The following is a 57671-nucleotide window of genomic DNA, read 5'->3' on the forward strand; positions in this document are numbered from 1 at the left end:
GTTAACTCTACGCTCTTCACTGAATCGGCTACCGCTGCCACTTGGACAGAGCCTACCCATTGGGTGTGAGTGCCAACCTGTGGCGTCCAGTTGATCGCCCCAGTACCTAGAGTTGAACCTGTTGGTGTCGTCACTTCTTTATCGAATGTAGCTGTCACTGTGACGGTCTTACCTGCCGCAGCGTACTGCGGTGAAATAGTCGTTTGGCTATCATCAACCGTTGGTTTGGTTTGCGTCAGAGTGAACGCTGTAGACACCTCTTTCGCCACAGCTTTCAAATCGTTCGTGCCATTAACAGTCACGGTAATGGTGCCGTCTTTTAGACTTGTGACATCCAAGGACGTATTCCATTGACCTAGAGCATTCGCAGTAGTGGTTTTCGTGACTTCTTTACCGTTCGTATCAACCGCTTTGATGGTTAATGTGTCGGTAGTTACGAAGCGCGTGCTACCGCCACTGACTGCTACTGTCGCAGCGTCAGTTGAATTGACATCACGGATATTCTCAACTGTTAAAGTTGGCGTTATTGGCAATGCGTTTGAGGCATTGTTTTCGCCCACATTACCCACTAAGTCTTTATATTGACTGACAACAAGACCAACGCTAGCTTCCGGTACATTCGGAACCTCAACTGTGCCTGTCCACACCTTCTTATTTGCGGTCACCGCTAGTGATGTAACGTTATTACTTCCTAGTGATGCAGTCGCTTCTTGCAACTCTTTGTCGAACTCAAGCTGGATGTTGACAGATTTGCCAATTTCCTGATGTATCGGGTCAAACGTCACCTTAGTCAGTGTTGGCAACACACCTTCAACCCCTAGAAGCAAACTATCCCCAATTCCGGGGATAGTATTGACGCTCTCATAGCTACCATCATCGACCCGTATGGTTATATCTTTATCCGCCCTTTCTGGAGTTAAGTAGTTGACAGTCCATGTTTTGTCATCAGTTTTGTTCCAAGATAGAAGCTTCAGCTCTCCAACATCACTTCCATCACTTGCTTCGAGTTTTACATCAGAGAACTCAAAGTTTTTGACGTCTTCCGTAAACTTAAACGTAAGCTGAACTTCAACACCACCAGCTAATGGAGCACTCCCAGAGCTCGATATTGTGAGTTCAGGGACACTTGCAGCTTCCACTGTCGGCGTTATCGTTTCTTCAGCCTTATGGTTGACGAGGTCCGACGCCACTACTTTTATCGTGTAGTCTCCTTTTGATAATAGGTAGTGCATTACATACGGGTCGCTATCGTTGGCAGGCTGTGTGATTGATTGTGGACCAACAATTACCCCTGCCCCATTATCAGCCGTTGATGTGACTGAACTTAAGTTTTTATCTGAAACATAAGCGGTTACATCCAAATTGTATTTATCACCTGTCGGAGTCATAGAAACTTGATCAGCGCGAACACCCGTGATAACTGGTATCTCATGGTCAACAACAGAGTCGAGACCTTTGGCATCATAAGATTTATCGAAAAGCTCAAAGTCTGTAATCGAACGTCCTATGGAATCTATGACAGTGACTTTGTACGTGTACTCAGCCTGGTCATCGGCATCAAACACCATAGTGCCTGACGCCGTTGATGACGTTATATTTCCCTTGAAATTAAGCGTATCCCCAACCTTCGGAATCATATCTACAGAGTAGCTAGAAGCCTTGACGTGCTCACTATCTTTAGAGGTAATCGTAAATGATTGATTCTCATCTACAAACGCTAGCTTGTTTCCTTGCAAGCCAGCAATGCCATCAAAAGCAAGTGTTACTGTTGGCGCTTTTAAATAAACAGTTTTTGTTGCGGACTCAAAGTTTTCGACAGCATCAGTCGCGATAACCTCAACTCTGATTTCATCACGACCTGCGATCTGATCTTTAGGCAACTCGAAATAGGTCACATTCTCCGTTTTTTCTTCTTCAAAGTTGAGCACACGCACTGTGTATTTAACCGTAGCGAGTCCACTGACTTCATCTCTCATCTCATCAAAAGTGAACCTAACCTTATCGTTTGGTTGCTCTGAAACCGTGACCACATCCCCAATAATTGGGGCAGTATTATCGAATCGAATGTCTTTAACTGCTGCACTTCCACGGTTATCCCAAACATCTGTGGCAGTCACATTTACAGTCAGTGCTTTGTTTTCTAGAGAGCTTTCTAATTGGTCACTATGGAAAATAGAACAACGATATTCTCCATCAACACCACAAGGCTTGAACTTTTCAAAGTTATCATCCGTTTTGAGATTATAGGACTCATCACCGAAGGTCACTTCTACGTTTTCTAGTTCTGAATTTTTACTCAGTTTCACTCTAAACTCTACATCAAGAGTTTTACCATTTAGAACGTTGCCTTCACTTGGGCTGATAATTTCAACGATTGGATCTTCAGTCGGTAACAAAAATTCAAACTCATGATCTAAGGCTAAATTACCTGCATTGTCTTTAATGTTTGTTACTTTGTAATCATGTGTAACTGCGGTCTTTTGGATAATGTCGGAGTACTTTTCCTTGTAGCGACACACAACCTGACCATCCGCATTTAATACACAACTTTCTGCGCTAAAAGGAATCGCTCCCGCTTTCCGAATTATTTTAGGGTAGTTGTCTTCATTGGTGATGTTCACTCCTGATAATTCATCTTTAAACATAAGCTCGAACGCTAGAAACTTCGTGTCATCACCAGGGTTGTGGGTTACTTCACCACCAGAGAATTGATAAGTATCAGTAGCTGGTTGAGTGACTACTGGGGAATCTGAGTCCATCATTTTAAAGTCAAATTTCTGAACCGCTACCGCGCCATTCGTCCCCTTAGTTTGAACAATCAATATTGCCGGTGACAATGAGGTACTTTCAGAGTCAACGGTACAACTAGGTTCTTGTCCTGGAGATATATTCTTCTTGCCAGAAGTTGGCTTTTCGTTCTCATCAGGGGCTTCATTACCATCGTACTCTTGACGAACCCAGCACTGAATTTGCTGCGCTTTAACTTCACTTAGCGTTGTGAATGTGACATCCAGCACACCATTAGAGACATAGTTTTGAAAGTCTTGAGTTGGTTTTAATACATCAAGAGCAACACCATTACGCTGAACACTAAGCGTGTGGTTTATCTTGCTGACTAATGGATTATCGTCGCTGTTATGCTGGACATTGTTGTAAACACTAATACTGAGTTCATAGTTACCATCAGCTTTTAACTCAGACTCTTTCAAGGTAGCAGTCCACGTACCCTCTTCACCCACAACTTCATCGAACTGAAAGTCCGTAGCTTTGCTCTCACCGGAGTATTTATAAGTAGAAACAATGTTCTTTACACCACTCACATCCGTTACTTTTAACGTCAGCTTGATGTCACCTTCGTCATATACGACGCGATCTATTGTTTCACCGTTCGCAACGTTAGTGATTTTTAAATCCAGTTGAGGAACCTTGTTACTTACATTAAACCGGAAATCTTTTTGGGAAGAGTTACCACGAACATCAAGACCTTTGATCCTAATAGTATGCTCACCATCACTCAAACCACCTAAAGGAACCTTTAGAGTTTCGGCATTAACTATGTCCGTACCTTGCGTACCAAAAGGCGGCTCTGCATCCTCAAATATCCAGAACTCTAGATTTTCTCTATCAACACCTTCAACAGAAACATTGCCGCTTGCGCCCAAGTCAACGGCTCTCAGCTCAAACACATAATCGTTGACGTAATAGCTACTTTCATCGTGACCAACCAAGTTAAAATCTGGACCTTGATTGTCAAAAATGACGCTATTTGTGTTGGATTGACTCTCAAAGCCATGAATATCTTTCGCTTTAACGTAAAGGCTGACACTGTTCCCTTCACCCGGCATATCAATTTTGTCAGTATCACTCTCGACAAGTGGCATAGGAAACTTTTGGCTTGGTTCTGCGGGTTTGAATGTTTTCAGCGCATCTGCTTGTCCAACTTGGAATAACGAGACCTCCGTGATTTTCGAATCATCTGTCACTCCATCAAAAAGCACGTTGAAATTACGACCAACGACTGCATTTTCCTTTGTTAAAGCGTCTTCAACCCAAGGGGTAGAAAGTAAAATAGTCGGCCCTTCGTTATCAACTTTGAAGGTAAACGTACCTTTTCTACTTTCGTTTTTCGGATACGCTGTATCTGTCGCCGTCACGTAGAATTCATTGGTAGCATCATAACTAAAGGCATTTGCAACCAACTGAACTTTAATATCTGGCTGCTCGCCAATAAGGTACGGTTCATCACAACTACTTGCTACAGGGTCACACGCCTCTAATGTCTGGGTCTGACCCGAACCTTTGCTCAACTCAATCTTTACGTTACTTCCCTGACTGAGTTCGCCCCAATCAATGATCGGTGTCCAAACACTGTTGCCACCCAATCGTTCAGCAATATTCGCATCATTAACAACTGGAGCTTCAGAATCGATGTAGATGCGGAACCTTGGCGCACCGCTATCAGCATCAGATACGGCATTGCCCAAATTATCTTCTGCGCTAGCGACTGCGAACCAGTTACCATCCCCTGGGTTGATGGTGACTCCTTGACCCGAACAGTCTTTCTGGCTGCATAGTCGTACTACAAATCGTTTTGTTTCATTCTTATAAAACTGCTCATACGAAACTGGATATTTTTCGCCTGAACTTTTGTAAAGTAGAAGACTACGCTTATCGAGCTTATCACCAACGACATCATCTAAGATAAAAGTCAGATCGTGAATGTTATTCTTAACGCTTAGGTAAACACCATCTTTGATTTCTTCATCATTGATGTCTTTGGGAGGCTCATAACTCGCCTTCGGATAATCGTTATCTACATAAAGGCGTTCTACATGTGGGTTGGACTCAGAATAACCATTGCCTTTGGTATCAAACGCACTTATCTCCAGTGCAAATTCAATAATATCCTTTAAGTCTGATGACTCTGAGTTAAGCGTAAAGAAGTACTCTTTTTTGAACTTCCCACTCTCGCCTGACTCTTCTATGTTTAGATCCAGTGGAATAGCCGTATTTGGATTGCTTCCCGCATACCACATACTTTTGAATTTAGGTGCATTATCGCCCTTTTCGACAATACCTGATGGGTCTTCCAAAACGACTTGGGAAACCACTTCCCCCGCGACATAACGTTTATTACCAACCATCGTTTGGCGACCAGTTACTATCTTCAACGTTTTCTCCGGTGGATATACATCAATACTTCCACCTTCACTATCAAAAATACTGTCACTGCCAAGTTTTGGGTTTGCCTGTGAAATATCATCAGCATATAGCTGAGCAATATTATCAGGAATCTGATACTTACCCGTCATGATGTTGTAATACGACTGAGCAAGGTCTTTCCTGTAAGTGTCAGAACTGAACTCATAATCATCTAGTTTGATTTTGTTACCACCAGCTCCAAGACCATTTGCTTTACCATCGTAGCTAAGATCATCATAGATAGCAGAGGCAAAATCAGAAGAGTTGTTTCTCGGCAGGTTTTGCGCCAAACCATCGATGGCCTCAACAAGGAATCGATGTAAGTAGTCATTGGTCAAAACATTAGGTATTGGTTTCTCTAATATCTCGTTCGTGGCATAAGCCGTCACGGTCGGGTCAAAGCCAAAGAATGAGCTGTTGTTACTGTTGGTACCCGACAAAGCGTATTTCACATCAGTAAGAATTTGCGATGCACGTTCTGACGTTTTATCTCCTGCTTCTACTTGGTTCCAACGATAATCAAACAAACCCGTTTGGTAGGTTGCAAGCTCAGTGATGTAATAAGTGTTTGAGCCATCAAGCTCAAAATATGCGCCTATATTGGCGTTATTTAAGTTTACACTTGCCTTTTTACCCTCATCATCTTTCCATTGGTAGTAATGAGGATCCATCCCTTCTACACCGATTAAACGTACGCGCATGAATTCGTAATTCACCACATCAGTTGTGGTTTCACACACCGCTACGTCAAGCGCGGTTGTCTGATCACTTTCAGGTTGCTGGATGGTGGTACAACTAGCTAAAGATGTGAATTCGCCATTGGGGTTCAACCCTTCTAATTGCACTCGCGCACCAATAAAAGGCGTCACGACAGTCATTGTCGGCAAGTCAAAACTGCTTCTGAAGTAAACGACTTGCGCAGCACTCACGTTTTCAGATTCATCGATGGTTTGGATTTCCAGCTTTTGGCTCGCATTTTCAGAAACGTTCTTAAAGCCTTCACCAAGGATTTCTCTTACGAAAGGAACATAATAGATAACTTCGCTGACTCGACCGTTGCTGTCCATGATCGTTTCGTGAGGAATATTTGCGGTAACGTCTTCTGTTGAGGCTACTGTTTGTGTTCTCTCTTGGAAGGCATATTGACCATCATTGTTTGGGCTTACATAGTACTTGACCACTAGCTTCAGTTTGTCAGCACTCGTTCCCAAGACAGTGTCTGAACTCACATCGGAAACTCGAACCTTTACATAAGGAATTTTCTTTTCTTTTAATAAGTTAACGTTAAAGTTTGCGAAGTCGACACCATCAAGAGATTTCAAACCTGAGCTTGCGTAGACGTAGTCGATCTTCAAGTAGTCACGACTCGACTGCACGTTATCGGAAGTATAAGTATCTTGTGTGTAAACCCCCTCGTATGTCGATCGCTCCCCATCAAGGTTTACATTGACGTAGTTCATCGACGCCCCTTCAGGGTAAGCAACGATCTGAGCTGGAGCTTGGTCATCGCGACTGACGGTAAATGTTAGCTTACCGACATTATCTTTAGTGTCCTTCGCCGTAATATCAAACGTGGTCGTAGATAAGAATTCTTCTGTCGAATATGGTTTACTTGTGAATTCACAAGCACTGCCTGACTCAGTGATAACCGGAGTACAACTGAGCTCTTCTGGTAAACCGTTTTTGAAGGAGACGTTAACCGATTTAATGTCTTGAGATGCCTCTTTAACAGTCCCTTTTAACACATATTCGGGAAGCTGCTTGTTGATCGCGCTCGCTGAACTCACCGTAATAACAGGCGCGTCATTATCCCAATAAAAATTAACGTAGTGACCTTTGTTACTGCCAGGAACAAGTTCATTACCTAAAACGTCTGCAGTGTAAAAGACCAAACGAGCATCCGATACATTAGAAAGACCAGTATCCGAATCACGCTCTACAGCATCAATCGCATTGGTATCAATGCTTACTTTGATGTTTGTTTCACGAACACCAACTTCAAAGCCGCTAGCATCTACCGAACAGAACTCACTACCGGAAGTTTGCTGGTCACTACATTTAAATTCTCCTGACCAAATGCCGTTTAGCTTGTATTCAACATAAGCAGAAATAGATTGAACGCCAATATCGTCGTTGATTCTGAGATCGACGTTATCTGTGCCAGCTAAAACGTCACTATCTGTGCGAGTAACAGTTGGCGGAATTGTGTCAATTTCCGTCTCGTCGCGAGGCGGAATAACGCCATCAGCCTGACCATGAGTCCCCAAATCATTGACTTGTTGGCTAAACGCCACGTAATCATCAGCATCGGTTCCAGAAACATTGAGCTTGGGATCGTTCACCACAATTAAAATTTGCTGCGAAAGATCTTGCGTATAAACGTCACTGGTGACTTTCTGCTGACCGAACGTAAGTGGAGTAACAGCACCTGTAGACTCACTAATTTCTAAGCCATCTAAAAGACCGTCTGCAATAACATCGCGGAATTGAATGTCTGCAAGATGCATTGAGGTATATATATTGTCTTTAGACTGACCGTATTTCTCTATCAAATCATAAGAGTAAGAAGAATAAGCCGTTAGCAACGCACCGTACTGATGTCCGGGTGTAGCAAAGCTACTCTGACCGCCTTTAGTTATGTCAATCGGTGTGGTTTCATTGACATTGAACCCATACATACCATTGATACTACTCAATGCTTTAGAAATAGCATCCGCCCCAGATGCCCCTTCTGCAATTTTGTACTTTGCCAAACCAGAAACAATATTAGTTAAAGGCGTCAGCATTAATGTCTGGTTGCTGCCTTCACTAAAGTTGACGACACCTTCTAGGCGCAAAGTCTTACCTGCACTTGACGACACGATCTCTTTCGTAAGCGGATCGGTATAGCTTCCTTGTTGCGCAACTACATACAAAGGCATCGATGAAGATTCGAATTCAAGCTTGTAATCACCGAAGGCGTTAGAAGTCGTGTTGGCAAGCAACCTGCCAACTTTTCCGTTCTTGTATTCAAACACCTCGATCTTCGCACCATTGACGGGAGCGTCAAAAACGTTTCCTGAGATACTTCCTGTCTTCCTAGCTGGCGGCGTGCTGTCACCCCCACCCCCACCGCCACATGCACTCAATAATAGTGAAGCAGCCATGAGACCTAACGTTGGTTTTAGCGTATTTTTAGTGATCATAGTAATTTGGCAGAGTATATTTTGCCGCGATTATATTATTGTCCAGAATTTTCTCAACGTGACAAAATAACCATAAAATCAAACATAAACGCTAAGAAAATAGGCAGTTTTCAATCTCTTTAGCAGCGCCACTTCACATCTATCGTTATTTAATTAGTAAAAACACAGGAATTGCCTTTAACGGCGTGTAAGATTTTATTTTAAATATTATACTCCCCTCAATTTTTCGCCTATAAGCATAATTTCGATTTAATGACAAGTTTAATATTAAGACAGCAGACTCAGCACATTGCTTTACCCCTTGTTCTTATTGCATTCGTTATCATTGCTGGCGTATCTTTGACTCATTACTTTCTCACCCCAGAACTTCAGACCACTCCCACAAAATCAACAGCAAAAACAGAAAGTTACAATAAGATAAATAGTAATAGTATCGAGCAGACTTATGAAGCACACTTTCAACGCACCAAGATCACCACAGGCATTATTGATTACTCCTTTGTTGCCTCTTTAATTAATTCCGGATTATCCCCGCATGAGATCAAATCTTTGTTCAGGTTAATCGAAGATGAGTTCAACATTATTGGTTCAGCACAGAAAGGCGACCGATTTTCAGTAAAAATCAAAACCAATAGTTATAATGAAAGATACATTAGTTCTTTTTACTACTCAGGTAGTAAAAGAGACTTTTTCATTATTAATGATGGTAAAGACAATGCTTACGATGAATATGGAAATAAGCTAATTCAAAAGCCTTATTATTCATTTCCACTCGCGAAAGCTTACAAAATTAGCTCCGGCTTTAATTTAAAGAGAAGACATCCAGTAACCGGTTTGATTGTTCCTCATTTAGGGACAGATTATGCAGTCCCAATTGGAACGCCGATAAAAAGTATTGCAGACGGTGTCGTCATCAAATCACGCTACAATCGTTTTGCAGGCAACTATATAAACATCCGTCACACAAATGGCTCTATATCCCGCTACTTGCACTTATCACGCAGCAACGTTCGCGTAGGTGACCACGTAACGAAAGGACAAGCTATTGGTCGCTCAGGTAACACAGGCAGAACAACCGGACCTCACCTGCACATAGAGTTGATCGTTGATGGCGTTCCTGTTGATTACGCACAATACATCAGAAAAGCGCGCCCTCCTCTGGTGAACATGCAAATGATGTTAGCAGCAAGGACTGAACGCGCAGAGCTGATCAGAGAATTAAACAAACATGCCTCATAACTCACCTTGTTGGTCTGACGCTCGAATCACTCAGATGTCATTTTCTTTATCGTGATAAGGCACATCATTACCGAGGCATTGATATTCGATTCGAAACTAACCAAAGCCAAAGCAACGCTCAAGCCCTTAAATATCGCGATGTCAGCTTGCTCTAACATTTCCGCCCATCCAATAAAGTGTTAAGATCCTCACATGACTCGCTGTAGTGGTATTGAGTGGGGAAACATACCCCGCTCCCCTTAACATCCTCGTTAGTGATGTAGGTAAATTGATTAACCCACCAGCATAACCATGAAACAATAAGGCGATTTTTCAGATGGTTAACAACTCTATCCAGTGGTTTCCTGGCCACATGCACAAAGCGCGTAAAGAAATCGAAGAAGCAATCCCGCAAGTGGATGTGATCATCGAAGTACTGGATGCTCGTATTCCTTTCAGTAGTGAAAACCCGATGATCTCCCAAATTCGCGGTGATAAACCGGTAGTAAAGGTACTGAATAAACGTGACCTTGCCGATCCGGAGTTAACTCAAGTGTGGATTGATCACCTTGAGAAAGAGCAAAACGTAAAAGCAATGGCAATCACTACGTCAGAGACGAGTGAAGTACATAAGATTATGGAGCTTTGCCGCAAGCTAGCGCCTCACCGTGAAGAAATTGGTAAGAACATTCGTACCATGATCATGGGTATTCCAAACGTTGGTAAATCGACCATTATCAATACTCTTGCCGGTCGCACGATTGCCGTAACAGGCAACCAACCAGCGGTCACTCGTCGTCAACAGCGTATTAACCTACAAAATGGCATCGTACTTTCAGATACCCCAGGAATTTTGTGGCCAAAAGTTGAAAACCCGCACAGTGGTTTCCGACTCGCAGCAACAGGTGCGGTGAAAGATACCGCAATGGAATACGATGAAGTGGCATTTTACACGGTCGAATACCTAGCTGCTCATTACCCAGAGAAGCTTAAAGAGCGTTATCAAATCGAAGAGCTTCCAGAGTCTGATATCGAAATCATGGAAGAAATTGGTCGTCGTCGTGGAGCACTTCGTGCGGGTGGTCGTGTTGACCTACACAAGGTATCTGAAATCCTTCTACACGAACTTCGTCAGGGCACCTTAGGGCAAATCACCCTTGAGTTGCCAGAGATGATTACTCAAGAGCTGATCGAAGTAGAAATCGAAACCGCTCGTAAAGAAGAAGAGAAAGCAAAACGCAAAGAAGAACGTCGTAAGCGTTACCTACGAAACAAACGATAGTTCCTATTCAATCACTGTTTTAAAGCGCGTTTTATACGCGCTTTTTTTCGCCTATTTTCCAGGTTTATAACAATCTGAAAAAAGCTTGATACTCCACTTAGTTGTTGTACTTGCTCTCGAATCCATGACAACACTCTGAAATCCTCATCTTGAAGACATCATCGCGAAGTCACGTGGGTATATCTTTTTTATCAGCTTGAAAATCCACAGACTCGTTAACCACATTAAATGGAACGAACCACTCTAAAACGCCACAAAATGGCGTTGTGATTTGACATCTATTCGTTAATTTTTGTAGAAAAAACCAAACAAATTCATAGTGATTTACTATGTATTTTAACGGTTATTTTCTAAGCTCCATCATAGTTAGACTCCCGAAAGGTAAGGAATTCCAAACCGCACCCAACCCTTAAATACCGAGTTTGCAAGCGTACGCAAACTTATGCAACATTGGCAATGACACATCTCTCATATCAGTTAAAACTATATAACTGTCAGCGCTGGCGTTTTTCGTATTACTAAGAGAAATTATTATGAGTGATAAACTGAAAACGAAACCTCTTCCTTCTTTTGTTGAGGAACGCCTAGACTTTTATATTCAAGACTTGATCGAACAAAACGAGAACCAGAAACACTTGGTTTTGGGTAAGCGACCACAATCCGGAGCGGTGGTCATGCAAAGCAACGACTACTTATCGTTATCCCACAACCAACTGATTCAAAAGGCACATCGTGATGCAATTACCGAGCATGACGACAACGTAGTAATGTCTGCAATCTTCCTGCAAGATGATACTTCCAAGCCTGCATTTGAAACCCAACTCGCCGATTACGTGGGAATGGGAAGCTGCTTGCTCTCACAATCAGGATGGGCGGCAAACATCGGGTTGTTGCAAACGATTTGCCCACCAAATACGCCCGTCTATATCGACTTTTTTGCGCATATGTCGTTATGGGAAGGCATTCGAGCAGCGGGAGCACACGCGCATGCATTTATGCACAACAATATGAACCACTTGCGTAAACAGATCCAACGTCATGGCTCCGGTGTGATTGTTGTCGATTCAGTTTATAGCACGATTGGTACCATCGCCCCACTTCACGACATCTACGAAATGGCACGTGAATTTGATTGTGCATTGGTCGTCGATGAATCCCACTCACTTGGAACTCACGGTCCAAATGGCGCGGGTCTTGTAAAAGCGTTGGGGTTAACCGATCAAGTTGATTTCATTACGGTAAGTTTGGCTAAGACATTCGCATACCGTGCGGGGGCGATTCTTGGTCCTGAGAAGCTGGCTAAGACACTCCCATTTGTCGCGTATCCAGCGATTTTTAGTTCGACGGTGTTGCCACAAGAAGTGATTCGCTTAGAAAAAACGCTTGAGGTGATTAAGGGGGCTGACGATAAACGAACCTTACTGTTCAACCGAGCTAAAGAGCTAAGAACAGGATTAAAACAAATTGGCTTTAATATCCGTAGTGAATCTCAAATTGTCGCTTTGGAGTGCGGTAGCGAGAGAAATACGGAACGTGTACGTGACTTTCTTGAAGAACGTAATGTGTTTGGTGCAGTATTCTGTCGCCCAGCAACAGGTAAGAACAAAAACATCATCCGATTTTCAATCAATGCAGATATGACTTCTCGCGATGTGGACCACGTACTTACCGCTTGTCAGGAAGCATTTAACCATCCAGAACTAGAATTCGCATAACGAATCGATAACGGCACAATTGAATGGAAGCTTGTCGCTGCCGAAAAACAAAGAGCTCAGCACAATGCTGAGCTCTATCGTCATTCCGTTCTTCAATAATGATGCTAGGCAATGAGTACGTTAGGCGATGGAATTAAATCCAGTTCGCTATCTTATCGAACAGTCTGTTTTTATCTGCCGGTTTGACAATAAAATCTGACATGCCAGACGAGCCAATTTTATCGAGAGTCACTGGTGAACTGTCTCCCGTATGCGCAATGATAGGCACGGAAGCATAAGGTTTGTTTGACGCTCGAATTCGACGAGATGTCTCTACCCCATCCATCACTGGCATTTCGATGTCCATTAAGATGAGATCAATGTCATTTGTATCTAATGCGCTTATAGCTTGCTGACCGTCTTCGGTTTGGATCACTTCAAACCCTTGCTTCTCAAGTAACATTGCCGTGAACTTACGCAAGGATTCGTTATCATCAACGACCATAATCGTTCGTTTGTTCGTTGCATCTAGCGGCTTCGTTGATACCTGAGGAACCACATAGTTGGCGTCGTATAGTAAACGATCAATAGTTGCTTTTGTGTTGAGTAACCACGCTTGTGTTTCCACCCAAATCGGCGCAAAAGATGCCTTTCTGGCTCTCTGAATTGGGTGGTGCTCAAACAGATAAACAATACGAGCTTCAGTGAATGAAAATAGTGACTCCATTTTGTCCATATGACTGCCTCGGGCGTCTAGGCTTTCGATATCGACAAAGATCAAATCGTATTCAAATTCATATTCTTTCTTCTTGAGCAGAGCATCAACGTCTAACACCGTAAGGCTAAAGCCCATAAACCGAGCAATGTCCGTCATTTTAGACACTAGAATGTTTTGCTCACTCACAAAGAGTGTGGTTTTTAGCTTGGTTAACTCACTTTTGATCTCTTTGACTTCATTTGAGTTAATCGCCGGGAAGGTCATCGTAAATTGCGACCACTCGCCCACTTCTGACTGACACCGAATATCCCCCCCAAATGAACGCATCACCTTTTTACAGAAAGGCAAACCTAAGCCGTAACTACCCGATTTGCCTGTAGTGTAGAAGTCTTGGAAAATGCTTTGCAACACATCAGGCGCGATGCCTGAACCATTATCCGTAACCACAATTTGATTGCTGAAATCGTCACTGTACATGGTAACGTGAATATGAAAATCTTCCGAACTTCGGTGGTGAAATGCATTCTTAAACAAGTTGTACATGACGTACTTCAACAGCGTATCACTGCCCAAGAAATCAAATTCACTACGTACATCCAACGAAATGGCAAAACGGTCAGTCGCTCGTTTGTAGCTAAAACTTTCAATTGCACTTTCAACGACAGATTGAGCCGAGTGTTTCTGGAACGTCGAACGTGACACTCGGTTTTCATCAATTGAAGTTAGCAGTAAATCAATGGTCTCGTTACCTGAGTGAATGATTTTCATTGCATCGTCACTGACTTCACGCAATAAGGTCACATCTTCGTCACTCAGCTCGTATTGCGCTTTTCTTCCCTCTTTCGGGTTGGGTAACACTGATTGAATCACATCAATTGAAGTCAACAAGCCGCTGAGTGGGTTTCGCATTTCATGGGCGATGCCCGCACCAAAAGACTTAGCCAAGGAAACTTTTGCTTCGTGCTCCACTTGGTTTCGGAAGTAGAACAAGTTACCAAATAGATAAATGAACAAGAAGATTGGTACATGCGTCCAATCCATGGTGAGCTCAATATGAAAGCCTTGAGCTACCCAAGCGAAAAACGTCGCCAAGCCAATACCAGCAAAGGTCTGGGCAAACATAACCCAAGTAATATGAACCAACAAAATATGAAGGAATATCGCCGACATAAACGACATTACCCAAACATTTGACCAGTTGTTCATCAACAACATATAGAAGAAGAAACAAGGTAAACAAAGGGTAATTGCGACTTGATAAAAAGCCGGCAGATACTTTCGCCACTCGAATGGTAGGCGGTTACGATAAATGATACCAAAGAACAAGAAAGAGCAGAGAATTCTCAGTGGCAAGTTTTCGTACGGTTGTGGGAACATGAATTCCCATACCACGTAATAAATTGGGAAGCCCACAAAGCCCATCCACCCTACTAAGGTAAGGTTTGGCTCTGCGTACTGATAAACTTTGCGAATCGCGTCCATATTATTACTTAATTAACTCAGCCCTAACGTTTAACTGTCTATTACATTGTTTTCTTATAATTATATATTAGTTATCGCACATAAACAGCGAGGTGTTGTTCAAAAGTTTATGACGGTCTGCTTTAAATTCAATCCGTTACATTCATAAAGGTGATAATTAGTCAAATAACATCGAAAAGTATTTGAAAAACCGGATTATACGCAACAATTTTTACATAAACATATTGCAATTAAGATATTGTCGGAATTTGAACACGTACCTAATCAAATTAACCCAAGGATACCTATGCAAGCTAACTCAATTAAGAATGTCGTATTTGATATCGGCAACGTCATGGTGAGATGGTCACCTTTAGAAATCGTCAGATTAACATTGGGCAATCATGTTGATGCTGAGGCAAAAGCTAAAGCACTATTCGCAAACGATATATGGTTAGATTTAAACAAAGGCTTAATCACAGAAGCTGAGGCGAAAGAGCGTTACCAATCAGAGAAACAGCTGTCTCACAACGAATGTGAGCGATTCTTTTACTATGTTAAGCAAACACAACTTCTGATCTTTGGCAGCGTAGAACTCCTCACACGCATCAAAAGTGCTGGTTATTCCGTGTATGCATTAACCGATAATGTTATTGAGATTGTTGAACACTTAAAAACAACCTACGAGTTTTGGTCTTTATTTGATGGAACGACGGTTTCCGCCGAACTTGGTTTGCTAAAACCTCAGCCTGAGATCTATCAGAGCTTGCTTGATACTCATCAACTTATCGCCGCTGAGACGGTTTTTCTTGATGATATGCCTTATAACGTAGAAGGCGCTCGAAAACTTGGAATCTCTGCGATTCAATTTGAGAATGCTGAACAATGTGAACAAGAACTCAAAGCACTAGGACTCACCTTCTAAGTGGTATCCCTATGCAAACAAAAAAGAGCAGCGACGTGCTGCTCTTTGTATGTTTATAGGAAACTCAATTTGAGTTACGAGTAAATGACATTCTCTTCAATGCCACTCACTAGTGATTGCGCGTTAGACCAACGAAACACTTTTTCGAGTACTTCATTTCCGCCCGGAGTTTTCCAGTTTCGCTCCTGACACTCTTGCCCGCCAATATGTTGATAAAACTCAACCGCAGGTTCATTCTGAGAGACGACTTCAAGATACAAACCACTGTCCTTAAAGTATTGCTGGTGCCATTCCGCTACCGCTAGAAGTAGCTGTTTGCCTATACCTCTTCCGCGATAACTGTCATCTACGTGCAATGCTTCAATAAAGCTGCCACGTTCAAAATCATGATTACCAAACACACAAACAAAACCAAGAAGAAGACCACCCTCTTCGGCTAAAACAATGTGTTGGTTGAATGGTGGATTGGTTAAGCGCGTTTGCCATATCAACAGTTTGTCGTCGATGGCTTCGCTATCCAAATAGCCATCACTCAACACACCACGGTAGTGGCGCTTCCAACTGTCTGCGTGTAACTGCGCGATGCGTTCATAATCCTTATATTCCGCTAATCGTAATTCCATTACGTATTCCTATGTTCTTGTATTGCTTCTCTAACGAGCTTTGGCATTTTCCACCTCATTAACTGCATATTATTGGCAGATTTTACAAATCTATAGCCACAGCTCATTGATTAATACTACTCATTATTCGTTTAAAAGCAAAATATCCCACCAACGAAACCCAATTATTGCGAGTTTTCGCTTAACGATAGAAATGTCACAACTCGAAACAAAGTCATCGAACTTTAGTTTGACTTACACGTGTACGCTGATATTCTGGCGTACAGTTGTTAGCTCAAAGTTAGGGACACATTGTGAAGCATAATAAACCACCACTTATCTGGTTGAATATATTGATATTTTCCGCCAGTTTTATTCTCACCTTTATTGTACTGCCTTGGTATGCATACCACTTCGGTTTAGGCTGGGAGCATCTGATCTGGGGCATTATTGCCTTTAGTTTCACCAACCTCTCTATTACAGCGGGCTATCACCGCCTTTGGAGTCACAAAACCTACGAAGCTCACCCAGTTTTACGATTCATCTTTGCCATCGGTGGTGCTTTCTCTCTTCAAAACAGTGCAATGCATTGGTCATCCGATCATCGTGTTCACCACAAACATGTCGACGACAACGACAAAGACCCATACTCAGCAAAACGTGGGTTCTGGTATTCACATATCGGTTGGATGCTTCGTGATTACAACAAATCAAAAGAGAACGAGTACACTAATTGTCGAGATTTGAAGCGAGATAAAATCGTCGTGTGGCAGCACAAATATTATGTCCCTTTGGCTATCGCAACGAACATTGGTTTCCCACTGGCTCTTGGGCTTCTATACGGTGATATCTGGGGAATGTTCCTAATTGTCGGTGCTGCTCGTCTGTTCTTGAGCCATCACACCACTTTCTTTATCAACTCATTGGCGCACGTTTGGGGTAAACAAACCTTCACCGATAAAAACACTGCTCGTGACAATGGCATTTTGGCATTCTTTACCTTTGGTGAGGGCTACCACAACTTCCATCACATCTTTGAGAACGATTACCGTAATGGCGTTTACTGGTGGCACTACGATCCAACCAAATGGCTGATCAAATCTTGTTCTTGGCTGGGGTTAACAACGAAGCTTCGTACGACGTCAACGTTTCGCATAGAAAAAGCACGCGCGACGCAGTTATTGAAGAAAGCCAAAGAAAAACTAGAGAGTAAGCCAAACAGCCAGTCGATTCGTGATCAGCTTCAGAAGGAGTTCGACGCATTAGTACATCACATGCAGGAGTACTACGAAGCGCGCAAAGAAGTGCTTGGTGAGAAAACTGCAACAGTAGTAAAAAAGTATGAGCGATCCGTTTCCAAATTAAGATACCAACAAATTAAGGAAGAATTTGAACGTCAACAACGCAGTTGGAATCTCTTAGTGCGTCGCTACGCGTAACGTGTAACTCGCGCTTCAATATAAAGACGTCAAAACAAAAGCTCCGTTAATTCGGAGCTTTTTTGTTCAACCAAGCCCCTTTAACGTGATCTAGCTCGAACTATCGCTTTTCTCACTTTTTAATCATTTAGTACGATTTTCATTCGATTGAATGTTCATATTTTCGTTTCTTTAAAATCCAGAAAACTAGTACATAACACCTAAAAAACGTAATTTAAACAATATAATCCAATGCAATTATTTATTAATCTATTATTTGTTTTAGATCATGCTAGCTCTAATTTAGTCTCGTGCCACAGGAAAGAATTCTGTAAATTCCCAGACATAAACTGAAACAGTTTCTTTCTTTTTTTCATAATATCTGGAGACAACCCTATGTTAGAGCTCTTAATTGGCTTGGTAGTGACCATTGCTGTGGGTTATTTCATTGTCAAAGGCTACAAAGCTGCTGGCGTGTTATTAACCGCAGGTATTAGTTTGCTTCTTATGACTGGCATTCTTGGCCATGACGTTCTGCCATCAAAAGTAACCTCAACGGGTAATATGGTGACGGACGCACTAGAGTACGTAAAATACATGCTTCAATACCGTGGCGGCGGTCTTGGTATGCAAATCATGCTACTTTGTGGTTTTGCGTCTTACATGACACACATCGGCGCAAACAATGTTGTTGTAAAACAGTTCTCTAAACCGCTTTCTGTTATCAAGTCTCCATACGTCCTTTTGGTAGCGGCTTACATCGTGGCATGTTTGATGTCTCTTGCAGTGAGTTCAGCAACAGGTCTGGGCGTGCTATTAATGGCGACCCTATTCCCTATGATGACGGCAATGGGTATTTCTCGTCCAGCGGCAGTGGCAGTGTGTGCTTCACCAGCGGCAATCATTCTGTCGCCAACATCAGGTGACGTGGTTATCGCAGCAGAAAAATCTGGTCTCGCGCTTGACGTATTTGCGGTTCAAACCGTACTTCCTGTTTCTATCTGTGCAATCATCGTAATGGCGGCAGCCGCTTTCTTCTGGAACAAATACCTAGATAAGAAAGATAACACACCAATGGAAAGAATCGACGTGTCTGAGATCAAAGCAGATGCTCCAGCATTCTACGCTGCGCTACCTTTCCTACCTATCATCGGTGTTTTCCTATTCAACGGTCGCACAATCCCTGGTCTAAGCCTAGATATCTACACGATCGTGGTTGGCTCGATTTTCTTAGGTGCGGTTATTCATTACGTTGTTAATAAATTCGACGGTAAGAAATCTCTTGAAGATCTAGACTCGTGCTACACAGGCATGGCGGATGCGTTTAAGGGTGTAGTAATGCTTTTGGTTGCTGCTGGTGTGTTTGCTCAAGGTCTTATGTCTATCGGTGCGATCGACAACCTTCTTCACCTAGCGGATAACGCAGGCGCAGGCGGTATCGCACTAATGCTTATCCTAACAGGTTTAACCGTGGCGGCAGCAATTGCAACGGGTTCTGGTAACGCACCATTCTACGCGTTCGTTGAACTTGCTCCTTCACTGGCTGCGAAAATGGGTTTGAACCCTGCGTTCCTAATCATCCCAATGCTACAAGCTTCTAACCTAGGTCGTACTATCTCGCCAGTATCTGGCGTAATCGTTGCTACTTCAGGTATGGCAAACATCAGCCCATTTGAGGTAGTAAAACGCACATCAGTGCCAGTTCTAGCGGGTCTGATTACTGTGATCATCGGTACTATGGTTCTTGTACCAATGTCAGCGTAAGCGCTAATCACAATCATCTAGTTCGTAAAAGCTCGGCAGTTTTGTCGGGCTTTTTTATTTCTATTCCACAGACCTTGTCACCACCTTTCCCCTCTTTGACACCTCGTACTGAATACGCAATACGTCCCATAATTACAAAACATTGCACATTATAAGTAAGTCTAATTTGCTTAATATCTCAACTACTTATATAAAGTCCAAATACATTCACAAAATGGAACTTACTATGACTTCACTTATTGTTTTCATCGTCATCATTTTGCTTATCGCGGTGTTTGCGGTCAGTATTTACAACAAACTAGTGACGCTGCGTAATCGCTTTAAAAACAGCTTTGCTCAGATTGAGGTTCAGTTAAAACGTCGTTACGACCTGATCCCAAATCTTGTCAGCACAGCGAAAGGTTACATGGAACACGAAAAAGAAACCTTCGAGCGAGTCATCCAAGCGCGTAACCAGGCAATTTCGGGCTTGAAAGCAGCAAGTGACGCGCCAGACAGCGATGCGGCAATTAGCCAACTGGCACAAGCAGAAGGCATGCTACAAAATGCACTAGGTAAGTTAAACGTCGTCGTTGAAGCTTACCCAGAACTGAAAGCCAACGAAACCATGACTCAGTTGCAAGAAGAACTAACCAGCACGGAGAATAAAGTCGCTTTTGCTCGCCAAGCTTTCAATGATGCTGTTACCAGCTACAACACATACAAACAGACTTTCCCACCAGTCTTGTTTGCCAATATGTTTGGCTTCCAAGATGGTAAGTTGCTGGAGTTTGCAGACAGCGAAGCAATCCAAGAAGCGCCAAAGGTTGAGTTCTAATGGATTTTTTCGACCATCAAGATACCGCACGTCAGCGTACCGGGCTTTTGGTGTTTCTGTTCTCCTTAGCAGTATTAATCATCACAAGTTTGGTCAGCGTACTATCCATTACTATTTATTACGTAGTAACCGGCGAGCCATTTGATCAACGCACCGCGATTACTTACACCTTGCTGTGCTTTGCAGGTGTGGCACTGGTCGTCGCAATCAGCTCTATGTTCCGCCTATCTGAGCTTTCTTCCAATGGCGGTCGTGGCGTCGCTGAAAGTATTGGAGGTAAGCTTATTTCCTCAAATACAACGGACACAAAACACCGCCAATTACTTAATGTGGTAGAGGAGATGGCGATTGCTTCTGGCATTCCTGTCCCCCCTGTTTATGTGATGCCAGAAGAGCGAGGCATTAACGCTTTTGCTGCAGGTATGAGCATTGATGATGCCGTCATAGGTGTCACGCAAGGTGCGCTCGACAGCTTTTCTCGTGATGAACTGCAAGGCGTCATTGCTCACGAGTTCAGCCACGTATTGAATGGCGACATGCGCATGAACACGCGCTTGATTGGTGTCTTGTTCGGCATCACTTGTATTGCGCACTTGGGTCACTTGGTTCTCGACAATACACACTACACTAGCCGCTCATCAAGAAGCTCTTCCGATTCCGATAAAGGCTTCGCTGTCATCATGCTGATCGCGGTTGTGTGTTTGGTGCTCGGTTGGGTTGGTACTTTATTTGGCTCAATGATCAAAGCAGCTATCTCACGACAACGTGAGTTCTTGGCGGACGCGAGTGCAGTTCAGTTTACTCGTAATGACCAAGGTATTTCAGGTGCGTTGAAAAAGATTGGCGGTCACGCATCTGGCTCTAGCTTGGATGCACAAGCGAGCAGCCAAATGAGCCACATGATGTTTGGACAAAGCAGCTTGTCTGGCTTCACCGGTTTCTTTGCTACTCACCCGCCTCTCGAAGAACGAATCCGTCGCATTGAACCCAACTGGGACGGCAGTTTTTCGCGCAGAAATCATAGCCAAGCTTCGACGTTTGCTCATGAACAAGTCAGCGGATTTGCTTCGGATGCCGATTTCGGCTCTCAAGACCATGAACCACAAAGTGTCACTCCAACTTCCTCAGAACTAAGTGACACAGGAAAACAACTGATCAGCCAATTGCCCCAAGACTTGGTAGACATTGCGCGTGAACCCTACAGTTCGCGCTTTATTGCATTGCTCCTGATCTTTGATGGCAGCCATGTGCAACGTGAGATGATCAAAGGTCATATTCCAATGGTCTCGCACGCAAAGCTGTTACCATGGCTGGATTACGATTTGCCCCTGCACTTAAGGCTTCCTCTGCTAGAGCTCGCCATCCCAGCACTTAAATCAATGAGTGAAGGTCAGAAAAACAGACTTTGCCAAGTGTTGCGAGAGTTGTCTCAAACGGACAATCACTACTCACTGGGTGAATGGTGCGTCATTAACTTGCTGGAAAAGCAGCTTCTTGCGCCTTTTGGCTCTACTCGCCAAAACAAGACATTCAAGCAACTCCAAGAAAGCGTGCACTGGTTGCTACGTGAATTGGCGTGGGTCACGCATTCAGAACGAGAAGGCGCACAACGCTCATTCAACGCTTCGCTCACCTCGCTAGGATTTGCAGAAACGACATTGGAAGCGCCAAACAACAACTGGCGTTTAAGTCGCGCTGCATTGGAGCTGTTGTTGCAACTTAAACCCCTTCAACGGCGACAGTTCGTTAAGGCGTGTCGTTTAGCAATTGAGTCTGATGGTAAGATCACCGTCGCGGAAGGCGAATTGTACCGCGTGATAGCGTGTTTCTTGGAAGTTCCAGAACCGCCGCTTACCGTGACGCTTTAACTGCAAAAAGTAAAACGCCAGCGATGATCGCTGGCGTTTTTGTATTCGGCTATAAGTGACGCTGATTAAGCAGCTTTAAAGCGCTCTGGAATCTTAGTGATGCTTTGACGATAGCTGAACCACAAGTAGGTTACCGCTAATGAGAAGAACAAGTAAGACAAAGCAAACACGATTGGAGATGTAATCAGCTCGGCTGACATACCCCACATTACGCCAATTACCGTAATCGTCAATTTAGATAACATGCCACAGATCAGTAAGAACAAAGCAAGCTGTGGGAAACGCGAACTACGGAATGCGAAGAAGTAGCAGCTACCTACTGCAAGCGATGCAATAGAAAGACCTAGCATAAATGAATGGATGTGATCTGCTGATGCGACACCTGCAGAAACAGAAGCCATAAGTAATAGGAACAATTTCATAAGTCACCTCACTACGAGTAGAGAAAAGCATCCTTTCATTAATGAAAACTCATTTTGCGCCCTATTTTGCTTATCTATTTAGCAATTACAAGCACATTTTTTGCTCAATTTATGTTCACTCCCTCCTTTTGAATCAAGTTATTACAAGCAGTTAACATTCTCTAATTTATAAACCCTTTAGATCCTGCACTTACAGAAAACAGTCTCTATTTCGCCCACTTTTGTTACAGAACATTAACACTAAAATATTTTGAAACTTTTTGCTTAAACTGTGAGCCAAATGCCCATGCTCTAGCTATAAACCTTGTTTCACTTAGGATCTCACTACCAAACCAACGATTCTTTACGTTAGATCAACATTTCCTTCATATATAAAACGCTCCCATTACAACCATTTTTAATGCTTCGAATTATTTTTAGTAATAGGGGTAAAAAGAGATTCCAATCACACATTTATTGGTTATAATCCGCGCTCATTACGTTATGCGTTGAAAAATGCAAACTTATTTTGAGTAAACCCTATCTTTAAACCGACTCCTCTTTGCTATCTGCCAAGAGGTATTACTGAGAACAAAAATGAGCAAGATTGATAAAGCTATGCGCATCCTGCTAGCAGGATTCTGTATCAACCTTTGTCTTGGCATCCTGTATGCTTGGAGTGTATTCAACAAAGCACTAGTGACTGAGTCAGGCTGGAGCGCAGCAGAAGCATCTGCACCTTACGCGACTGCAACTATTACTTTCTCTATCTGTCTTCTTGTTGCAGGTATTCTTCAAGACCGTATGGGTCCACGTTTGATCCTTATCCTAGGTACTGTTCTAACAGGTCTAGGCATGATCGCGTCTGGTTTTGTTAACTCACCACTAATGCTGAACATCACTTTCGGTGTGGTCACTGGTGCAGGTATCGGTTTTGGTTACGCGTGTCTTTCTCCTTCAGCAATGAAGTGGTTCCACGCATCTAAGAAAGGTATGGTTAACGGCATCATCGCAGCAGGTTTCGGTCTAGCAGCTATCTACCTAGCTCCTGTGACTTCTGCGCTGATCGACAGCATGGGCATCCAAACAAGCTTCCTAGTTCTTGGTGTCGGTATCCTTGCTATCGCTGTTCCACTAGCAGCAACAATCAACAACCCACCAGCGGATTACACGCCAGCAGAGCCTAAAGTAAAAGAAGGTCAAGCGCCTAAGGTTGTGAAGAAGTCTGACGACCTAACTTGGAAAGCAATGCTTAAAACGCCACAGTTCTACTCTCTATGGATCATGTACGCGTTCGCAGCTTCTGTTGGTCTTATGATCATCGGTAACATCACTACTATTGCAAGCGTTCAAGCGAACCTGCCAAACGCGGTTTACCTAGCGTCTATCCTTGCGGTATTTAACTCAGGCGGTCGTGTAGCAGCAGGTATGCTTGCAGACAAGATCGGTGGCGTTCGTACTCTTCTTCTAGCGTTCGTTCTACAGGGCATCAACATGGTTCTGTTCGCAACGTTCAAAACTGAGTTTACGCTGATCATCGGTACAGCAATCGCAGCAGTAGGCTACGGTACGCTTCTAGCAGTATTCCCTACTCTAACGGCTGAATTCTACGGTCTGAAGAACTACGGTACTAACTACGGCGTGCTATACACAGCATGGGGTATCGGTGGTGCAATCGGTGCTGCTGTTGTTGGTTTCTCAATGACTAACGGTGACGGTTACACGCTTGCTTACACTATCTCAGCGGCAATGATGGCGGTATGTATCGTACTGGCGTTCATCACTAAGCCACTGACTGAAGCGAAAGTAGCACAACTGAAAAACGCTTAATTGCCAGTCCAGTTCTATTTATCTAGTAGATCTGCAGAAATTGATTCGAAAAAGGCTTAACCTATGGGTTAAGCCTTTTTTATTGTTAGTTGGTTATGGAAAACACCGTCGAACTCGCGCCAGATTACTATCTCGATAACTTCTTTAAGCTCACACAGCACGCTACCAAGTGGTACAGCGATTTACTTAGCCAAGATGAACATCAATGGCTATCCGCGTTTGAGAGCTTAAGCAAGCCTGCACAGTGCCTTCTTGTACGCCTATACAGCCGTAAAGGGTGCTGGTTTCGTAGCGACAAACTCAACTATCAAGAAATTGAGAACATCCAGTCGGCTTTGGATGAATTGGCAGCTCATGATTTTGTCTCGCTATCCCCTGACCTAACGATACAGGAATTAGCGGCGAATCTACTGACCAAGCCAGAGATTGTCACGCTCTATCCTGAGCATCCTAAATCCCTCAAGAAAGAGGCATTAGTGGCATGCCTGAGTGAAGAGCGTTTTGAGCTATTTGAGGCTCTGGATTTCACGGTGATTAAGCTTAACTCCGCACACATGATTGATGTTTTGTTGACGCTGTTTTTTGCGAATACCCATCAAGACCTCAGCCAATTCGTGCTAGACGATTTAGGGTTACACCAATTCGAACAATACCAGTTAAGTAAAGCGCGTCGATTCTTTGAGAGCAGAGAGCAAATCGATCGCCTTATCGAACTCAACGAACTTTCCAATCTCTATTGGCAATGTGACAAAAAACAAAAAGCGAATCTCGACATTCTTGTCGAAGCGATGCCAGAGCAGGTAGAACATCGCTACGTCGACCGTAAACGAGAGCACATAATTAACGACATTGCGCGTGATTACGAACGCATAAACGAGCTTGAGATTGCAATTGCATTGTTTGAAACAACGACACTCGCGCCAAGCCGAGAGCGTCGTGCTCGCATCTACGACAAGCTGGAACAAAACGATTTATTTTGTGACATCGTCACTAAAATGCTCACTCACCCTATTGATGTCTCCGAGCTTGAAGTGGCACAAAAGCTTGAACAACGCGTTAAACGTAAACAGGGCTTTAAAGTCCCGAGAGCCTCCAAGCCTAAATGCAGCGAATACCACATCGAATTGGATCTATCACAGCAACGTGTTGAACTGGCAACCAAAGCACATTTCGAAAGTTTAGGTTGGACCGTTTTCTATTCTGAGAATACCCTACTCAACGGCTTGTTAGGCTTAACTTTGTGGGATGCGATTTTTGCACCAATAGAGGGGGCATTTATTAACGCTTATCAACATCGACCATTGGATTTGTATCACGCCGATTTTGCCGACAAAAGAAAGCAACTTATCGACAATGCGCTTGAGCAAGTTCAACAAGGGAAGACGCAGGCGTTGTTTGATACATACCGGGATAAAGTTGGGATCAGTAATCCCTTCGTCAGTTGGGTATACGTGAACGAAGAGCTGATATCCCTAGCTCTTGAACACATCCCTAATGACCTGTTGGTCGAACTGTTTAACGTGCAGTTAAGTGATCTGAAACTCTATCGAAACGGCATGCCGGATTTGATTGCATTTAAAGAAGGGAAATTTGAATGGATAGAGGTGAAAGGTCCAGGCGATAAACTCCAAGATAACCAATGGCGTTGGATCAAGGAGTTCAATCGCCTCAATGTACCGTTCTCAGTCTGTTATGTATACCCAAGTAACTTCAAGATGCAGGATTCAGAGCGTTGTCATTGATTCGAGGTCAAGGAAAACGACGCCGCGTAATAGCCAGCTCTTTCCAAGTTATTTGACGCAGAGATCGGGGCAATGACACGCTCCCGAAGGGCGAGCTGTCTTGGCTTGTATACTTTGTTGTCGATTCTTGATTTAGAGTGACTAGATCTTTAAATCGCCGCCGCGTCTACAAACCAAGTCATTCTCGCTGAACCTAGCATCTCGAGGTTACTTGGGTATAACAGCACAAGCTTAGAAAAGAGCCAGAATGGTCTTAGTTACTTACTTTGGCGTTCTTCTGCCCTTTCTTCTCTTTCAATTGATCAATCACGTAGCTTGGTGCGACTTTCTCTAGTTCGCCCAAGCACTCGTCTGTTTTCGGGTTGTCGTAGCGAACATAAATGTCACAAACCGCATAAAGCTGCTCCGGCGCGCCAGAAATCAAATACGCTTGCTCAAAAGACTTCACCGATTTGTCTAGGTTGTACTCTTCTTGCAATACACCATTGAGGTACCAGAAGTAACTGTTATCTTTCGCCATGTTGGCTGCTTTCTCAATCTCTAAAGCTGCGCTCTTCTTGTCATCAAGACGCACAAGCGTTAACGCTTTCGAGTAATGCAAAGATGCGTTGTCAGGATGAAGCTTAATTGCAGAATCCAGCGTCTTTACTGCATCGGCATCGCGTTGCTGCGCTCGGTAGTTGTCCGCCAAGCTTAACCAGATTTGTGAATTCTCCGGCTGATTGATCACCAAAGCTTGATAGATTTTATCCGCTTTATCCCATTCATGATGCCAACGATAGACATCCGCCAATAACAGTTTGGAACCGTTATCTTGCTTGTTCTCTAAATAGCTGATCAGTTCAGCAACCGGGGCTTCAAGCGTTTGCTTTTGCTCGCTGCTCACGTTAGAAAAATCACGCACTAAGTTGGTCGCCGCAGTAATGCGAACCATGGTTTCTTGGTCACTCAATAATGGCTCAATCATGCGCCAACGATGTTCAATCGTATATGGCTCTGCTCCAACAATCGCGGCTTCACGAACCGCAGGGTCTTGGTCTTGAAGGCTGCGTGCAACCGCTACCAGCGCGTTTTGACTTGGGTAGTTCGCCAACTCGTGCAGTGCTTCAATACGCTTTTCAACGGGTTGTTTGATGTCCTGCGCTTGATAAGACAGCTTCGCAACCATTTGCTGTGGCGACATCTGCGCTGAGTTTGCTTTTTGAGCGCTTGTCACGCTCGCTGATGAGACTTGGTCTGGTGCGAGCAAGGTTTCATCTTGTGCAATGACAGATTGGCTTGCGGTGATACCTAAAGCGACAACTAACAGTGTTTTTGAGAATGTCATATCAATCCCCTTAAAATTTGGTTTCGAATACAGGACGCTTCGCCGCTTGTTGGCGTAGCACTGAATCACTGTATTTGCCATGTGCCACAGGGTTACCCGTTGCACGAAGAATGTATGCCATTGCCTTATCAGCATGAGAGAAGAACTTTTTCCAACCTGCACACAGGTAGTTCAACCCGGGTTCACCGTCTTTGGTGCGGATGAAACGGTTTTTCGGACACTCACCGTAGCAAGCAAATTGGTAATCACACTGTTGGCACTGCTTGGTTAACGAGCGAGTCTTGGCAAAGCCAAACTTTTGCTGCTCAGGACCATAGGCCAACTTGTCTAATTTTTCGTGGTGGATGTTGCCAATCTTGTACTCTGGATAAACGTAGTGGTCACAAGCAAAAACATCACCGTTTGGTTCCATTGCCAAGCCTTTGCCACAAATCTCGCCCAGTGTACAAAGTGGGTTTTTGCGCCCCATCCAAGTCTCTACACTCGCTTCAAAGTACTGCACAAACACTTTGCCAATGTCGTGTTGAATCCACTCATCAAAAATCGCGATAAGGAAGTTACCCCACGCCTCGTCTGCCACACACCAAGGCTCTACTACAGAGTCTTTGTGACCAGGAATAAGACGCTTGTCGCCTTGTTTCAGTTGCTCTTGCGGCTGCCATGTTTGAGGTGCGGTAGTACGGAACGTTTTTTGTTCCACGATGGGAATGAACTGCATTTGCGGTGAGCGTACTTCATCACGCAGGAATCGGTATACCTCAAGAGGATTGCGGCTGGTTAGATTGTTTACACAAGTCAGCGTTGCGAACTTCACTTCGTGTTTGTGCAGCAGTTCAACAGCCTTCATCACTTGGTTAAAGGTACCACGACCTGCGCGGTTGGTTCGGTAAGCGTTGTGCATCATTTCTGGGCCGTCGATACTCAAACCGACCAAGAAGTTATTTGCTTTCAGAAATGCACACCAATCGTCGTTGAGCAATGTGCCATTGGTTTGTAAATCGTTAGAAATGACCACGCCTTCAGGCTTGTACTTAGATTGAAACTCAACAATCTTTTTAAAGTAATCCAAGCCCAACATTGTTGGTTCACCACCCTGCCAAGAGAAGATGATTTCCGGCGTGTTCTGCCCTTCAATGTACTGACGAATGTAGGTTTCTAACGTCTCTTCATCCATCACAGGCGTGCAGCCTTTTTTGTACTCAAGTAAGTCCTGTTTGCTGAGGTAATAGCAGTAAGTGCAATCAATGTTACAAGCCGCCCCAATAGGTTTTGCCATGACATGTAAACGCTTAGAGGCTTTACCGTTGAACTGAGGACCTTGAGTAATGTGCATACGTCACCTTTTTCGTTATGAAATGCAGCTGAGAACGCTCATAAGCGTGCCATTCTCACCTTGATGACCTAATCATAAATCCCATTAATACAAGAGGCTTGTTATACCGTTTATAACCTTTTTTCATAGCGTTTATTGCTAATATTTATCGTGACTTTTTTGGCGAGAAACTATTGATGAAATCATTTAAAAGCAAATCGTTAACCGCACTTTCCATTCTATCATTCAGCGTATTAATGAGTGGTTGTGCAACTCAATCACCGCACCCTATCGCGCTCAACATTGATCAAGACATGGTGTTGGTGGAAGGCGGTTCATTTGTCATGGGATCGGACAGCGACTCCGCCAAGAAGGCAGAAACCCCAGCACGCGAAGTAAAGGTAGACGGCTTCTACATTTCCAAATTCGAGGTCACTCAAGAATTGTTTGAATCTGTCATGGGTTCTTCAATGAGTTACTTCCAAGGTGCAAACATTCCGGTTAATAACTTGAGTTGGCAGCAGGCAAATTACTTCATCGAGAAGTTGAACGAACTCACAGGTGAAAACTACCGCTTACCGACAGAAGCGGAATGGGAGTTTGCCGCGAAAGGCGGTAACAAGAGCCAAGGTTTCACTTACGCAGGCTCGAACAACATTGCTGATGTGGCGTGGTATGCCGACAACTCTAAAAACCAAGCTCACCCCGTTGGTCAAAAGCAACCCAATGAACTCGGTCTTTATGACATGACAGGCAACGTTGGTGAATTTGTTATTGATGCTTATGACGACACCTTCTACCGCTTTGGTCCAACCGAAAATCCAAACAACGCTAAAGACGAAAAAGCAGGCTTAGCACACAAATCCGTACGAGGCGGCAGTTTTGCCTATGATGCTGATGAATCAGAGAATTTCCGTCGAGACTTCGCTAGCCAGTCTATAATTATGTCGGACATGGGACTTCGCCTTGCGAAAGATGCTGATTAAGCACGATTACGCATGAGAAACGACGTGACTGCCCCTTTGCGCATTCTTACCAATTAAGACGTCTCTTGGTTAGGGAAATGGTTAGGGGAAAGAGGCTAAATCTACGTTGTTCTCATTTAACCTCAAATGTATACAAACAATACATTCAAACTTAGGTAAATAATAATATGAAGAAACACATCTGTGCCCTTGCAGTCTTATCTGGTTTATCATTCTCAGCGATGGCTTTAGATTGCGATCCAAACTTACTACCTTCTTGGAAAGATGGCGCGAGTAAATCTGCGATTGTTAACTATGTTGATCAATCTACTGATGCTTCGAAAAAAACCTTCATTGCGGAACAAGACCGCATCGCGGTGTTCGACAATGACGGTACGTTATGGTCAGAAAAACCGTTTTACTTCCAACTGGCGTATGCGCTAGACGAAGTGAAACTGATGGCAAAAGACCATCCAGAATGGAAGACGCAAGAACCGTTTAAATCTGTACTGAATGACGATATTGAAGGTGTTTTCAAAGGCGGTGAAAAAGCACTACTTGAGATCGTCAAGGTCACTCATAGCGGTATGACGGTAGAGGAATATCAACAAAAAGTCGCCGATTGGCTGAAAGTCGCGAAAGATCCACGCTTTGGCAAAGCTTATACCGAACTTACATACAAACCAATGCGCGAAATGGTCACCTACCTGCAAGAGCATGGTTTTAAGACTTACATCGTATCAGGTGGCGGTGTGGACTTTATGCGCGTTTGGGCACCAGAGGTGTACGGTATTCCCGAAGAGCAAATCATTGGTAGCGCGCTAAAATACAAGTACGACTACAACGACGGTAAGCCAACCGTGACCAAGTTAGGTGAAATCCTCACGATTGATGACAAAGCCGGTAAGGTTGAGAACATTCAGCACATCATCGGTAAGAAACCCGTTCTCGCGATTGGTAATTCAGACGGTGACCACGCGATGATGCAATGGGCAACTAGTCAACCAAACTCTATGGCGATGATCGTTCACCATACCGACGAAGAGCGTGAGTGGAAATACGACCGCAAGTCCAGTGTGGGTCATTTAGATAAAGCAATGGATGAAGCCAATCAGCGTGATAACTGGCACCTCATTGATATGAAAAATGAGTGGTGCACGGTGTATTAACCATACCTTTGCAACTGACAAACTCCTCCTTAGTGAGGAGTTTTTTTATTAATTTTCAAACGTTAGTCTTTTCTTCACGAACACTTCACGACTCTTCACACAAAATGCCTCCCATCGAAACGAAGAGGTAAATATATAATGAAAAAAACAGTCCTGACGATTCTCGCAGCAAGCTCATTTTCGGTTGCAGCAGCACCTTACGTGGGTTTGGAATACGGATTCGGCACCACAGATCACGATTTTGAACCATCTTTTCAAGCTGACGGTGTGAATCTGAACCCTGAATTGGAAGACGGTATTTTTGGTGGATTCATTGGCTACTCTATCAATGATTCTTGGGCTGTAGAACTGGGTTATAACCAATTTGATCTTGATGATGGTCGTTCCAAAAATCTTGGAATTGTCGATATCAAGGGTCAAAAATACCATCATGAAATGGATTGGGACGCTTCAATCAAAGCCAAACAAATTACGTTAGCGCCTGTGTTTAGCTATGCGTTAAACGAAAAGTGGACAACAAAAGTTAAAGCAGGTTTGACTTACACTCAGTACGAATCCAAAGCAAGCAAATCAGAAGAACGTGAGCTTGTTATGAATGACGACGTCGAAATGAACAACACCTTGTTCCACCGTTCTGAAAAAAATAATGAGCTCGGTGCAATGCTATCTATCGGTGCGGAATACAAAATCTTCCCTCAATTGACCATCGGCGCGAACGCAAAATACCAGCTTGATAGCTACGCAAACACAGCATCAATCAACGTAGGCTCTACTTACTACTTCTAACTTAGGAAGCCATTAGCATGAAAAAACTGATTATTACGACAACATTAGCCCTAATTTCTGGCTCTGCATTGGCTGCCTTCAACGGTCCTGAAACCGCAGCAATCAGCACTGTAAAAGCGGCGCAAAATGCATCTGATGATAGCTATGTACTGTTGACAGGTAACATCGTTCAAGCACTTGGTAATGAGACTTACCTATTCAAAGACAACACAGGTGAGATTCAAGTCGAGATCGATAACGAAGACTGGATGGGTCAAGACGTATCACCGCAAGATCGCGTTGCCATTCGTGGTGAAGTAGACTCTGAATGGACAAAGACTCAAATCGACGTCGATACGATTCAAAAGCTATAAGCCACACGTTCAAACGAAATCCTTACTCTTGTTAAGTACAAAGCCACCGCATTGGGTGGCTTTTGTGCATCTCTTAACAAACGCTCAAGCATGGGCAATTAGGCGGTAGGACCAAGCGAATACTTTTAGATCTAACATCAAATCGAATTTTACGGGAACGATAAGGCTCACCATCAAGATTTAAAGGCAGTGCTTTAGGGAAATCGATCTCCAACCAACTCGCCTGAGTATGCTTAACAAACTGCCCAGTCTCAGTTGGATTTTGAATTTCATCAATGACCTGAGGTAGGTCATGGGGCAAGAATGGATGCACCAAAGTAATGTCCATTAAGCCATCATCTATCAATGCATTTGGCGCAAGCTCTTGACCTCCTCCCGCAAGGCGACTATTACAAAACGCCCCAACCAAGATCTCCCCTTGATAACTGCCCTGCTCAATTGTGAGGGAGCCATCATAAGGTTTAAAGCCAAGCGCCTTCACTAGACCGGTTAATGTGTAGGCACCACCACCCAGAAAGTTTTTCAGTTCAACTGGTGTTTCAGCGGTAATTTCTGCACCAAAGCCAGCTGCAGCAATGTTCATAAAATAGCGATCATTAGCTTGAACGCAGTCTACCGCAACAGCGTCACCATTGACGGCAAGTTCGATGGCTTCTCGAATCATGATTGGGATTTTCGTAGCAGTCGCGAAGTCATTCGCCGTACCCATTGGGATAATGGCCAATTCTGGACGAACGTTCGCCTCAATCTGATTCAAAGCTGTTACCGCTTCGTTAACGGTGCCATCGCCACCAGCAACAACAATACGTTTCATTCCTTGATTGACCGCTTCACTCACTAAACGAGTCATGTCTTGTGATTCCCAAGTGACCCGAACTTGCAGATCCACACCTTGTTCTCGCATTCGCATGATCTCACTGCGAAGCTCAGGCGTTCCGGCTTTCTTACCGTTTAGAATGGCTCGTATTGTCTTCATACTGGTCCTTTACTCTTCGATTGCTTTCCCTGCTTGCTTGAGTTGAGCTCTCAACCATTGATGCGCACTTTCATTGTGACGACTAGAATGCCAGATTGCACAAAGGTCATGAATTTTGTCACTAAAAGGAAGCGGGACGGCTTTAATATTATACGTTTTTGAAAAGTGTTGAATGGTCGACAACGGCAGCATACCGATGTATTCACTACCATTAATGACTGGCAGCATTTCCATTGCACCAGATGCGCGATACACGATATTCCTTTGCGCTAGGTCTGCAATATCTTCCTCATTCATCAAACTTTTACGCGCATGCCAACGCGAAACCACGACGTGTTCTTCCGCCAAAAATTGTTCTACAGAACAAGAGTCATGAATTCGTGGATGCTCGGCACTGCACACCACCATCAAACGCTCGGAAAACACAGGCTCTACTTTGAGGACAGTACGACCACGCGGTGGCATATCGATAATCAAATCATATCGTTGTAAACGCAGATCGCTTTCGTAATCTTCCGTGAACAAAGGATGCACTTCCAAACCGACACTCGGCGCGTTTTTACGGATTTGGCGCAGGAGCTGCGGCATTAACTCATAACTGGCAACTGAGACGCAGGCGATGGAAAAAATACGATTGGATACTTTAGGATCAAAACTGCTCGAGGCGGATAAGGTAGAAGTAAAGTTTTTGAGCGCAGCGACCATCGCAGGATAAATATCCATAGCAAAACTGGTCGGCTCGACACCCGATGTGCTGCGGTGGAACAGTGGCTCATCATAAATGTCACGCAAACGAGCGAGTGCTTTGCTCACCGCAGGTTGGCTGATATCAAGACGAGCAGCAGCCTTAGACAGGTTCTGCTCTTCATAAATCGCCACGAAAATGGGGATAAGGTTTAAGTCGGTGCTCTTCATTTTGCAAACATAAAACAGGACATGACCTTATTTTAGCTAACAGTATGATAGTTAACGACTCAGAACTCTAGATTTGAGCGTCTATGCATGTTTTCGCGAGTTTTAACCTCGCATTGACGAAGAATATTCTGAAAATCACTCAGGATTTTCCTAGGTAAGGGGTCAAGAATGCACTCGCCTCTTCACCGCATAAGCCAACTTCTACTTCAACGCCACCTTCTTTTAGGATTTCGATACCGCGACCAGCATTACGAGGATCAGGATCAAGCATAGCAACCACTACTTTTCTGATACCACAAGTCACTAAGGTTTTAGCGCAAGCTGGCGTGCGACCCACAAATGAACATGGCTCTAGTGTTACGTACGCGGTGACGTCACTTAGGTCTCCGTTGTATGCGTTTAGGGCTTCCACTTCTGCATGATTACCACCAATCGCTTGTGTGTGCCCTTCTGATACGATTTCACCGTTTTTGACCAGCACACATCCGACAGGCGGGTTTGGCTGACAGGCAGGCAGCGCGTTGCGTGATACTTCCAACGCACGAAGCATAAATTGTTGGTTCATTTGAATTTGATACTCGTTATTCAGAATTTGGGTGATGGATTCTAACGCCAGCATGCTTTCCTCGCTATATAAAAGTGTTTGCAATACTGATACGTCTTATCTCAACAAACGACTCATTGCTAAACCTAATCCCCCTAAAAAATAAAAACGGGGCAAACCGTAGTTGCCCCGTTTGGTTACCCTTCAGACCGCATTCCGAAGTGTTGACTAACGAATTCTCATCGTTAGTTCAACTGCACGAAGCTGAGCCAATGCTTTGTTCAACTCCATGTGTGCCTGTGCAAAGCTGATATCGTCTACATGAGCACGAATGTTTTCTTCCGCTGCTCTACGAGCTTCTTCAGCCCTTGCTTTGTCGATGTCTTTACCGTGAAGCGCAGTATCCGCTAATACAGTAACCACATCAGGTTGGACTTCGACCAAACCACCAGAGACATACAGGATCTCCTCAGGCTTGGACAAGTCACCAATAATACGAGCAACGCCCGGCTTGATTTTACTGATAAGCGGTGAGTGACCCGGACGAATACCTAACTCACCATCCGCACCCGCTACCGCGATAGCATGTGCCGGACCTGAGTAAAGAGTGCCCTCCGCACTTACCACATTCAGTTGAAACGTATTTTGTGAAACCGCTATGGCCATATTGCCTCCCGCGCTTTACAGTTTTTTCGCTTTTTCAAGCACTTCGTCGATGTTGCCGCAGTACATAAATGCCTGCTCTGGGATGTCATCGTACTGACCATCAAGCAGCGCTTTAAAGCCTGCAATGGTGTCTTTTAGTGGAACGAATACACCCGGTTGACCCGTAAACACTTCTGCTACGTGGTAAGGCTGAGTTAGGAAACGTTCAACTTTACGAGCACGAGATACCAAGCGCTTATCTTCTTCAGACAACTCATCCATACCCAGGATAGCGATGATGTCTTTTAGCTCTTTATAACGTTGCAGCGTTTGCTGAACTTTACGCGCCACATCGTAGTGCTCTTGACCAACCACTTGAGGGTCAAGCTGACGTGATGTCGAATCCAATGGGTCAATCGCTGGGTACAGACCTAAAGCAGCGATGTTACGAGATAGAACAACGGTCGCATCCAAGTGCGCAAACGTGGTTGCTGGTGATGGGTCAGTCAAGTCATCCGCTGGTACGTAAACCGCTTGGATAGACGTGATAGAACCATTTTTAGTCGACGTGATACGCTCTTGCAGCACACCCATCTCTTCTGCCAGTGTTGGTTGGTAACCTACCGCAGATGGCATACGACCAAGCAACGCCGATACCTCAGTACCTGCCAATGTGTAACGGTAAATGTTATCCACGAATAGCAGTACGTCACGACCTTCATCACGGAAACGCTCTGCGATGGTCAAGCCCGTTAGCGCAACACGTAGACGGTTACCCGGTGGCTCGTTCATCTGACCGTAAACCATGGCTACTTTGTCGAGAACACCTGCTTCCTTCATTTCGTAGTAGAAATCGTTACCCTCACGAGTACGTTCACCTACACCGGTAAATACCGACAAACCTGAGTGAGCTTTAGCAATGTTATTGATAAGCTCCATCATGTTTACCGTCTTACCTACACCCGCACCACCGAACAAACCGATCTTACCGCCCTTCGCAAACGGACAAATCAAGTCAATAACTTTAACGCCGGTTTCTAGTAGCGCAGTGCTGTTAGATTGCTCTTCGTAGCTTGGGGCATCACGGTGGATCTCGTAAGACACTTGCTCACCGATTGGACCACATTCATCGATTGGGTGACCCAACACGTTCATGATACGACCTAGGGTTTCTTCACCCACAGGTACCGTGATTGGATTGCCCGTAGATTCCACTTCTAGACCACGTTTCAGACCATCCGAAGAACCCATTGCGATACAGCGAACCACACCGCCACCCAACTGTTGCTGAACTTCCAGCATCAGTGAGCCGTTGCTACCATCGTTGATTTTCAGTGCGTCGTAAACTTTCGGACCTTTGCCTTGTTCGAACTCGACGTCGACCACCGCACCGATGACTTTGACGATTTTGCCAATACTCATAATTTAAACCTCAAATTCTCTCTCTAAACCGCTTGTGCGCCGGATACAATTTCACTCAACTCTTGAGTAATCGCCGCTTGACGCGCTTTGTTGTAAACCAACTGTAGGTCTTCAATCAGTTGCGCTGCGTTATCCGTCGCGGCAGACATTGCCATCATCCGCGCGGCTTGTTCACAAGCGATACTCTCAACCACACCCTGATAAACCAGTGATTCCACATAGCGTTGAATCAGGTGGTTGAGAATGTCTTGAGGAGACTGCTCGTAGAGGTAATCCCAACGAGCCTCTTTATCACGTGAAATGTCTTCTTTAGGGAACGGCAACATTTGCAATACCGTTGGTTTTTGCACCATGGTGTTTACAAACTGGTTGTAAACGAGGAACAAGCGGTCGATTTTGCCTTCGGAGTAGTGCTCCATCATGGCGTTAACCGCACCCAACATATCTTCCAGTTTTGGTGCATCACCAAGCCCAGAAGTCTGTGCCATTACTTTCCCGAGGGACTGGAAAAAGCTGATTGCTTTCGAACCAATGAGCGTCGTATCTACTTCAACGCCCTTCTCTTGCCAGTCCTGCATTTCTGCCAATACTTTTTTGAACAAATTACTGTTCAGGCCACCACACAAACCTCGATCGGATGAGATGATGATGTAAGCCACTCGCTTCACTTCGCGTTCTTGAAGGAAAGGATGGCTGTACTCCAGCGTACCGGACGAGACGTGACCGATAACCTTACGCATGTTCTCCGCGTAAGGACGGGACGCCTGCATGTTCTCCTGCACTTTGCGCATCTTGCTGGCGGCGACCATTTGCATCGCACTCGTAATCTTTTGCGTGCTACTCACGCTAGCAATTTTGGTGCGAATCTCTTTGGTATTTGCCATAACGGACTCCTGTTAGTGGTCCTACGATTGCAGCGCAGTGAACTCTTTCAGCAAGCTGTGTAGCTCACTCTCGATCTCGTCGTTGTAATCACCGGATTGGTTGATCTTGTCCAGTAGCGGCTGCGCGTTTGTACGACCAAATGCCATCAACTCATCTTCAAAGCGAGATATTTGGTTTAACGCCACATCAGTGAGATAACCCTTCTCTGCTGCAAAGATCGCCAGTGCTTGCTCAGCAACGGTCATTGGTGCGTACTGCTTCTGCTTCATGAGTTCCGTTACTTTCTCACCGTGGTCAAGCTGACGACGTGTCGCTTCATCTAGGTCAGAAGAGAACTGAGCAAATGCTGCCAATTCACGGTATTGCGCCAACGCGGTACGAATACCCCCCGACAGCTTCTTGATCACTTTGGTTTGTGCTGCACCACCTACACGAGATACCGAAATACCTGGGTCAACCGCTGGACGTAAGCCTGAGTTGAATAGCTGAGTCTGTAGGAAGATTTGACCATCGGTAATCGAGATTACGTTGGTTGGTACGAATGCTGATACGTCACCCGCTTGGGTTTCGATGATTGGCAGTGCGGTTAGAGAACCGGTTTTGCCTTTCACTTCACCGTTAGTGAATCGCTCTACGTATTCTTCGTTAACACGTGCTGCACGTTCTAGTAGGCGTGAGTGGAGGTAGAAAACATCACCTGGGAAGGCTTCACGACCTGGTGGGCGTTTTAGAAGTAGTGAGATTTGACGGTAAGCCACCGCTTGTTTTGATAGATCATCGTATACGATCAACGCATCTTCACCACGGTCACGGAAGTATTCGCCCATGGTACAACCTGCGTATGGCGCTAGGTATTGCAGTGCTGCCGCTTCTGATGCTGACGCAACCACCACAATGGTGTTTTCTAGTGCGCCGTGTTCTTCAAGCTTGCGAACCACGTTGGCAATCGTCGATGCTTTTTGACCAATTGCGACGTAAATACATTTAACGCCCAGTTCTTTTTGGTTGATGATGGCATCAATCGCCATCGCGGTTTTACCTGTCTGACGGTCACCGATGATCAACTCACGTTGACCACGACCAATTGGCACCATGGAATCTACCGCTTTGTAACCGGTTTGGATTGGTTGGTCGACAGATTTACGGTCGATAACACCAGGGGCAATGACCTCTACAGGGTCCATACGATCGAATGACACTGCGCCTTTACCATCGATTGGTTGACCTAGCGTGTTCACGACACGACCTAGCAGACCGTTACCAACTGGCACTTCGAGAATACGACCGGTGCCTTTTACTTTCATCCCTTCTGACAAGTCCGCATATGGGCCCATCACAACAGCACCAACTGAATGACGCTCTAAGTTCAGTGCCAACGCAAAGCGGTTATCTGGCAGTTCTAGCATCTCGCCTTGCATAACGTCTGCAAGACCGTGAATTGTGATGATGCCGTCACTCACAGAGACGATAGTACCTTCATTTCTCGCTTCACTTTCGAGGTTGAAGTTAACAATTCGCTCTCTGATTAATTCACTGATTTCATTTGAATTTAATTGCATTTCTATACCCCGTTACACATGTAGGTTGGTTGCCAATCGGCTCAGGTTGGTGAGGACACTGCCGTCATACACGGTCTGCCCTGCTGTGATCACCACACCACCTACAAGGGATGGATCCAGTTGTGTTTCTAGTGTGATGGCTTTACCGTACTTTTCGGTTAACGCTTGTTTAAGCCTTGCCATCTGTTCCTCATCCAGAGGTTCTGAAACACGCACTGTTACTGTCATGGTTCGTTCGTAATCCGCTTTCATCTCTTGGAACTGAACGTTTACTTCACTGAGCGCTTTTAGACGCTTGTTCTCTTCCATAATGCGAAGAAAATTCTCGAAGTTTTGATTCAACCATTCACCACCAGCATGAAGAATCAGATCCAACAATGGTTGTTCAGAACCGTCTTCATCAAGGTCATTCAAGACCAGAAGCGTGTTAGGTTGTTCCAAGACCACTTGGGTAATCGCAAACATTTGTTGCCAATCGTCCAAGCATTCTGCATCGCGTGCGTAATCAAACGCCGCTTTTGCGTAGGGTTGAGCTACCACTGTCAATTCGGACATGTGCCCTCCTACATTTCGTTGATGAAGCGGTTCACCAAGTCGCGGTTAGCCGAGCTATCCAGATTGCGATTAATCAGCTTGCTGGCACTTTCAATCACCAGATCCGCCATTTCATCTTTCAGCTCTTGGCGAACCTTGCTGCGTTCGCTTTCCACTTCTGCTTTGCCTTCTGCGACAATGCGCGCTTTCTCTTGATTTGCCAGATCAACCGCTTCCGCAACCATCTGTTCTTGACGTTGCTTACCTTGGTTGATGATAGCTTGAGCTTTTGAGCGAGCTTCTGTCAGCAGCGCTTCACCGTTCGCTTTTGCCAGTTCTAACTCTTGTGCTGCTTTTTCTGTTTGCTCAAGACCTTGGGCAATTTCAGCACGACGCTCATCAAGCAGTTTTACAAGTGGTGGCCAGACATATTTCATGCACAGCCAAACGAAAATCACGAAGGAGATCGCCTGACCAAACATTGAGGCATTTAAGTTCATAGCACCCTCTCTTCTATAACGTTATGAAAATTATTAATTCGAATTACGCTACAGCGAAGATGATGTACAAGCCGATACCAACACCGATCATTGGCACCGCGTCCACAAGACCCATCATGATGAAGAATTGAGTACGAAGCATTGGGGTCAAATCAGGTTGACGAGCCACACCTTCAAGGTATTTACCTGCAAGGTTACCGATACCTGCTGCGGCACCCGCTGCACCAAGACCGATCAGTAGTGCACCCGCCACGTAAAGAACTGCGCTAACGATATCCATAACAACTCCTAGAATTGAATTTTTTAATTAATAAACAAGATTTTTGAAATTAATGCTCTTCAACAGCCATTCCGAGATAAACCACGGTCAGTACCATAAAAATAAATGCTTGAAGAACAACAATAAGAATGTGGAACAGTGCCCAAGGAACACTTAGTGCCCATTGCATCCACCACGGCATTAATGCAATTAGAATGAAGATCATTTCACCTGCATACATATTGCCAAATAATCGAAGACCTAAAGATATTGGTTTAGAAATTAACGTCACCAATTCAAGAACTAAGTTCACTGGATATAACAACGGATGTGAAAATGGTTGAGTAGTTAACTCTTTAATAAAGCCTTTCACGCCTTTGTTTTTAAACGTATAACCTAACACCAAAATAAATACGCCTAATGCCATCGACATCGTAATATTGACGTCAGCGGATGGTAAGTCACGGAAGTGTTCAACCCCTACAGCACGAGTAAGTGCAGGAATTAAATCAATCGGTAACAAATCCACGGCATTCATTAATAACACCCAAACAAATATTGTCAGTGCCAAAGGACCAATTAACTTGTCCTTCGCTTGAAATATTTCTTTTACGATGTCATCGACGAACTCAAATATTATCTCGATCAAACACTGGAATCGTCCTGGTACTCCTTTCGTTCCTTTCGTCACCGCATAACGGAATGAAAGGATGAAAACGAGCCCCGTCAACCAGACCATGATCATGGAATCAAGGTTAATTCCAAACCAACCGTCGCCGGCGGTGAGAAAGGTCAAGTGGTGCTCAATATATTCATGAGCGGACTGGACAGTCTCCATTTATGCCTTCCTTTCGAAGCGGTCTCTGAACAGCGGCGTTAAGAAGTGACCAAACATCGTCACACAAAAGCCTATCAGGACCACGATGTTGCGAAGAGCCATAAATCGAAACGTCAAAACAAACATCACTATGGTGTAAATGACTTTGATATTTCGACTCAGATGCATGAGGTCACGCAAACTCTCTTCTGGTTTCACCCTAGATTTAATGGACGCGAATACCATGCCAAACAGAGATGGAAGAATCGCAATCAGTACCCCAGTGATTGCTGATTCAGCGCTTAGAGTCCCGCTTCGCATGTACTCATACGCGATGAATACCAGACCCAAAGCTGCTTGAGCAATCAGAATCCTCTTGCCTGCCACCAATATTGGGTCGTCGTGAATATTAGCTTCCATAAATCACCCTTTAAAATAATATCGAATTAAAACTTCTGATAATTAAACTTCACAAAATAAAGCTGCCTAGTGACGACGAATTATATTAAGATAAATTTAATACACAGAATTAAATTTAATCTGATAATTATTATTCACATATTTAAAAATCAAAACGGAATCACTCCGTATTTCCGTTTCCCCAGAAATATACACCGATAATTTTAATAATCTAAATCGAAAAACTTGCAAATTATCATTCCATTTTTGAAGTGTTATTTTATTTGAACAAATCAAAAATGAAATATACATTGAATAAGCCGTCTTTATCAGGGTTAAGACGAAAAGCTTGTCACATGGAAGTGACACTCCATCACGAAAGGAATTAAAGTGATTTATTGGTTATATAATCTTAAATATACTATTTTTAATATATAGCCGATTAATAAACCTGTTTAATATAAAGATAAAATAGATCAAAAGCAGAACGTCGAAGTGACAAGAATTAAATATATGTAGAATATATTATTTTGTCACGCTCATTGTAGCACGCAAAAATAACAACATGACGTTTATTAAAGGATATAAAAAAGGACGCTTTACTAGCGTCCTTTTCGTTTTTATTTCTTATTGCTTGCCTGCTTATCGAGTTGTGGCAAGGCTTTAGGTATCACCCACTTGAAGCGTTTTGGCTTCAACGCTTGTATCCCTTTCCAAAGAGCATTCATCAAGCTTGCGTCCTCCTGCCCCTCTTGTAGGCGCTGTGAACGCTTCTGCCAAACGTCAGAGTCACTGGCTTTACTCATTTCAAGACCACCTGTGTTGCTTCTCAACTGCTTATACAAGCTTGCTCGAACATCACCCCATCGGTTTGCTTTCACCATTCGTCTGAACACTAACCATGGCGGCGTAGGACGAGAACGATAATAACGGTGAATGCTCAAGACGGCGATAACGAGAACAAATAGCGTCACTGCGCAGCCAATCAACCAGCTAGAATAAGCTCGAACAAAGGATTTGAATGTATGCTTGGCTTTGAAGGTCTTACCCTCAATCACCACCGTTTCCAGCTGTTTACTCTGGCTATTCCACCATTGGAACGTATGCTCAGGCAAGGTGAACTCACCACCCTGTTGGATCACATACACGCTTTCTTCGATGCGACTCGATTGGTAATCGCCACGCGTTTGCTTATCATCTAAGCGGTTTGGTTGAGGATAGGCTTGATAACTGGCAGTAGAATCATTGGATAACAAGTCTGGAAGCAATACTGACAAACTGTCTTGTGCATTGATCGTAATGGTGCGAGTGATTGCATCACCGACTTTCAGCTCATCGTTAGACGTTGTCCATTTCTGATCCACACTCACCTTAGTCGCAGTAAACCATTCAGACTCATCACTGAGCAATCCAGAAGGCATAGACGCTTCAAACTTAATTGGCTGCGTATAAAGCGTGCCAGCGACCTTCGAACCATCAGGCGCAGAGACTTGCACACCAACGGCGACCGGTGGAATTACAAATTGTCCCGAGGCTTGCGGATACAGGGTTATTTCCCAACGCTGACGAGACCATGTTCTCCCCCCTTTACGCTCGGTATAGTTGGTTGCTAATTGGTTACGCTGCTTTGCAATCACGTTAGGGATTTCTACGCTGCCAATGCGTGTACCACCGGTGAACCAACGAGGCGTTGCGACTTCGATGTACAAGATCACCTGCTCATTCACACTGAACTTAGGCGCTTCTTTCGTATCTGCCCCTGCTCCCTGTTTACCGATCCATGCTAACAATTCAACATTATCGCTGCGCTGCAAGTCTTGAATGTCTTGTGCGTTCGCCAAACCAGTAAAAAACAAAGTAAACACCATCAAGATAGTGCTTAGACGCCCAACAATAGAGTCAGCGCCAAGTTTGAATACATTCATCATTGTGCTTGCTCCTCTTCTTGTTGTCGTTGCGGTTGTGGCTTCGGCTCCGTTTTCACGGGTTCACGCAGTTGAATTTGGAATTTAGCGCGCAAGAAGTACTTAGGGTCGGCCTCTACGCGTTTTAACCACTTATCCGCCAGTTCTTGGCTGCCAAGGATTTCGTTCGCATTGAGTTTCTCTTTCAGCATTAATTCAGCAGCGGTTTTTTCGTCTGCCCCATCTGCCGTTTGCGGGTTGTCACCCAGTTCAAACGACTCTTCGGGTCCATCTGTTGTCCCCGCTTGGCTTTCACTGGTGCGGTTTATCTCTTCGACAATACCACCAATGACTTTTAGGTTGTGCTCGACGTCTGGTCGCAATTGATCGCTCAAGGTGTCTTTATCTGCCAGTGTTTGCAATAAATTACGCGCTGCCAAATACTCACGTTGACGCGCCAACGCACTCGCAGCGTTGTACAAGCCATAGTCTTTTACCGCATCTGATGGATTGTTTTGCATCTCCAAGAAAGCCGTATGAGCCAGTTTGTATTCGCCTGCGTAGTAATAAGCCGTCCCTTTTCGCAACGGATCCGTAAAGTGCTTTGCTGCCTCAAGGTATTCGTTTTTGTTGAACAGGCGCTGCCCTTGTTGGTTTGGCGTGAGCCATAAATCCCACCACCATTGAGACGCTTTATCCCAGACGGTTACTTCTTGCACCACTTCAAGCTTATCCGCTTTGAGCGAGACGGTTTCCGCCATGACTTTTGGCGTCATAAACAAAGACGTTGACACCATCGCGACAACACACCATTGCACTAACCACCCTTTGCGGAACCAAAGCATCATGATGAGCGCAATTGGGAACAACAGTTGATAACCCATGTCTTTCCAAGGCATTGAGGATTCACCATTGAGTTGCATGTTTCGCTCAACAAAACGATTCAGCTTCTCTATGTCACTATTGTCTACCGTCACTTCCACAAGGCGTCCACCAGTCGCGCTGACAAGATTATTTAACGAGTCCAAATCGACAGGGTTGTTAGAAACAATGTCTGAGTTACCCGCAGCCAAGATAAGCAATTGATAAGGCTTGTCAGCGAAGTAGTTTTTGTAAGCGGTAATAGTTGCAGGATTAACCCCATCCGTGACCAACAGAACCGTCGAACCCGGTTGGTCTTGTAATTGTCGGTCAATCAAAGGCAGCGCCGTTTCAGCAAGTTTACCTTCAACCGGCATGATTTCTGGTGTTATCGCAGCAAGAAACGGTTCGAATACTTTACTGTCCTGCGTCACAGGCATCGCAACATGAGCAGACCCCGCATACACAACTAGCCCAGTACTGCCTCCTTTTCTTACTGCCAATAGGTCGCGGATCTTTTGCTTAGAGCGCTCCAAACGGCTTGGCGGAAGGTCTTTTTGCAACATCGAATCGTTGTTATCCAACACCACCAACATGGAGGCTTTATCCTCTCCAAATGGAGAAGCTTGGCGCTCCCACGAAGGGCCGGCACAGATGACGATGGCAATCGCCACTATCACCATAAGTAGCTTGAGCGGCAGTTGCTTTCGCCAACCATAATCACCAATCGTTAAGGCTTTACGTAAGTGCTCTGGAAGAATGTCTTTCCAGCTAGGTTTGGCTTCTTCTCGCCACCTTAACCAAAGCAAAAGAAACATTGGGATGAACGCCAATAGCCACATTGGACGAATGAAATGGAACTGTGTGAAGAACTGTTCTAGTCCCATGCTAGAGAAAGGAGAATCAAACATGGCGCTCTCCTTTTCCGTTTTCTGCTTGCGTGGAAGCTCCACTAGTCACTGATAGTCGACGACGCTTAAATGTCGCTAACGTGAACGCGGTCAAGTACATCACAACGACTAAAGCCATTAAATAATGATGCAAGCTTTGCTTGGGGCGATACGTGGTACTTTCATAAAGCTGGGGCTCTAACTTACCAATCTCATCATAGGCTTTAGCAAGTTCGTCACGGTTGAGCGCTTCAAACGCCTCACCACCGGACTCCTTCGCAATACGTTTGATCGTATTCATATCTAGCGCAGTTTCACCCACGGTTTGTGGATCACCCATGGCAATCACGTGGATACGTACATCTTTGGCTTTCGCGACTTTCGCCGCATCAATAGGCTCAACGAAGCTTCCAGTGTCATTACCGTCCGTTAGAACAATGGCGACTTTCTCTTTGCTCTCTTCTACGTCGGTACGCGACTTTTCGCTTTGCTCAAACACCTTAATCGCTAAACCAATTGCATCACCTAAGTGAGTGCTTTGCCCTGCCATCGCTACATCCGTTTGGTTAAGCAGCTCTAACCACACTTTTTGATCAGGGGTGAATGGAGTTTGGACAAATGCTGCGTCGCCAAACAAGATCAGACCTAAACGGTCGCCTTTGCGCGTTTTAGCAAAATCGCTCAACACTTCTTTGGCGGCATCAAGGCGAGTGATCTTTTCTCCGGTTTGGGATGTAAAGTCTTGCTCTGCCATTGAGCCAGACAAATCGACCACAACCATGACATCACGCCCTAAGCTTTCACGCACCTGTGGCTCGCCAAGTACTGTCGGTTTTGCCATTGCGGTCACGACCAAAAGCCAAGAAATGATGAGCGTTGCACGCTGCCACCAGCTCGGAGTCAGTTGACTTGCACCTTCTGATGGCGTTTCACCTATGGCATCCACAAGCTGACTAAAAAACGGCACTTTGATGGCCATTTGTTTGGTGCGGTAAGCTGGAACGAGGAAATACACTACCAAAGGCAGTGGCAAGATGATGAACCAAAGCGGATGCTCAAACTCAAAACTGCTCATGCCCAGCCATGAAGCCAGAAGATCACCCATGGCGACCTCCTTTTAATACACGCGCTTTGTAGGCAAGCGTGCGCTTTTCAATATTTTGAGCGTTCTCATCATGCTCTTTCACCCACTTAGTGGCGCGTTCAAGAAGTTGTAAACACTCTGTTTTTTCCAGTTCAACACTTGGGTCAACGATACTTTGCAGCCATCGCTTCGAGACTTCGTCATCAAACATTTTATGCTTAGGGTTAAGCTCATCTAACTTGCGCAGGAACGCCGTATCAAACAAGCGAGCATGAGAGCTATCAAGATGAATCAATACAATTTTCAAAATCGAGAACAGGGCTTTGGGCATACTCGCGTCATCTGGATTCAAACGAGAAATGGCTTCAATAGCTTCTTTACGGTAGCGGTTATCCCACCAATGGTGCAGCAATCGGTAACCCAGATACATAAATACAATCGCACCAATGACGGCAAGGATCTTCCAACCAATGGTTTGTGGTACCCAGCTTACGCTTTCTGGCACCGCAACGTCATGCAGCTCACGCAGAATATACGTGCTTGGAGGCGTGTGTAAGTCTGTCATTTATCGACCTCCAACGAGTTTTTGGAATTGAGTAATGTGGTCACCTGATGTATCGATTTCGATATGAGGCAGCTTTTTCATCGCCATTAGTTGCGCCAGTGATTGACGTTTTAACTGCGCTTTCTCAACCAAACTGGCACTGGCGGCGTCGACTTTGGCTTTGCTGTCTAAGTTGAGCTGGTAACGACCGTCACCAATCACCCATTTCACTTTTGCCAAATCTTGAGGAAGCGACTGCTCTAAAGGGTCGCTCACCATTACCGCGAGAACATCGTTGTGCTGTTGAAGCTGCTTAAGGTGATCTAGGTGGTGCTCTTCGCAATCACGCCAATCACTAATAAAAATTAATGTGGATTGTTTTAGTTTCATGCGTTTGATGAGCTCTATCCATTTACTGAACGTCACGTTATCTGCATCAATCGAGTCCACATTTAAGCGCTGGTTAACTTGAGAGAGTCGTTTCAGTTGTGCAAGCAGATCGTTTTGTGAACGCTGGGCTTTGCTGTGATATAGAGCGGAGTCAGCAGCGATAACAAATCCCACTCGATCACCGTCTTTCAATACTCGCCAACCACACATAGCCGCGACTTCAGCAGCGACTACGGATTTCATGACCTCGGTAGAGGCGAAAAACATCGCACTGCGCTGATCAACGCAAACAATCACATTGCGGTCTTTTTCTTCGGTGTAACTGCGCACATGAGGCTTGCCTGTGCGCATGGTGACTTTCCAATCTAGGTTTCGGATGTCGTCCCCTAGTTGGTAGTGACGCAGCTCTTCGAAGTTCAGACCACGCCCACGGAATAATGAGTTGTGACGTCCAGAAAGCACACTGCCCGCTTTTAAGTGAGGCAGCAGGCTGAAGGATTCGGCTTGTGCTTGTAAACGCACTAAGCGAGCGTAATCACAATACAAGCGAGGATCGAGCCCTTGGGATTGAGGAGCAAGCGTTGGCTTTGCCATAGTCCCTCCTGCTTATCCGATTTCTACACAATCAAGCAGCTCTTGCACCACTCGCTGGTGATCAACACCATCGGCAAGTGCATCGTAAGAAAGTGAGAATCGGTGTCCAAGTACCGATGGCACCATCGCACGTACGTCATCAGGCGTTACATAGTCACGCCCTTGTAGCCACGCGTAAGCACGAGCACATTTGTCCAACGAAATTGATGCGCGAGGGCTTGAGCCGATTTCGATCCATTTTTGTAGCTGGGAATCCGCGTAGCGCTCTGGTTTACGCGTCGCCATCACAAGCGCAACGATGTAGTTCTCGACCAAATCGGAAACAGTAATATTTGGCAGTTGACGTCGCGCTTCAATCACAAGCTCTGGCTCAATGTGTTTTAGCGTCACTAATTCACTACTGGTTTCTGAACCCAGCTCTTCACTGCGCACTAAACGAATAATGTCACGCTCAGCTTCATCTTCTGGATAGTCGACGGTCACTTTCATGATAAAGCGATCCATCTGCGCTTCTGGCAATGGGTAAGTGCCCTCTTGTTCAACTGGGTTTTGCGTCGCAAGCACCATGAACAACTCTGGCAAGACGTGCGTCTTATCACCCACTGTAATCGTACCTTCTGCCATCGCTTCTAGCAGTGCAGCTTGTACTTTTGCTGGCGCACGGTTTACCTCGTCCGCCAATACGATGCTGTTAAAGATTGGACCTGGTTGGAAGTGGAGTTGAGGCTTGCCATCTAGTTCTTGGTACACTTCGGTACCTGTAACGTCTGAAGGTAACAAGTCGGGGGTAAACTGAATACGACCAAAGCTGGTATTAAGTAGATTGGCAAGCGATTTCACCGAGCGCGTTTTTGCCGTCCCCGGTAAACCCTCCAAAAGTACGTGACCATTGGTCAGTAACCCTATCACCAAAGCCTGAACCACATGGCTTTGTCCAATGACACTTTTTTCAGTTTGTTCGATTAATTCATTAATGGCTTGTTGTGCGTGGTTCATAATGTGCCCTCAAAATGCATAATTTTTGCTGTGTACATCCTACTCACAAGCCCTATAACTATTGGTTATAAACTTAATACCCAACTTATTTGTAACCATTTATAGCCAATAACTTACCGCCAATTTTAATTTGAAATTGTAGCTCGTAATTGTTGAACAACCTCCGCTGGAGCCACTTCTGCAAGCTGCTTAACACATTGTTCAAAAGCAAAAGCTACGGCCCCTTGTTTATAGTTGCGCGCTAACACTTCACACTCGGCGTACAAATGCTGCGGATTTCCACCCACTTGGTAGGCTGTGCTCAGTGCTTTGCTTGCCGCGAGTATGTCACTCTTCTCTAACGCCAAGCCATACACATACCAATATTGCGGGTTGTGTTCTGCCGTTTCAGCCGCTTGTTTCAAATATTGGTTTGCCTTAACGCCATCTCCAACACGAAGCCATGCCAAACCAGCGCTGTAAGGCAAAGCACTCGATTTAGGTTGCGCTTCAATCCCTGCCATCAAGGTTTCTAGTGCTTTTCTGTCGTTACCTTGTGTACGGTACAAATCCGCTAAGTTGGCGTAGCTGTTTTCAAAGTAAGGCTCTATTTCAATGGCTTTTTGATAAGACGCAATGGCTTTACCTGTTTCTCCAAGATCTCGATAGACATTTGCTAGGTTGGTTCGTCCAAAACCTCGATCCGCATTGAAACGCTGGATTGCCATGTAGTCTTCCAACGGCTGTTTGATCTTGTCGCGTTGCAGCGGATTCATTTCTGGATAATGACGAACCAAAGCAGCCGCGGCTTCAGCGCGAACGGACAATACTGGGTCAGTTAGTAATGGTTCGAGAATTTGCCAACGATCGCTAAATTCATAACCAGAAGAACCAGCAACGGCACCCAAACGGATCATATCGCTTTCATGTTTTACTGCCCTCGCTAATGAAACCAAAGTGTTCTGTCCGGCATTGCCACCCATACGTTCTAAAGCAGACGCACGAATAATATCGCTTAACGATGCGTCTTGAGCCGAATATGCTAATGCATCAGGCGCACCACGATGACCAATAGAATCCGCGTAAAATGCGACCGCGAAGTGTTGTTGATTTCGGTATTTTGAATTCGGGAACCATTCGCCTATTTTCTTATCTGCCCATTGATTGGTTTCGTCTTCATGACAAGACGTACAGACGTTTGGCGTATTAATATGCATACTCAAATCTGGGCGCGGCACATGCCAACTGTGATCACGACGCGGGTCCACTTGCATGTAAGTCGTTTCTGGCATGTGACAAGTTGTGCATTGCGATGCCTCAGTATTTGCCTCATGGAAAGTGTGATTTTCCGGCATGTAGTCAGACGCAATATGGCACTGAGCACAAACCGCTTCTTCTGGGATCTTCAACTCTGCGGTATGCGGATCATGGCAGTTAGTACAAGTAACGCCTTTTTCTGCCATGGCAGATTGCAAAAATGAACCGTAGACGTAATCTTCGTCATAGATTTGACCATCGTGATAATAGAGCTCTGGTGTGATTAAGCTAAGACGATATTTATCTAGGAAGGAACCTTTTACGTGATCTTCAGTTTCATTGAGCTGAGTACGACGACTATGGCACTGCGCGCACGTTTGAACTTGGTGCGTCATCGCTATTTCTTTTGGCTGGAGCGTACTGTGCCCTTCTTCGTAGACCCATTCTTTTACAGCCAGACCTAAATCTCGATCAAAACCATAGTGATTCGCTGAGACGATGGTATTTCCAGATTTTTCCGCTTGTTTGGCAAGCTCTACATGTTCGCTGGCAGGACCATGGCACGCTTCACAACCCACATTGATCTCAGACCACGTGGTTGAATACGTATTAGTTTTGGCGTCGTAGTTCTTTTCTAGATTCGTTGAGTGGCAATCGGCACACATGAAGTTCCAATTTTGCCCCGTATTCGTCCAATAGAATTCATCTTTTGGCGTGGTATCTGGATATAGGTGAAACCAGCGCTGACCACCTTGTTGCTTGGTTCTCGAATCCCAAGCAAAAGGAATGAGTTGGACTCGCCCATCTTCAAACTCCACCATGTATTGTTGAAGCGGTTCCCATGCAAAGGTGTAGCTAATTTTGTAGTCGTGCCACTCTCCGTCTGGACCTTGGATATTGACCCAATACTCGTCCCCTTTTCGATAAAAACGGTTTGGCTTTCCTTCGAATGTAAACGTGTGCTCGTTAAAGTCACCCAATACGGACTGTGCATCAGCATGCCTCATCGCCATATCATGATGAGATCCTTGCCACGCTTTGGTTTCTTTTTGGTGACAATCTACGCAAGCTTCACTGCCTACGTAAGTTAGCGTTGATGATTCGGTTGATTGCGGTGTTTCCTGCGCAAACAGAGAAAAACTGACGAGCGCTGCAAGACCAGTTAAGGTCTGCTTCCAACTTGCCCACTGAGTCATAACTGTCCTTGTGTGATTCTTTTTATTCTCTGATCAAAGATAGAAGTGTTTTTTCTTTTTAGACAAGCAATTACATAGGTTTTAAGAAAAACTCAAACGAGGCGCAAAAAAAGAGGCTCCGAAGAGCCCCACATTTGGTTGCAATCAATCTATTTATTGTGACTTTCTTGCAGTTTCTCCATCACCTGATCAAGTGAGAAGCTCGCAGCTTTCTGCCTTGGAGGGAATTCTTGGAATGTTTCTAAGAACTTGCCCACATAAGCCTGTGCAGGAACAAGCATATACGCATGGTCGATCAACCAATCGTAATACGTGTTCGACGTAATATCTGCGACTTCGTATGGGTCCATGCGTAGATTGAAGATCTTAGGCACACGCAACGGTGTAAACGGTTCAGCCCAAATTTGCAACGTACCTTTCGCGCGCTGCTCTAGGAATACGATCTTCCAGTTGCGGAAACGCAGTGAGCTCAAATCACCATCGTCTGTAAAGTAGAAGATTTCTTCACGTGGCCCTTTGTCCTCTTTACCAGTTAGGTAAGGCAGGAAGTTGTAACCATCAAGGTGGTTTTTGAACGTCTTATCTCCTGCTTTATAGCCTTTCAGGAGTTTCTCTTTGATTTGATCATCGCCTGCTGCCGCTAGGAATGTTGGCATCCAGTCCATATGATGCATGATCTCGTTAGACACGCTTCCCGGCTCAATTTTACCCGGCCAACGAACCATAGCGGGAACACGGAATGCGCCTTCCCAGTTAGTATTTTTCTCACCACGGAATGGCGTTGTACCTGCATCTGGCCACGAGTTCATGTGTGGACCGTTATCAGTGGAGTAAAATACGATAGTGTTATCTTGAATGCCAAGATCATCCACTTTCTTCAATAGCTGGCCAACATGGTTATCGTGCTCAACCATGCCGTCGGCATAAAAACTGATGCCAGTTTTGCCCAAGTTGTCTTCTTTAACGTGGGTGCGGAAATGCATGCGTGTGGCATTCCACCAGACGAAGAACGGTTTGTCAGCTTTCACCGCACGATCCATAAAATCAAGTGCCGCATCTAGCGTTTCTTCATCTACGGTTTCCATTCGCTTACGAGTGAGCGGTCCCGTATCTTCAATTTTGCCATCAGCAAAGGATTTAATGACACCACGAGGACCAAATTTCTTACGGAATTCTGGGTCTTTCGGGTAATCAACATTTTCCGGTTCTTCCTCGGCGTTCAAGTGATAAAGGTTGCCAAAAAATTCGTCGAAGCCATGATTGGTTGGAAGATGTTCGTCTTTATCGCCTAAGTGGTTTTTACCAAATTGCCCCGTCATATAACCTAAAGGTTTAAGCATTTCTGCAATCGTTGCATCTTCTGCTTGCAAGCCTAAGTCTGCCCCCGGAAGACCAACTTTACTCAAGCCGGTTCGCAGCACTGTTTGACCCGTAATAAAGGTGGAGCGACCCGCGGTACATGATTGTTCGCCATAGTAGTCGGTGAACATCATACCTTCTTTTGCGATTCTATCGATGTTTGGGGTTTTGTAGCCCATGAGGCCGAACGTATAGGCGCTGATATTCGACTGACCAATATCATCACCCCAGATAACCAGAATGTTCGGTTTTTCTGCTGCGATACTGCTACTTGTCGCGCCGATAAAAGCAGCGGCAAGAATCGCTAATCGGCGTTTAACGCCATAATTCGCTGTCATATAAACCTCTGTCTGTATTAGAAAAGTGCATCCTGCACACAAACGTATAGCTCACAAAACAGACTAATGCGAATCCAATAGCATAATTAAAATTAAGTTAAAACTAAGGTCTTATAAGCTCTAAACCAAAGGGGAATTAACGTGACCCAAGTCTCGCTTCAGTTTTCCATACAAAAGGTAAGGTTTGAATATTAAACCAAGAAAACAAAGAGTTACGCGTCTGCATAACTTATGGTTATAAACACTATAAAGCGACATTCTTCAATTGCATCATTAACTTAATAGCCAACGAAGCGTAGGCGGTCCCTAAGCTTCTCTTCCAACTTTCAACCAATTTGGAGTTTTTATGGCTAACCAAATGAGCAAGCTGGCTGTCGGTCTCGGCGTACTGGCAACCTCAAGCGCAGCAGTGGCGGCAGACAAACCGAATATCCTAGCGATTTTTGGTGATGATGTTGGTTACTGGAACATCAGTGCATACAACCAAGGTATGATGGGTTACGAAACCCCGAATATCGACCGTATCGCAAACGAAGGTGCACTATTTACTGATCACTACGGTCAGCAATCTTGTACTGCAGGCCGTGCAGCATTCATCACAGGCCAAGAACCGTTCCGTACTGGCTTGCTTACAATTGGTATGCCAGGCTCAACTCACGGCATCCCTGATTGGGCACCGACCATTGCAGACTTGTTAAAAGAGCAAGGCTACATGACGGCTCAGTTCGGTAAGAACCACTTGGGTGACCAAGACCAACACTTGCCAACTAACCATGGTTTCGACGAGTTCTTTGGTAACCTTTACCACCTAAACGCTGAAGAAGAGCCAGAAACATATTACTACCCGAAAGACCCTGAATTCCGTAAAAACTACGGTCCTCGTGGTGTAATCAAATCATTTGCTGACGGTAAGATCGAAGACACAGGTCCTATGACGCGTAAGCGTATGGAACATGCCGATGAAGAATTCCTAGAAACGTCATTGGCGTTCATGGAAAAAGCCGTAAAAGCGGACAAGCCTTTCTTCATCTGGCATAACACAACACGCATGCACGTATGGACTCGCCTTCAAGAGAAATACCAAGGTAAATCTGGCATCAGTATCTACGCCGACGGCATGTTAGAGCATGATGATCAAGTGGGTATTCTACTGGACAAATTGGATGAGCTAGGCGTCGCAGACAACACCATCGTTATCTACTCAACCGATAACGGTGCAGAGACTGTATCGTGGCCTGACGGCGGTGCAACACCATTCCACGGTGAAAAAGGCACGACATGGGAAGGCGGTATGCGTGTTCCTCAGCTCGTTCGTTGGCCTGGCGTAATCGAACCAGGTACTAAGATCAACGAAATGATGGCGCACCAAGACTGGTTACCAACACTGATGGCAGCAGCAGGCGTTCCTGACGTGAAAGAGAAACTGGCTAAAGGCTATAAAGCAAATGGCAAAGACTGGCGCGTACATATTGATGGCTACAACTTCATGCCTTACTTCCAAGGTAAAGAAGAGAAAGGTCCGCGTGAATCACTACTGTACTTCACAGCAAACGGTGAGCTAAACGCAGTTCGCTGGAACGATTGGAAACTGCATTTCGCAACACTAGAAGGTAACATTACGGACGCGGTACGCTTCGCACCAAACTGGCCGAAGATCATCCACCTACGTGCTGACCCATTCGAGAAAGCGCCTCACGAGTCTGGTATGTACTTGCGCTGGATGGCTGACAACATGTGGTTGTTCGTACCTATCCAAGACGTGCTAGGTGAGTTCTTCAAGACACTACCGGATTACCCAATGCAGCAAGGTCAAATGATGAACCCTGCATCAATTAGCTACCAATCTCTTGGTCTACAAGGGAAAATGAAACAGCTAGAACAACTTCAGCAAGAAGTTAAGAAAATGAAATAGTTTCTTTTGCTACTACCGAAAAAACCCGCCAACCTTGGTGGGTTTTCTTTTTTCACTTTTATCCGTTGGTCGCTTGTTCTTTACTAATTGACCGCCCTATATCACACGTTCGCATCACCTCCCTCTCAGATAACGAAACTTCTAATTAGGTCGCACTTTGACGCTCTATTACTAATAACTGATAGCTTTCTCATTCAGCACATTGATTTTCATCAGTTGATTTTTGATAATAGTTCGCATTATCAAGTAATGAGTAATGCATCAACATGTTCAGTCCAACGTCAGCCACTAGCACTTCTCATCAAAACTGGTCTTCTAGTGCTCCCTCAACTGCTCCTTCTATTTTGTTAGTTGAAGATGATCCCGACCTCAACCTTCAACTCACAGAACTACTCAAAGAGCAAGGTTACAACGTGAGTTCTATGTACAGTGGTGACGATGGAGTAAGCGCATTTCATCAACAAACGTTCGACTTGGTGATTTTAGATGTGAACCTACCTAACCTTGATGGATTTGAAGTGCTCAATGTGATTCGATCTCAGTCGCAAACCCCCGTTGTCATGCTCACCGCTTACGGTGCGGAAGAATATCGGATTCAAGGTCTTAAATGTGGTGCTGATGATTACATTACTAAACCCTGTAACTTCACCGAGGTTAGCTTACGTGTTGAAGCGATACTGCGCCGAACCCAACTGATTCAACAACCTAACTCTGCCACAAAACTCAGTGATAGAGAGCTTCTTCTCAGTAAGCAGACGCATTCCGTTACGCTTCATCGCCGCCCAGAAATGGAACCTGTTCAACTCACACCGATTCAGTTCAAGTTACTTTGGACTTTAATCGAACATCGCGGTGAAGTGTTAAGTAAACCCTTTCTCTATCAGACCGTTCTAGAGCGTCAGTTCAGTCAATACGACCGTGCTCTTGATATGCACTTAAGCCGAGTACGCAAGCGCCTCATCGCAGAGGGAATGTCTAACGACCGCATCCAAACCGTTCATGGCAAGGGATACATTTTTAAATGAAAAAAATGCTGTTTTGGCGGCTATTTATCGTCTTATCCCTTGGAGTGGTGATCTTTTTCTCTCTGATTCATAGTGCTGCCATCCTCTCTAACGAGAAAATGAGCTATTTAAAGAAGTCTCATCGTCAACAAATTTTAGATTGGGGCAATACCGCACAAACCTTCATTGACCAACAAGATTGGCACGGACTTGATGTTTGGCTGGAAGAGCTTGCTATCAAAGAATCAACTTGGGCAACCGTGTTGCAATCCCATCTTGACGTAAAAGGAGGGAACCCGCTCAACCAACGTTTTTGGCAAGGTTATGGAATTGGTCGAAGTGTAGAGTGGAAGATTCACCTCGATTTCCCAGACAACCCAATTATGGAAGTCCCACTCTCTCCATTCGGATACCACTTTTTGATTCTGCTACCAGATCGAATGCGACCGGGAACCTACATGTCTCACGCGTTTTGGTTGTTTCGCTTTGTGATTCCCTTTCTTTCTCTACTAGCACTGACTGTGTATTTGTACCGTTATGTCATGCGCCCCTTGCAGCAGTTTCATCGTGCCAGTCAAGCTTTCAGTCAGGGCGATTACTCTGCCCGTATTGGGCATACCATGAAACTAGGCAACGACGAGATTAGCCAAGTCGCTCGTACTTTCGACAAAATGGCGGAACGAACGTCAGATGTGATTCAGCACAACCGCAACCTTATTGCGGACATGTCACATGAGATACGTACCCCACTCGCTCGAATTGAGATGGCAATTGACTGCGTAGATAAAAATATCGAACGCGAGCAAATGCTAGAACGAATCAAAAGCGATACTCAAAAAATGCGAGCGACCGCCGAAGACACACTGACCCTTGCGTGGATTGAAAATGAGCAACCAAACTTAAGAACCGAGTCGTTTGATCTCGCCGAGCTAATTGAAATCATCGTAGAAGATGCGCGTTTTGAATACCCGGATAAACAGGTTTCATTGCTGCAAGATCATTCTCTTCCTCTACAGGACTCGAACCAAATGGCACTCAGCCAATCTTTGGAGAACATCATTCGTAACGGTCTGCGATACACACAAACAAAAGAAACGTTAGACATTCGTGTTCTCACCAAATCCAATCATTATCAAATCTTGATTACTGATTCAGGTCCGGGTATCGACCCTAGTCTGTATCGACAAATCTTCAAACCCTTCTTTAAAGCAAATAACCAAGTCACATCCCGAAAAGGCTTTGGTGTAGGTCTTGCGCTCGCCAAGCGCCATATCGAAGCAGTAGGCGGCAAGATCACCGCTTACAACGCAGAACCAAAGGGATTGACGATGGATATTTCATTACCTAAACGACGCTAACTCCAGCTCACTGCAAGGATTGTAACAGTTGTAAAAGTCGTTTACTCAGAGTGGAAGAATCACCAAAATCTCACTCGATAATAATTCTCATTAACAATGGAGGTTACGGTGTCTGCTTCAACCGTATTTAAGCTAAGCCCACTTACCATCGCGCTTTTGGTTGCATCACAAGCGACATACGCCAAGGATGACATCGAAATTGTCGAAGTTACTGGGCACACGCCTGAAGGCGCCGATATCACAATCGATTCCGATCAGCTCGCTAAATCCCAAGCGCAAGACTTGAACGACATTTTCCGTAAAGATGCAGAAGTTAGCGTCGGTGGCTCTTCCGGCGTTTCTCAAAAGGTCTATGTCCGTGGTCTGGAAGATACCATGTTGAATGTATCTATCGACGGTGCGGAGCAATCCGGTAACCTATTCCACCATCAAGGTCGACTCTCTATTGAACCTGAACTTCTCAAGCAAGTTGATGTGAGTGCAGGTACAGGTCGTGCAACAGACGGACCAG

General features: G+C 44.8%; 44 protein-coding genes (1 of these 44 running past the window's edge). 18 read left to right on the forward strand and 26 right to left on the reverse strand.

Annotation, left to right across the window (positions count from 1 at the left end):
* Positions 1-8348 (reverse strand): hypothetical protein (locus MHO32_RS13060; RefSeq protein ID WP_239212404.1); only part of this gene is annotated, 8348 nt, incomplete at its 3' end.
* A 291-nt stretch (positions 8349-8639) separates the two neighbouring features.
* Here MHO32_RS13060 and MHO32_RS13065 point away from each other — a divergent pair.
* The 3 genes from MHO32_RS13065 to cqsA all read left to right on the forward strand — a co-directional run bounded on the left by MHO32_RS13065 (position 8640) and on the right by cqsA (position 12602).
* Positions 8640-9626, forward strand: a complete 987-nt coding sequence (locus tag MHO32_RS13065) for a peptidoglycan DD-metalloendopeptidase family protein (RefSeq protein WP_239212408.1) — start codon at positions 8640-8642, stop codon at positions 9624-9626.
* A 316-nt stretch (positions 9627-9942) separates the two neighbouring features.
* On the forward strand, positions 9943-10887 hold the full coding sequence (gene ylqF / locus MHO32_RS13070; protein WP_005447133.1) for a ribosome biogenesis GTPase YlqF: 945 nt from the start codon (positions 9943-9945) through the stop codon (positions 10885-10887).
* A gap of 533 nt (positions 10888-11420) precedes the next feature.
* Positions 11421-12602: an alpha-hydroxyketone-type quorum-sensing autoinducer synthase gene (gene cqsA / locus MHO32_RS13075; RefSeq protein ID WP_026000191.1), complete on the forward strand. Its 1182-nt coding sequence runs from the start codon at positions 11421-11423 to the stop codon at positions 12600-12602.
* Positions 12603-12735: 133 nt separating this feature from the next.
* Here cqsA and MHO32_RS13080 read toward each other — a convergent pair whose 3' ends face one another.
* Positions 12736-14781, reverse strand: a complete 2046-nt coding sequence (locus MHO32_RS13080) for a hybrid sensor histidine kinase/response regulator (protein ID WP_069688167.1) — start codon at positions 14779-14781, stop codon at positions 12736-12738.
* Between the two features lie 286 nt (positions 14782-15067).
* Between MHO32_RS13080 and MHO32_RS13085 the strand changes: the two genes are divergently transcribed.
* The gene (locus tag MHO32_RS13085; protein ID WP_239212410.1) at positions 15068-15685 is read left to right on the forward strand and encodes an HAD family hydrolase; all 618 of its coding nucleotides are present in this window, start codon (positions 15068-15070) and stop codon (positions 15683-15685) included.
* A 74-nt stretch (positions 15686-15759) separates the two neighbouring features.
* Here the strand turns inward: MHO32_RS13085 and MHO32_RS13090 are convergent, their stop codons facing one another.
* Positions 15760-16308, reverse strand: a complete 549-nt coding sequence (locus MHO32_RS13090) for a GNAT family N-acetyltransferase (protein WP_005447141.1) — start codon at positions 16306-16308, stop codon at positions 15760-15762.
* 293 nt (positions 16309-16601) lie between these two features.
* On the opposite strand from MHO32_RS13090, the gene MHO32_RS13095 reads away from it, so the two are divergent.
* The 4 genes from MHO32_RS13095 (at position 16602) to MHO32_RS13110 (ending at position 22154) form a co-directional block, all read left to right on the forward strand.
* A complete protein-coding gene (locus MHO32_RS13095) occupies positions 16602-17726 on the forward strand; it encodes an acyl-CoA desaturase (RefSeq protein WP_239212412.1) in 1125 nt (374 codons plus the stop codon).
* A gap of 375 nt (positions 17727-18101) precedes the next feature.
* Entirely contained in the window at positions 18102-19469 is a 1368-nt protein-coding gene (gene dcuC / locus MHO32_RS13100) for an anaerobic C4-dicarboxylate transporter DcuC (RefSeq protein ID WP_005447145.1), read from the forward strand.
* 226 nt (positions 19470-19695) lie between these two features.
* Positions 19696-20286 carry a LemA family protein gene (locus MHO32_RS13105; RefSeq protein WP_005447146.1) on the forward strand — a complete coding sequence of 197 codons (591 nt, stop codon included), beginning with the start codon at positions 19696-19698 and terminating at the stop codon, positions 20284-20286.
* Entirely contained in the window at positions 20286-22154 is a 1869-nt protein-coding gene (locus MHO32_RS13110) for a M48 family metallopeptidase (RefSeq protein WP_239212413.1), read from the forward strand. Before MHO32_RS13105 ends, MHO32_RS13110 begins: the two co-directional genes overlap by 1 nt.
* Before the next feature lie 65 nt (positions 22155-22219).
* On the opposite strand, the gene MHO32_RS13115 is transcribed toward MHO32_RS13110, so the two are convergent.
* Positions 22220-22576: a hypothetical protein gene (locus MHO32_RS13115; protein ID WP_005447150.1), complete on the reverse strand. Its 357-nt coding sequence runs from the start codon at positions 22574-22576 to the stop codon at positions 22220-22222.
* Between the two features lie 576 nt (positions 22577-23152).
* Here MHO32_RS13115 and MHO32_RS13120 point away from each other — a divergent pair.
* Together MHO32_RS13120 and MHO32_RS13125 are read left to right on the forward strand one after the other, a co-directional pair.
* Complete coding sequence (locus MHO32_RS13120; protein ID WP_005447152.1) at positions 23153-24385, forward strand: L-lactate MFS transporter; 1233 nt, start codon at positions 23153-23155, stop codon at positions 24383-24385.
* A 95-nt stretch (positions 24386-24480) separates the two neighbouring features.
* Positions 24481-26127, forward strand: coding sequence for a VRR-NUC domain-containing protein (locus MHO32_RS13125; protein WP_239212414.1), 1647 nt, complete (start codon positions 24481-24483; stop codon positions 26125-26127).
* A 253-nt stretch (positions 26128-26380) separates the two neighbouring features.
* Here the strand turns inward: MHO32_RS13125 and MHO32_RS13130 are convergent, their stop codons facing one another.
* Positions 26381-27454 carry a tetratricopeptide repeat protein gene (locus MHO32_RS13130; protein ID WP_009697235.1) on the reverse strand — a complete coding sequence of 358 codons (1074 nt, stop codon included), beginning with the start codon at positions 27452-27454 and terminating at the stop codon, positions 26381-26383.
* Between the two features lie 10 nt (positions 27455-27464).
* On the reverse strand, positions 27465-28787 hold the full coding sequence (locus MHO32_RS13135) for an anaerobic sulfatase maturase (protein WP_017819195.1): 1323 nt from the start codon (positions 28785-28787) through the stop codon (positions 27465-27467).
* Positions 28788-28963: 176 nt separating this feature from the next.
* Here MHO32_RS13135 and MHO32_RS13140 point away from each other — a divergent pair, with 176 nt between their 5' ends.
* The 4 genes from MHO32_RS13140 (at position 28964) to MHO32_RS13155 (ending at position 32039) form a co-directional block, all read left to right on the forward strand.
* Positions 28964-29752, forward strand: coding sequence for a formylglycine-generating enzyme family protein (locus tag MHO32_RS13140; RefSeq protein ID WP_009699658.1), 789 nt, complete (start codon positions 28964-28966; stop codon positions 29750-29752).
* A gap of 167 nt (positions 29753-29919) precedes the next feature.
* Entirely contained in the window at positions 29920-30900 is a 981-nt protein-coding gene (locus MHO32_RS13145; RefSeq protein ID WP_005447159.1) for an HAD family hydrolase, read from the forward strand.
* A 138-nt stretch (positions 30901-31038) separates the two neighbouring features.
* Complete coding sequence (locus tag MHO32_RS13150) at positions 31039-31686, forward strand: AcfA family outer membrane beta-barrel protein (protein WP_239212415.1); 648 nt, start codon at positions 31039-31041, stop codon at positions 31684-31686.
* A gap of 17 nt (positions 31687-31703) precedes the next feature.
* Positions 31704-32039, forward strand: a complete 336-nt coding sequence (locus MHO32_RS13155) for a YgiW/YdeI family stress tolerance OB fold protein (protein WP_005447161.1) — start codon at positions 31704-31706, stop codon at positions 32037-32039.
* A 73-nt stretch (positions 32040-32112) separates the two neighbouring features.
* Here MHO32_RS13155 and yegS read toward each other — a convergent pair whose 3' ends face one another.
* The 20 genes from yegS to MHO32_RS13255 form a co-directional block, all read right to left on the reverse strand.
* Positions 32113-33015, reverse strand: coding sequence for a lipid kinase YegS (gene yegS, locus MHO32_RS13160; RefSeq protein ID WP_050902164.1), 903 nt, complete (start codon positions 33013-33015; stop codon positions 32113-32115).
* 9 nt (positions 33016-33024) lie between these two features.
* Positions 33025-33930 (reverse strand): LysR family transcriptional regulator, encoded by a 906-nt coding sequence (locus MHO32_RS13165; protein ID WP_017188901.1) that lies wholly within the window; start codon positions 33928-33930, stop codon positions 33025-33027.
* 139 nt (positions 33931-34069) lie between these two features.
* Positions 34070-34495, reverse strand: coding sequence for a bifunctional diaminohydroxyphosphoribosylaminopyrimidine deaminase/5-amino-6-(5-phosphoribosylamino)uracil reductase RibD (locus MHO32_RS13170; RefSeq protein WP_009697242.1), 426 nt, complete (start codon positions 34493-34495; stop codon positions 34070-34072).
* A gap of 207 nt (positions 34496-34702) precedes the next feature.
* The gene (locus MHO32_RS13175; RefSeq protein ID WP_239212416.1) at positions 34703-35140 is read right to left on the reverse strand and encodes a F0F1 ATP synthase subunit epsilon; all 438 of its coding nucleotides are present in this window, start codon (positions 35138-35140) and stop codon (positions 34703-34705) included.
* 15 nt (positions 35141-35155) lie between these two features.
* Entirely contained in the window at positions 35156-36541 is a 1386-nt protein-coding gene (atpD, locus tag MHO32_RS13180; protein WP_017188899.1) for a F0F1 ATP synthase subunit beta, read from the reverse strand.
* A 23-nt stretch (positions 36542-36564) separates the two neighbouring features.
* Positions 36565-37425 (reverse strand): F0F1 ATP synthase subunit gamma, encoded by an 861-nt coding sequence (gene atpG / locus MHO32_RS13185; protein WP_005431811.1) that lies wholly within the window; start codon positions 37423-37425, stop codon positions 36565-36567.
* A 21-nt stretch (positions 37426-37446) separates the two neighbouring features.
* Positions 37447-38985 (reverse strand): F0F1 ATP synthase subunit alpha, encoded by a 1539-nt coding sequence (gene atpA / locus MHO32_RS13190; RefSeq protein WP_009699258.1) that lies wholly within the window; start codon positions 38983-38985, stop codon positions 37447-37449.
* Positions 38986-38997: 12 nt separating this feature from the next.
* Positions 38998-39540, reverse strand: a complete 543-nt coding sequence (locus MHO32_RS13195; protein WP_005431763.1) for a F0F1 ATP synthase subunit delta — start codon at positions 39538-39540, stop codon at positions 38998-39000.
* 8 nt (positions 39541-39548) lie between these two features.
* Positions 39549-40019 (reverse strand): F0F1 ATP synthase subunit B, encoded by a 471-nt coding sequence (locus MHO32_RS13200; RefSeq protein ID WP_005431830.1) that lies wholly within the window; start codon positions 40017-40019, stop codon positions 39549-39551.
* A gap of 43 nt (positions 40020-40062) precedes the next feature.
* Entirely contained in the window at positions 40063-40299 is a 237-nt protein-coding gene (gene atpE, locus MHO32_RS13205; RefSeq protein ID WP_004727739.1) for a F0F1 ATP synthase subunit C, read from the reverse strand.
* Positions 40300-40348: 49 nt separating this feature from the next.
* Complete coding sequence (gene atpB, locus MHO32_RS13210; RefSeq protein ID WP_005533315.1) at positions 40349-41116, reverse strand: F0F1 ATP synthase subunit A; 768 nt, start codon at positions 41114-41116, stop codon at positions 40349-40351.
* Positions 41117-41515, reverse strand: coding sequence for an ATP synthase subunit I (locus tag MHO32_RS13215; RefSeq protein WP_005447171.1), 399 nt, complete (start codon positions 41513-41515; stop codon positions 41117-41119). It abuts the gene before it with no gap.
* A gap of 599 nt (positions 41516-42114) precedes the next feature.
* Positions 42115-43422, reverse strand: a complete 1308-nt coding sequence (locus MHO32_RS13220; RefSeq protein WP_239212417.1) for a BatD family protein — start codon at positions 43420-43422, stop codon at positions 42115-42117.
* Entirely contained in the window at positions 43419-45170 is a 1752-nt protein-coding gene (locus MHO32_RS13225) for a vWA domain-containing protein (protein ID WP_239212418.1), read from the reverse strand. Before MHO32_RS13225 ends, MHO32_RS13220 begins: the two co-directional genes overlap by 4 nt.
* Positions 45163-46254, reverse strand: coding sequence for a vWA domain-containing protein (locus tag MHO32_RS13230; protein ID WP_050908941.1), 1092 nt, complete (start codon positions 46252-46254; stop codon positions 45163-45165). The genes MHO32_RS13225 and MHO32_RS13230 overlap by 8 nt, the downstream gene beginning before the upstream one ends.
* Positions 46247-46798: a DUF4381 domain-containing protein gene (locus MHO32_RS13235; protein WP_038899126.1), complete on the reverse strand. Its 552-nt coding sequence runs from the start codon at positions 46796-46798 to the stop codon at positions 46247-46249. The genes MHO32_RS13230 and MHO32_RS13235 overlap by 8 nt, the downstream gene beginning before the upstream one ends.
* Entirely contained in the window at positions 46799-47761 is a 963-nt protein-coding gene (locus tag MHO32_RS13240) for a DUF58 domain-containing protein (RefSeq protein WP_009697248.1), read from the reverse strand. It lies immediately after the preceding gene.
* 12 nt (positions 47762-47773) lie between these two features.
* A complete protein-coding gene (locus tag MHO32_RS13245) occupies positions 47774-48757 on the reverse strand; it encodes an AAA family ATPase (RefSeq protein ID WP_239212419.1) in 984 nt (327 codons plus the stop codon).
* A 125-nt stretch (positions 48758-48882) separates the two neighbouring features.
* Positions 48883-51189, reverse strand: coding sequence for a multiheme c-type cytochrome (locus tag MHO32_RS13250; RefSeq protein ID WP_239212420.1), 2307 nt, complete (start codon positions 51187-51189; stop codon positions 48883-48885).
* Between the two features lie 149 nt (positions 51190-51338).
* A complete protein-coding gene (locus MHO32_RS13255) occupies positions 51339-52886 on the reverse strand; it encodes an arylsulfatase (protein ID WP_005447192.1) in 1548 nt (515 codons plus the stop codon).
* 346 nt (positions 52887-53232) lie between these two features.
* Between MHO32_RS13255 and MHO32_RS13260 the strand changes: the two genes are divergently transcribed.
* From MHO32_RS13260 to MHO32_RS13275, 4 genes are all read left to right on the forward strand, one after another.
* Positions 53233-54798 carry an arylsulfatase gene (locus MHO32_RS13260; RefSeq protein WP_005447193.1) on the forward strand — a complete coding sequence of 522 codons (1566 nt, stop codon included), beginning with the start codon at positions 53233-53235 and terminating at the stop codon, positions 54796-54798.
* A 266-nt stretch (positions 54799-55064) separates the two neighbouring features.
* Positions 55065-55823: a response regulator transcription factor gene (locus tag MHO32_RS13265; RefSeq protein ID WP_050932548.1), complete on the forward strand. Its 759-nt coding sequence runs from the start codon at positions 55065-55067 to the stop codon at positions 55821-55823.
* Complete coding sequence (locus MHO32_RS13270) at positions 55820-57160, forward strand: sensor histidine kinase (RefSeq protein ID WP_038898244.1); 1341 nt, start codon at positions 55820-55822, stop codon at positions 57158-57160. The genes MHO32_RS13265 and MHO32_RS13270 overlap by 4 nt, the downstream gene beginning before the upstream one ends.
* Before the next feature lie 108 nt (positions 57161-57268).
* Positions 57269-57671 carry the 5' end (the start) of a TonB-dependent receptor domain-containing protein gene (locus tag MHO32_RS13275; protein ID WP_239212421.1) on the forward strand. The gene runs 1523 nt beyond the window's last position, so 403 of the gene's 1926 nt are visible here — the first part of the coding sequence; its start codon is at positions 57269-57271; its stop codon lies off the right edge, out of view.

Source organism: Vibrio sp. MMH1-50 (genome assembly GCF_022347645.1).
GTDB classification, from domain to species: Bacteria; Pseudomonadota; Gammaproteobacteria; order Enterobacterales; family Vibrionaceae; genus Vibrio; species Vibrio harveyi.

Excerpts from the sequence above, each read along its gene's own strand:
- MHO32_RS13065 (WP_239212408.1), top strand. The coding sequence starts at position 8,640 with ATGACAAGTTTAATATTAAGACAGCAGACTCAGCACATTGCTTTACCC.
- ylqF (WP_005447133.1), top strand. The coding sequence starts at position 9,943 with ATGGTTAACAACTCTATCCAGTGGTTTCCTGGCCACATGCACAAAGCG.
- cqsA (WP_026000191.1), top strand. The coding sequence starts at position 11,421 with ATGAGTGATAAACTGAAAACGAAACCTCTTCCTTCTTTTGTTGAGGAA.
- MHO32_RS13080 (WP_069688167.1), bottom strand. The coding sequence starts at position 14,781 with ATGGACGCGATTCGCAAAGTTTATCAGTACGCAGAGCCAAACCTTACC.
- MHO32_RS13085 (WP_239212410.1), top strand. The coding sequence starts at position 15,068 with ATGCAAGCTAACTCAATTAAGAATGTCGTATTTGATATCGGCAACGTC.
- MHO32_RS13090 (WP_005447141.1), bottom strand. The coding sequence starts at position 16,308 with ATGGAATTACGATTAGCGGAATATAAGGATTATGAACGCATCGCGCAG.
- dcuC (WP_005447145.1), top strand. The coding sequence starts at position 18,102 with ATGTTAGAGCTCTTAATTGGCTTGGTAGTGACCATTGCTGTGGGTTAT.
- MHO32_RS13105 (WP_005447146.1), top strand. The coding sequence starts at position 19,696 with ATGACTTCACTTATTGTTTTCATCGTCATCATTTTGCTTATCGCGGTG.
- MHO32_RS13110 (WP_239212413.1), top strand. The coding sequence starts at position 20,286 with ATGGATTTTTTCGACCATCAAGATACCGCACGTCAGCGTACCGGGCTT.
- MHO32_RS13115 (WP_005447150.1), bottom strand. The coding sequence starts at position 22,576 with ATGAAATTGTTCCTATTACTTATGGCTTCTGTTTCTGCAGGTGTCGCA.
- MHO32_RS13120 (WP_005447152.1), top strand. The coding sequence starts at position 23,153 with ATGAGCAAGATTGATAAAGCTATGCGCATCCTGCTAGCAGGATTCTGT.
- MHO32_RS13125 (WP_239212414.1), top strand. The coding sequence starts at position 24,481 with ATGGAAAACACCGTCGAACTCGCGCCAGATTACTATCTCGATAACTTC.
- MHO32_RS13130 (WP_009697235.1), bottom strand. The coding sequence starts at position 27,454 with ATGACATTCTCAAAAACACTGTTAGTTGTCGCTTTAGGTATCACCGCA.
- MHO32_RS13135 (WP_017819195.1), bottom strand. The coding sequence starts at position 28,787 with ATGCACATTACTCAAGGTCCTCAGTTCAACGGTAAAGCCTCTAAGCGT.
- MHO32_RS13140 (WP_009699658.1), top strand. The coding sequence starts at position 28,964 with ATGAAATCATTTAAAAGCAAATCGTTAACCGCACTTTCCATTCTATCA.
- MHO32_RS13145 (WP_005447159.1), top strand. The coding sequence starts at position 29,920 with ATGAAGAAACACATCTGTGCCCTTGCAGTCTTATCTGGTTTATCATTC.
- MHO32_RS13150 (WP_239212415.1), top strand. The coding sequence starts at position 31,039 with ATGAAAAAAACAGTCCTGACGATTCTCGCAGCAAGCTCATTTTCGGTT.
- MHO32_RS13155 (WP_005447161.1), top strand. The coding sequence starts at position 31,704 with ATGAAAAAACTGATTATTACGACAACATTAGCCCTAATTTCTGGCTCT.
- yegS (WP_050902164.1), bottom strand. The coding sequence starts at position 33,015 with ATGAAGACAATACGAGCCATTCTAAACGGTAAGAAAGCCGGAACGCCT.
- MHO32_RS13165 (WP_017188901.1), bottom strand. The coding sequence starts at position 33,930 with ATGAAGAGCACCGACTTAAACCTTATCCCCATTTTCGTGGCGATTTAT.
- MHO32_RS13170 (WP_009697242.1), bottom strand. The coding sequence starts at position 34,495 with ATGAACCAACAATTTATGCTTCGTGCGTTGGAAGTATCACGCAACGCG.
- MHO32_RS13175 (WP_239212416.1), bottom strand. The coding sequence starts at position 35,140 with ATGGCCATAGCGGTTTCACAAAATACGTTTCAACTGAATGTGGTAAGT.
- atpD (WP_017188899.1), bottom strand. The coding sequence starts at position 36,541 with ATGAGTATTGGCAAAATCGTCAAAGTCATCGGTGCGGTGGTCGACGTC.
- atpG (WP_005431811.1), bottom strand. The coding sequence starts at position 37,425 with ATGGCAAATACCAAAGAGATTCGCACCAAAATTGCTAGCGTGAGTAGC.
- atpA (WP_009699258.1), bottom strand. The coding sequence starts at position 38,985 with ATGCAATTAAATTCAAATGAAATCAGTGAATTAATCAGAGAGCGAATT.
- MHO32_RS13195 (WP_005431763.1), bottom strand. The coding sequence starts at position 39,540 with ATGTCCGAATTGACAGTGGTAGCTCAACCCTACGCAAAAGCGGCGTTT.
- MHO32_RS13200 (WP_005431830.1), bottom strand. The coding sequence starts at position 40,019 with ATGAACTTAAATGCCTCAATGTTTGGTCAGGCGATCTCCTTCGTGATT.
- atpE (WP_004727739.1), bottom strand. The coding sequence starts at position 40,299 with ATGGATATCGTTAGCGCAGTTCTTTACGTGGCGGGTGCACTACTGATC.
- atpB (WP_005533315.1), bottom strand. The coding sequence starts at position 41,116 with ATGGAGACTGTCCAGTCCGCTCATGAATATATTGAGCACCACTTGACC.
- MHO32_RS13215 (WP_005447171.1), bottom strand. The coding sequence starts at position 41,515 with ATGGAAGCTAATATTCACGACGACCCAATATTGGTGGCAGGCAAGAGG.
- MHO32_RS13220 (WP_239212417.1), bottom strand. The coding sequence starts at position 43,422 with ATGATGAATGTATTCAAACTTGGCGCTGACTCTATTGTTGGGCGTCTA.
- MHO32_RS13225 (WP_239212418.1), bottom strand. The coding sequence starts at position 45,170 with ATGTTTGATTCTCCTTTCTCTAGCATGGGACTAGAACAGTTCTTCACA.
- MHO32_RS13230 (WP_050908941.1), bottom strand. The coding sequence starts at position 46,254 with ATGGGTGATCTTCTGGCTTCATGGCTGGGCATGAGCAGTTTTGAGTTT.
- MHO32_RS13235 (WP_038899126.1), bottom strand. The coding sequence starts at position 46,798 with ATGACAGACTTACACACGCCTCCAAGCACGTATATTCTGCGTGAGCTG.
- MHO32_RS13240 (WP_009697248.1), bottom strand. The coding sequence starts at position 47,761 with ATGGCAAAGCCAACGCTTGCTCCTCAATCCCAAGGGCTCGATCCTCGC.
- MHO32_RS13245 (WP_239212419.1), bottom strand. The coding sequence starts at position 48,757 with ATGAACCACGCACAACAAGCCATTAATGAATTAATCGAACAAACTGAA.
- MHO32_RS13250 (WP_239212420.1), bottom strand. The coding sequence starts at position 51,189 with ATGACTCAGTGGGCAAGTTGGAAGCAGACCTTAACTGGTCTTGCAGCG.
- MHO32_RS13255 (WP_005447192.1), bottom strand. The coding sequence starts at position 52,886 with ATGACAGCGAATTATGGCGTTAAACGCCGATTAGCGATTCTTGCCGCT.
- MHO32_RS13260 (WP_005447193.1), top strand. The coding sequence starts at position 53,233 with ATGGCTAACCAAATGAGCAAGCTGGCTGTCGGTCTCGGCGTACTGGCA.
- MHO32_RS13265 (WP_050932548.1), top strand. The coding sequence starts at position 55,065 with ATGTTCAGTCCAACGTCAGCCACTAGCACTTCTCATCAAAACTGGTCT.
- MHO32_RS13270 (WP_038898244.1), top strand. The coding sequence starts at position 55,820 with ATGAAAAAAATGCTGTTTTGGCGGCTATTTATCGTCTTATCCCTTGGA.